This is a genomic window from Paracidovorax avenae ATCC 19860 (assembly GCF_000176855.2).
Classification (GTDB): domain Bacteria; phylum Pseudomonadota; class Gammaproteobacteria; order Burkholderiales; family Burkholderiaceae_C; genus Paracidovorax; species Paracidovorax avenae.
Genome location: NC_015138.1, coordinates 1461043 through 1517094, shown reverse-complemented (window position 1 = coordinate 1517094; position 56052 = coordinate 1461043). Strand labels below are relative to the sequence as shown.

Genomic DNA, 56052 nt, shown 5'->3' with positions numbered 1-56052 from the left:
ATCGGCAGTACGGCTCAGCATCTCACTTCCCTCCCATCGACTGCGACATGGCCATGGCGCCCGGGGCACCCAGGGTCTGGGTCATGGCGCCCATGGACTGCGACTGTCCCGTGGCGGGTGCGCCGTTGCCTTCGCCGTCGCCCAGCACCCAGGTGTCCTTGGTGCCGCCGCCCTGCGACGAATTGACGACCAGCGAGCCCTCCTTCAGCGCCACGCGCGTGAGGCCGCCAGCCACCATCTGCACCTTCTGGCCCGAGAGCACGAAGGGCCGCAGGTCGATGTGGCGCGGGGCGATGCCCGATTCCACGTAGGTGGGGCAACTGGAGAGCGACAGCGTGGGCTGGGCGATGTAGCCCGCCGGGTTGGCCAGCAGCGCGCCGCGGAACTCCTCGATCTCCGCCCTGGTCGCGGCGGGGCCGATCAGCATGCCGTAGCCGCCCGCACCGTGCACTTCCTTCACCACCAGCTCGTGCAGGTGGTCCAGCACGTACTGCAGGTCGTCCTGCTTGCGGCACATCCAGGTGGGCACGTTCGCCAGGATGGGCTCTTCGCCCAGGTAGAAGCGGATCATCTCCGGCACGTACGGATAGACGGACTTGTCGTCCGCGATGCCCGTGCCCACGGCGTTGCAGATCGCCACGTTGCCCGCGCGGTACGCGGCCATGAGGCCGGCGCAACCCAGGGTGGAGGTCGGCCGGAACACCTGTGGGTCGAGGAAGTCGTCGTCCACGCGGCGGTAGATCACATCCACGCGCTGCAGCCCGCGGGTGGTGCGCATGTAGACGAAGTTGTCCTTGACGACCAGGTCCTGCCCCTCCACCAGCTCCACGCCCATCTGCTGCGCGAGGAAGGCATGCTCGAAGTACGCACTGTTGTACATGCCCGGGGTGAGCACCACCACCGTGGGCTCGGCCGCGCCGGCCGGCGCGCTGGCGCGCAGCGTGTCGAGCAGCAGGTCGGGGTAGTGGGCCACGGGCGCCACGCGGTGGCTGCGGAACAGCTCGGGGAAGAGCCGCATCATCATCTTGCGGTTCTCCAGCATGTACGACACGCCCGAGGGCACGCGCAGGTTGTCCTCCAGCACGTAGTAGATGCCGTTGCCCTGACCGTCCGGCGCGCGCACTATGTCGATGCCGGCGATGTGGGCATACACGTCGCGCGGCACGTCCACGCCGACCATCTCGGGGCGGAACTGCGCATTGCCCACGATCAGGTCGGACGGCACGATGCCGGCGCGCAGGATGTCCTGCCCATGGTAGATGTCGTGGATGAAGCGGTTGAGCGCCGTCACCCGCTGCACGAGTCCCTGCTGCATGCGCGCCCACTCGTGGGCGGGAATGATGCGGGGGATCAGGTCGAAGGGGATGAGCCGCTCGGTGCCGGCCCCGTCCTCGTCCTTGGCGCCATAGACCGCGAAGGTGATGCCCACGCGGCGGAAGATCATCTCGGCCTCGGCGCGGCGCGCCTGCATCGCCTCGGCCGGCTGGCGCGACAGCCACTGGCCGTAGCGCTGGTAGTGGGGGCGCACATCGCTGCCATCGAAGGGCAGCATCTCGTACATCTCGTCGAACTTCTGCATCAGTGGTGCCTCCTGCAGCCAGCATAGCAAGTTGCAAGCCTGCTCGTCCGCTGGAGGCGCCCACAGGAGGCGGGGCGTGGCCGGATTCCGCGGTCAGAACGGATCCGCCGCCTCCGCGGCGGCTGCAGCCGAGGCCGCGGAAGCCGCGGAAGGCGGCGCATGGTGCCAGTAGCGCCGCGCGGCATCGCGTTCGCAGCGCCAGCGCAGCGGCCGCGCGGACTGCCAGGACCACGCGCCGCAGGCGGGCGAATCCACCAGTTGCGCCCCGCGCTCCGCGTAGCGCCCCAGCACATCCGGCGCCGGGTGTCCGTAGCGGTTGCCGTGGCCCGCCTGCACCACGGCGGTGCGCGGCCGCACGGCGTCCAGCAGCACCGGGCTGGAGGACGTGCGGCTGCCGTGGTGGGGCACCAGCAGCACGTCGGCCGGCAGCAGTGCGCCGCGCGCGGCCAGGGCAGCCTCTTGCGCACGGCCGATGTCGCCGGCCAGCAGGGCCGACGCGCCGGGCGCCGAAATGCGCAGCACGCAGCTCACCGCATTGGTCCGGTCCTCCCGGCCGGCCGAGGGGCCCGATACGGCCGTTCCCGCCCCGCCGCCTTCCAGTGCGCCCGGCGATGGATGGAGCACCTCGAAGCGCACCCCGTCCCAGGTCCACTGCCGGCCCGCCTCGCAGCGGGTGATGGCGCGCGCACCCTGCGCCTCCAGCGGATGGCCGGGTTCCAGCGATCCCCACAGGTCCGCGCCCGGGTGCGCGGCCAGCACCGCTGCGGCACCGCCCGTGTGGTCGGTATCGCGGTGGCTGAGCACCACCCGGTCCAGCCGCTCGCCGCCCGCGCGCAGCAGCGGCACCAGCACCCGGTCGCCGGCATCGCTCTGCGGGCCGTAGCGCGGCCCCGCGTCGTAGAGCAGCGCATGGCCGGCCGTGCGCACCAGCACTGCGCTGCCCTGGCCCACATCGGGAGCCAGCAGTTCGAACTGGCCCGCCGCGGGCCGCGCCGGGTGCCACCACAGCACGGGCAGCAACAGCGGCAGGCCCATCAGGCGCAGCGCCCAGGGCAGGCGCATCACCAGCAGCACGCCGCCCGCCATGCCGGCCACGCCTGCCCACAGCGGCGCCGCCGGCAGCGACAGCGTGGCCCAGGGCCAGGCCGCCAGCCACTGCAGCCCTTCCGCGAACGGCCGCAGGCAGGCCGCCGCCGCAGACCACAGCGGCGCCCACAGCACGCCCAGCAGCGCCAGCGGCGTGACGACCAGCGTCATCCACGGGATCGCCGCCAGGTTCGCCACGAAGCCCACCAGCGATATCTGCCCGAACAGCAGCACCGTGAGCGGCGTCAGCGCCAGCGTCACCACCCACTGCTCGCGCAGCAGCGCCAGCAAGCGTGCGCGCAGGCGACCGGCTGCGCGGGAGGCCGGCATCACCTCGGGCGGCGTGGCCGCGTCGGACGCGAACAGCACGCCCACCGCCACGAAGCTGAGCCAGAAGCCCGCCTGCAGCAGTGCCCACGGATCGGCGGCCACCACCGCTGCGCAGGCCAGCAGCCAGACCTGCGGCCAGGGCCAGCGCCGCCCCGAGAGCCGCAGCGCGCCCACCACCGCCAGCATGCACACCGTGCGCTGCGCCGGCACCGCCCAGCCGCTGAACAGCGCATACGCCGCCGCCAGCAGCACTCCGCCCACCAGCCCTGCCCAGGGCGCCGGCACGGCCAGGCACAGCAGCACCGAGCGCCGCCACAGCCGGCCCACCACCGCCGCGGCCACCCAGGCGAACAGGGTGATATGGAGCCCGGAAATGCTCACCAGGTGCGCCACGCCCGTCGCGCGGAACACATCCCAGTCGGCCCGGTCGATCGCACGCTGGTCGCCCGTCACCAGGGCCGCCACCACGCCCGCGGCACGCCGCCGGGCCAGGTCCTGCGGATCGGTGTCCGCTCCGCTCACCTGCGGCGGCGCCAGCCGGGCGAGGATGGCATCGCGCACCCGCTGACGCGCCTGCTCCACCGGGTGCCGCCACCAGGGCGCGGCCTCCAGCAAGACCGGCCGCTCGGCGCGGGCGCCCGCCTGCACGGAGCCCGTGGCCTGCACGCCCTGCTCCCACAGCCAAAGCTCGGCATCGAAGCCACCCGGATTGCGCAGGCCGTGCGGGGCGTTGAGGCGCACCGTCATCTCCCACCGCTCGCCCACGTGGACGGCGGGCACGGGCGCAGGGGCAGGTGCCGGAGAGGACGAAGGCGGGGCCGGTGCCGCGTCCGGCGTGCCCGCGGCCGCAGTTGCGGCCCGGGCCTTCGTCCGGGAGCCGTCCGCATGGCGCGCGAACCAGGGCGCCCCGGAAGGCCACGACACATCGACCAGCGGAGGCAGCCGCACGGGCCGGCCGGGCGCATGGCGTACGCCGGCACCGCCCTCCGCCTCCGCACGGTCCTTCCGTCCGCTGCGCTGCGGGCGAGGTCCCCCGGAGCGCGGCCGGCCGCCACCCTGCCCCGTGAACCAGGCCGACTCCACCTCCAGCCGCAGGCGCACGCCCGCGTCGGTGGGTTGCGGCATCGCCGCCACCACGGCGACGATGCGCAGGTCGCGCCCCTCCAGGGCCGGGTCCAGCGCATCCGACAGACAGGCTCCCGCACGCAGGCCGCAGACCGCGAACGCCGCCAGCGCCGTGGCACAGAAGGCCAGACATCGTGGAGCGGAAACCGGCAATGCGCGGGCCACCGGGCGCCGCCGCCGGCCCAGGCGCCGGGCCAGCACCCACGCGGCCACGCCCGCCAGCAGCAATGCCGCATACACGCGCACCGGCCAGAGCGCAGGCTGCATGAGCTGCAGCAACGCACCGGCAATGCTGCCCAGCAGCAGGGCAGGCCAGAGCCAGCCACCGGCCTCGATGATGGGAGGGCTGGATGGCGGGGCGGAAAGAGAGGGAGGGACGGGCGGCGTGGCGGAGGAAGCGGGCCGGCTCATGGGGCCCTGATGCTAGGGCTGGCGACAGGCCGCAGACCGCGAGAAAAAGGCATGCAAGGCATGCCGATCCGTGAAGCAAGGGTGCCGCGCTGCAGGATCCGCTATTGCTCTGCGATCAGCAGCCACCCCGGCCGCCACCACCGCGCCCTGCGCCGCGCAGGATACGGAGGTCCACGCCATCGCCTACGGGGCGTCCGGGCAACCTCGACGCTCCACGGGCGACCGTCATCGAAGAAGGTGAAACGCACCGTCCGGGGAGCCGCCAGCACCGCATGCTCTATCTCCCCATCGTTGATGACGCTGAGGATTTCATGAAGGAACGCTCTGCCTGGCAAGTTGACGACACCAACAGTTTCGCCGCACGCCACCGTTGTGTCTCAGGAAAACGCCCTCCACAGCCCGGTCCCCAGAAACCACGGGTTGAGCACGCTGGACTCCAGCCGGAGGGTGTCGAAGTCCGTCACCTCGGCGAGCAGCTTGTGCCTGGTGCCCGAGTTGTCGAAGATGTAGGCACGGTGCGCCACCTCGCAGGCCTCGGTCATCAGCGCGATGGACTTGTGGTAACGGTCGATCACCTTGTCGTCGGGCACCGGATGGCCGCCCTGCAGCACGCGCCGCCGCACCCGGTCGATGTTGATGGCGGGGTCATCGGTCGCCACGAAGTACAGATAGACCCGGTAGCCCCGCTCGCGGGTGTCCCGCATGAAGTCGATCTTCGAGCGGTGGGACATGACGGTCTCGAACGTGAAGGTGCGGCCTTCGTCCCGCAGCTCCCGGCGCACGGCTTCGGCCAGCGTGGCGGCCAGGTAGGAGTCCCAGGGCCCGGGCACCCGGAGGGTCAGTTCACTGTCCAGCGTGATGCCGGCCAGCAGGGCCGGCATGTCCAGGCGCCGTCCCAGGCCGAACGTCTGGAAGCTGCCGCGGATCCGCTCCAGCACCGCTGGGGCCTCACCCGTCACGCCGAGCTCCTGCAGCCCCAGGCAGCCGCCGGAAGAACGAAGCGTCTTCTCGATCTCGTCAGCGTTCACGAAGGCGCCGATCCACTGGGGCTTGAGTTCGGACTGCAGAGTGCTCTTGCCGGATCCGTTCGGCCCTGCGAGGACGCGCAGGCGCGGCTGTGCCAGGGCAGGCCTGGCCGGCAACCGGGCGTCAGCTGCCCCGTGAGACACGCTTCAGCACCGTGCCGGGCTTGACGCGCTTGCCTACCGGCAGGTCTTTGATGACGGTGACGCTGCCATCGCTCCGGCGCTCGACGACCTGGCCGGAAGCGGTCTTCACGGTGGCCGCTCCCGTCGCCCTGAGCGCGGCCCGGTAGGCCTCATGGCCCGCCTTGGAGGCCATCTCGGGAATGCGCCGCTCGGCGATCTGCATTCCTCGCTCGGTCGGAATGGTTCGCTGGGTAGGGGAGGACATGGGAGATGTGGAAAACGTGTCGCCGCCAGTCTATCAGGGCACCCCGGAAGCCGCTTTCCCACCCGGCGCAGAATGGCCCGTGGGGAGGCATCCCGCCTCCCGCCACCCCAGGAGAATCTCCGTGAAGATTGAAGGCCAATGCCACTGCGGCGCGGTGGCCTACGAAGCCGAGGTCCAGCCGGGCAGCATGACGGTCTGCCACTGCAACGACTGCCAGACCCACTCAGGCTCCGCGTTCCGCGCCAACATTCCCGCGCCGGCCTCCGGTTTCCGGCTGACGCGGGGCACGCCGCGCACCTACGTGAAGACCGCCGACAGCGGGGCCAGGCGCCTGCTCGCGTTCTGCGAACACTGCGGCACGCCGCTGTACGCCTGCGCGGAAGAAAACCCCACGGCCTATTCGCTGCGGATCGGCGCGATCCGCCAGCGGCACGCTCTGGGCGCCCCGAAAAGGCAGATCTGGACCCGGCGGCGCCTGGCCTGGGTGCCATCTCCCGACGGGGTGGAGAGCTTCGACGGGCAGCCCTGAAGGGAGCCGCCGGAGCGCTGTACCATTCCCTCCGCCGCAGGCCCTGGCTGCGCTCCACCGACCGGCCCGCGCACAGCCGGTGCCCCTTTTTCCTTCTCAACCCGCTTCCCCATCACCATGAGCATCTACGACAAACTCTCTGCCCTGAACATCACGCTCCCGCCCGTCGCCACGCCGGCCGCGGCCTATGTGCCCTACGTGCAGACGGGCAACCTCGTCTTCCTGAGCGGCCACATCGCGCGCAAGGACGGCAAGCCGTGGGTCGGCCAGCTCGGCCGCGATGTCTCGACGGAAGACGGCAAGGCCGCGGCGCGCGCCGTGGCGATCGACCTGCTGGGCACGCTGCATGCGGCCACGGGCGGCGACCTGAACCGCGTGCAGCGCATCGTGAAGGTGATGAGCCTGGTGAACTCCACCGGCGACTTCACCGAGCAGCACCTGGTGACCAACGGCGCCAGCGAACTGCTGGGCGAAGTGTTCGGCGACAAGGGCAAGCACGCGCGCAGTGCCTTCGGCGTGGCGCAGATCCCCATGGGCGCCTGCGTGGAAATCGAACTGATCGCCGAGCTGGCCTGAGCGCCGTGGATGCCGTGAGCGCCACCGCAGCCCCTTCCGCCGGCCCGCCGTCCGGGGAGCCTCCGCTGGTGCTCTCCATCCAGTCGCACGTCGCCTTCGGGCACGTGGGCAACGACGCGGCCATGCTGCCGCTGCAGCTGCTGGGCATCCAGCCGGTGGCTGTGCACACGGTGCAGTTCTCCAACCACACGGGCTACGGCGAGTTCAAGGGGCAGGTCTTCCCGCCCGCGCACATCGCCGACGTGCTCGACGGCCTGCGCGCGCGGGGCGTGCTGGCGCGCTGCACGGCGGTGCTCTCGGGCTACCTGGGCGATGCCGGCGTGGGCGAAGCCATCCTGGCCGCGGTGCAGGAGATCCGGGCCGTGCGCCCGGGCCTGCGCTACCTGTGCGACCCGGTGATGGGCGATGTGGGCCGGGGCGTGTTCGTGCGCCCGGGCATCCCGGAATTCCTGCGCCGCCGCGCGCTGGCGCAGGCCAGCATCATCACGCCCAACCAGTACGAGTTCGAACTGCTGCACGGCGCCCCGCTGGGCTCGGTGGACGAATCGGTGGCCGCCGCGCGTGCGCTGCTGGGCGATGCGGCCGGCACGGGCCCCTCGCTCATCGTGGTGACCAGCCTGCGCACGCCGGACCTGCCGGACGACCGGCTGGCCACGCTGGCCGTGACGGCGGAGGCCGCCTGGCTGGTGCGTACGCCGTTCATCGACCTGCAGCCCCTGCCCAACGGCATGGGCGACGTGTTCTCGGCCGTGCTGCTGGGCCACCTGCTGCGCGGCGCGTCCACGCCGGACGCGGTATCGAGCGCGGTCAGCAGCCTGTACGCGCTGGTGTCGCGCACCGCGCCGGGCCAGCGCGACCTGCCCCTGGTGGCCTGCCGCGAGCAGATCGCGCAGCCGTCGCAGCGTTTCGCCGCCGAGGCGGTGGGCCCTCCGGCGCAGACCTGAGTCCTGATCCCGGTTCCCGCCCGGGATCAGGCCGCCAGCCTGCGCGCCCCACCCCGCACGGGCTGCGGCAGTGCCGCGCCGGCAGCGCCCGGCAGGGCGCGCAGCTTGAACACCGACACCGTGCGCGCCAGCTGCTCCGCCTGCTCGCGCAGGCTCTGGGCCGCGGCCGCGCTTTCTTCCACCAGCGCGGCGTTCTGCTGCGTCATCTGGTCCAGCCGCCCCACGGATTCGTTCACCTGCCCGATGCCGGCGCTCTGCTCGGAGGCCGCGGCGGTGATCTCTCCGATCATGTCGTTCACGAGCTGCACCGAGCGCACGATGTCCTGCATGGTGGCGCCGGCATCCTGCACCAGCCGGCTGCCGGCCTCCACCCGCTCCACCGAGGTACCGATCAACTGCCTGATCTCGCGCGCGGCGGTGGCGCTGCGCTGTGCCAGGCTGCGCACCTCGCCCGCGACCACGGCGAAGCCCCGGCCCTGCTCGCCCGCCCGAGCCGCCTCCACGGCAGCGTTCAGGGCCAGGATGTTGGTCTGGAAGGCGATGCCGTCGATCACGCCGATGATGTCCGCGATGCGGCGGCTGCTCTGGTGGATGTCATCCATCGTGGAAACCACCTGGGTGACCACGTCGCCACCGCGCTGCGCCACACTGCGGGCACTGGCCGCCAGCCCGCTGGCCTGCTGCGCGCTGCCCGCGCTCTGCTGCAGGGTGCTGGTGAACTGTTCCATGGCGGCTGCCGTTTCCTGCAGGCTGCTGGAGGCCTGCTCGGTGCGCACGGACAGGTCGTGGTTGCCCGTGGCGATCTCGGCGCTGGCGATGGCGATGCTGTCGGTGCTCTGGCGCACCTGCCGCACCACGCCCGACAGCGATTCGCCCATGGCGCCGAGCGATCGCAGCAGCTCGCCGAATTCGTCGCCGCGGCCCTGCGGCACGGGCGAGGCCAGGTCCCCCTCGGCAATGCGCGCCGCCACGGCATTGGCCTCAGCCAGCGGCTTCTGGATGCCGCGGATCAGCACCACGCTGCCCGCCACGATCCCCGCGAACAGCAGCGCCATCCCCGCGGCCGCGCCCAGCAGGATGCGCTGCAGCGATGCGGCCGTCCGGTCGCGCAGCGCATCGGCGGCATCGGCCTGCGACTGCGCGAAGTCCCGCAGGAGCTGCAGGTAGGCCGCCACGGCAGGCTGGTAGCGCTGCAGCACCAGCGCGCGGGCCTCGTCACGCTGGCCGGCGGCCGACAGCATGCCGGCCTCGCCACGCAGGTCCAGCGTGGCCTGGCGCGCCGCGGCGATCTTCGCCATCTGCGCCCTGTCCTGTGCGGAAAGGTCCATGCCGGCGAGCATCTTCTGGGTCTCCGAAATGCGTGCGGACGTGGCGGCGACCGGCTCCTTGAACTGCGCCTCCAGCAGGGAATCGGCGGTGAGCGCCACCGCCAGGGTGCGGGCCGCGTTGGTTTCCGTCAGCCCGGCCCAGCGCAGGGCCGCCTGGGTGCGCTGCTCCATCTCGTCGCGCGCGGCCTCGGCCAGGGCCTGCTCGCGCTGGTAGCGCGCACCGGCCACGCCGAGCACCGCGGACAGCATGGCCACCAGCAGGGCGACGGCGATCCAGAGCTTGTGGACGACCCGCAGTGATCGTTGCATGGCGGACTCCTTTGTCATGCCGGGCGGGCCGCGCCCACCCTCGTCGGCTGAAGCCATCGTGCATGAAGCGGCGTCCGGGGCGCTCGGTGTTTACACCAGAGCCGGGTGGAACCACCCGCCAGGCTTAGAGCAGCTAACACGACCCAGCGAAGCGGTTCTGGCCAGGCGCCGTATCGCAGGCAGTACGGGTAGTACGAAAAGATGCGGCAACGACGCCAGAAGGGTCGTGTTAGCCGCTCTTAGAAGGTTTCCCAGTCGTCGTCGCTCTGGCTGGCCTTGCGCGGCGGCGCAGGAGGCTGCGGCGCAGGAGGCTGCGGCGCGGGTGCCTGCGCCGCGGATGCCGCAGGTGCCGGGCGGCCACCGGACAGTGCGGGCGCCTTGCCGGCCGCCGGCCTGGCGACAGCCGGCGTGCGCGGCCGGGCAGGTGCCGCGACGGCAGGGCGCGGGGATGCCTGCGCTGCGGCCGGAGGGAAAACGGGCGCCGGCACCGCCCTGGCGGCAGGTGGCGGAACGGGCACGGAGGCGGAGGGAATCCCGGTCACGCTGCCGTCCCGCAGGCGGAATGCCGCCACCACCTCGGCCAGCATGGCCGCCTGCGTCTTGAGCGAGCCGGTGGCGGCCGCGGCCTCCTCGACCAGTGCGGCGTTCTGCTGCGTCACCTGGTCCATCTGCCCGATGGCCTGGCTCACCTGCTCGATACCCGTGCTCTGCTCCGCGCTCGCGGCGCTGATCTCGCCCATGATGTCGGCCACGCGCCGGATGCTGTCCACCACGGACTCCATGGTGCGTCCGGCCTGCGCGACCTGCTGGGAGCCCTCGTCCACCTTGGCCACGGAATCACCGATCAGCGCCTTGATGTCCTTGGCGGCTTCGGCGCTGCGCCCCGCGAGCGCGCGCACTTCGCCGGCCACGACCGCGAAACCGCGGCCCTGCTCGCCGGCCCGCGCGGCCTCCACGGCCGCATTCAGCGCGAGAATGTTCGTCTGGAAGGCAATGCCGTCGATCACGCCGATGATGTCGGCGATGCGGCGCGAGGAAGCATCGATGGCACCCATGGTCTGCACCACGCCGGCCACCACCTGCCCGCCCTCGCCCGCCACCTGCGAGGCATGGGCCGCGAGCTGGTTGGCCTGCCGGGCGCTGTCGGCGTTCTGCCGCACGGCGCTGGTGAGTTGTTCGATGGAGGCGGCCGTCTGCTGCAGGGCGCTCGCCTGCCGCTCGGTGCGCGCCGAAAGGTCCTGGTTGCCCGCATCGATTTCGCGCGCGGCAACGGCGATGCTGTCGGCCCCCTGGCGCACGCGGCCCGTGACCTGGGCGAGGTTGTCGTTCATCTGGCGCAGGGCATCCAGCATCTGCCCGGTCTCGTCGCGCCCGCCCGTGGTGATATGGCTGGTGAGGTCGTTGTCCGCCACGGCGCGCGCGACACGCACCGCCTCGCCGAGCGGGCGCGTGATGCCGCGCGTGATCCACCAGCCCAGGCCCGCGCCCAGGATCAGGGCCAGCACGGTGGCGATCGCCACGGCGATGCGGGTCTCCGCGTAGCCGGATTCCACCTTCCCCAGGGCCGCATCGATGTTCGCGCGCTGCAGGTCCAGGAGTTGCTGCACGCTCTTGAGGTACTGCACGGTCAGGGGCTGGAACTCCTGCGTGAACAGGCGCTGCGCCTCGTCCAGCCGCCCCTCGCGCTTGGCCTTGTAGAGGGCATCGCGGGACGCGAGATAGGCCACGCGCGTTTTCTGGATGTCGGCCATCAGAGCCTTTTCCTGGTCGGTCTGCGCCAGCGCATCGATGCGCTTGAGCATGTCACCCGACTGGCGCGAAGAGGCGGCCGCCTCTTCCGCGAACCTCTCGCTGAGTGCCGAATCCGCACTCAACGCCACGGCCTTGGTCCGCTGCACGCTCGTGTGGATGTTGCGTGCCCAGTCGCTGATCAGGCGCTCCTTGAAGAGGGCTTCCGATCCGACGCCCTTCACGGAGCGGACCATCTCCCCCATATTGGTCAGGCCCAGCATGTTCATGAGGAACATGACGAGCAGGATGAGCGCGAATCCCAGCGCGAGGCGGGTGGATATTTTCAGATCTTTCACGGTAAGGGTGCTCCTGGCGCGCATCAAGGCAACGCACGGCCCCGCAGCCGCCGCCTCCGGTGGCCGTGCGGGCAGATAGTGCATTGATACAAGCAGAAACACCACTCGCATTAACACCATATTCCTGCCGCGATGCGGCGGCGCAACAAAAAAGGGCCGCCATGCCCTGGCGGCCCTCCGGAAAAGCGGTGTTCGCGAGGCTTTACTCGACGCGCAGCACGGCGTTCGGCTTGAAGCCCAGGTCCGCCGCCTTGCCCTTGCGCCCGCGTGGGAAGCGCGCATTGTTCAGGCTGCGGATTTCCAGTGTCTCGTCGCGCTCCTTGCCGCCGCGGCCCACGCCCGCGATGCGCACGCTGCGCGTGTAGGCCGCCGCGCCTGCCAGCGTGTCCTTGGGCTCGAGGTCGATGAGCATCAGGCCGCGGCCGCCGTTGGCCATCTGCTTGAGCTCGGTGATCTCGAACGTCAGGATGCGCCCGCCCGCCGAGGCGCAGCACACATGGGTCGCGGGAACGAGCGCCTGGCTGCCGCTGGTGAACGCCGCGTGCGACGGCCGGCAGAGCTGCTCGCCCTCGCCCAGCGAGACGAAGGCCTTGCCGCCGCGGTTGCGCGCGGTCATGTGCTCCACGGCGGCGATGAAGCCGTAGCCGCCCGAACCCGCGAGCAGCAGCGCCGCGTTCGCGGGGCCCGCGAAATAGTGCACCGGCTGCGTGCCGGCCTCCAGCTCGATCAGCGTGGTGATGGGCTGGCCATCGCCGCGCGCGCCGGGCAATTGCGAGACGGCCACGGAATACACGCGGCCGTTGCTGCCGAAGGCGATGAGCGTATCGACGGTGCGGCACTCGAAGGTGCCATAGAGCGCGTCGCCGGACTTGAAGGCGAAGGTGCCGGCATCGTGGCCGTGGCCCTGGCGCGCACGCACCCAGCCCTTCTGCGAGACGACCACCGTCACGGGCTCGTCGACCACCTTCACCTCGGCCGTGGCGCGCTTGTCGGCCTGGATGAGCGTGCGGCGCGCGTCCGCGAACTGCTTCGCGTCCGCCTCGATTTCCTTGACCATCAGGCGGCGCAGCGATGCGGGGTTGGCGAGGATGTCCTCGAGCTTGCCCTGCTCTTCGCGCAGTTCCTTGAGTTCCTGCTCGATCTTGATCGCTTCCAGCCGCGCGAGCTGGCGCAGCCGGATTTCCAGGATGTCCTCGGCCTGCCGGTCCGACAGGCGGAAGCGCTCGATCAGCGCCGCCTTGGGCTCGTCGGCCGTGCGGATGATCGCGATCACCTCGTCGATGTTGAGCAGCACGGTCTGCCGCCCCTCGAGGATGTGGATGCGGTCCAGCACCTTGGCGAGGCGGTGCTGGCTGCGCCGGGTGATGGTCTGCTGGCGGAAGGCGATCCATTCCTCCAGCATGCGCCGCAGCGACTTCTGCACGGGCTTGCCGTCCAGGCCCACCATGGTCAGGTTGATGGGCGCGGAGGTTTCCAGGCTGGTGTGCGCCAGCAGCGTGGTGATCAGCTCCTGCTGCGGCACCTTGCCCGTCTTGGGCTCGAACACGATGCGTACGGGCGCGTCCTTGCTCGACTCGTCGCGTACCACGTCCAGCACGCCCAGCACCGTGGCCTTGAGCTGCGTCTGCTCCTGCGAAAGCGCCTTCTTGCCGGCCTTCACCTTGGGGTTGGTGAGTTCCTCGATTTCTTCCAGCACCTTCTGCGCGGACACGCCGGGCGGCAGCTCGGTCACCACCATCTGCCACTGGCCGCGCGCCAGGTCCTCGATCTTCCAGCGCGCGCGCACCTTGAGGCTGCCGCGCCCCGTGCGGTAGGCATCCTGGATGTCGCCGGGGCTGCTGATGATCTGGCCGCCGCCAGGATAGTCCGGGCCCGGCACCATCGCGGCGAGTTCCTCGTCGGCGAGCTTCGGGTTCTTCACCAGCGCCACGCAGGCGTCGGCGATCTCGCGCAGGTTGTGGCTCGGGATCTCGGTGGCCAGGCCCACGGCGATGCCGCTCGCGCCGTTGAGCAGCGCGAACGGCAGCCGCGCGGGCAGCTGGCGCGGCTCCTCGGTGGAGCCGTCGTAGTTGGGCACGAAACCCACCGTGCCCTGGTCGATCTCGTCGAGCAGCAGGCTGGCGATGCGCGTCAGCCGCGCCTCGGTGTAGCGCATGGCCGCGGCGCCGTCGCCATCGCGGCTGCCGAAGTTGCCCTGGCCGTCGATGAGCGGATAGCGCTGGCTGAAATCCTGCGCCAGCCGCACCAGCGCGTCGTAGGCCGACTGGTCGCCGTGCGGATGGAAGCGGCCCAGCACGTCGCCGACCACCCGGGCGCTCTTCACGGGCTTGGCCGGCACGTTGCGGGTGGGCCCGCCATAGGCCAGGCCCATGCGCTCCATCGCGAAGAGGATGCGGCGCTGCACCGGTTTCATGCCGTCGCACACGTCCGGCAGCGCGCGGCCCTTCACCACGGAGAGCGCGTACTCCAGGTAGGCTCGCTGCGCGTAGCTGGCCAGGCCCAGGTGATCGCCGGACTCGGGCTGGGAGAAGTCGAGGGTGGGTTGGTCGTTGTCGCTCATGCGTCGGGAAGGATGGAAAGAGGAACGCGGCAGGCGGTGCGCCGCGGTGTCGTTCGAAAGGTCAGGGCGCGTCCTGGGCCACGGGTGCTGCCAGTTCCATGCGCACCCGGCCTGCCGCGGCGCCGCGGCCGGTAGCCACGGGCACCGGGGCCGCCGCCGCGGGCTTGAGCAGGGCGTAGAGCCCCAGCACGCTCTTCACGTAGTTCTGTGTCTCGCGGTAGGCCGGAATGCGGCGGCCGGCGCGCTGCACGGCCCCCTCGCCCGCGTTGTAGGCTGCCAGGGCCAGGTCGAGCCGGCCCTCGAAAAGATCGATCAGGTGCCGCAGGTAGCGCGTGCCGGCCGCGATGTTCGTGCCCGGGTCGGTGAGCTTCTGTTCCACCGAACGCTTCGCCTCGCGCGCCACGCCGAAGCGTTCGGCCGTGGCCGGCATCACCTGCATGAGCCCCACCGCGCCGCGCGGCGACACCGCCTGCGGATCGAACCCCGATTCGGTCGCGATCACGGCCTGCAGCAGTTCGTAGTCCAGCCCGTGGCGGTTCGCCGAGGCGCGCAGGAAATGCTTCACGCGCTTGACCTCGGGCGCGATGTCGAAATAGGCCAGGCGCCGCGCACTCTCCGGCGTGGCCCCCGGCGCCACGCCGGGCGGGACGAGGCCCGTGCCCGTGGAGCGCCCGTCCTTCGTGGAATCGAACACGTCGCCGCGGAAGAACAGGCTGTAGCGCTCGTCGATGCGCTCGGCCGCGAAATGCGTCACGCCGCGCTCGTCCACGTAGGCCCAGAGGTCCGCATGGGCGGATTGCACCGGCAGCCAGAGCGCCAGGGCCAGCGCGGCCGCGCGCGCGCCGGCAGCCGCCTGCCGCCGCAGCCATGCCGCCACGGCATCACCACCGGAGCGTTGCGCCGCCATGGCTCAGATGTCCACTTCCACGGCGTCGCCGTGCAGTTCCATCAGCTCGCGCCGCGCGGCCGCCTCGCCCTTGCCCATGAGCTTGGTGATGAGGCCTTCGGTCTCGGCGAAGCCCAGGTCGCCCAGTTGCACGGGCAGCAGGCGGCGGGTGTCGGGGTTGAGCGTGGTCTCCCAGAGCTGCTCGGCGTTCATCTCGCCCAGCCCCTTGAAGCGGCTGATCTGGCACTTCTCGCGTGCCACGCCGTCCTTGGCGCACTTGTCGAGGATCGCCTCCAGCTCGCCGTCGTCCAGTGCATAGACCTTGGAGGCCGGCTTCTTGCCGCGCGCCGGCACGTCCACCCGGTAGAGCGGCGGGCGCGCCACGTAGATGTGGCCGGTCTCGATCAGCTTGGGGAAGTGGCGGAAGAACAGCGTGAGCAGCAGCACCTGGATGTGGGATCCATCGACATCGGCATCCGACAGGATGCAGACCTTGCCGTAGCGCAGGCCGGAGAGGTCCGGCGTGTCGTTCGGGCCGTGCGGATCCACCCCCAGCGCCACGGAGATGTCGTGGATCTCGGTGTTGGCGAACAGCCGGTCGCGGTCCACCTCCCAGGTGTTGAGCACCTTGCCGCGCAGCGGCAGCACGGCCTGGCACTCCTTGTCGCGGCCCATCTTGGCACTGCCGCCGGCGGAGTCTCCCTCCACCAGGAACACCTCGTTGTGCGACAGGTCGCGGCTCTCGCAGTCGGTGAGCTTGCCGGGCAGCACGGCCACGCCGGAGCCCTTCTTCTTCTCGACCTTCTGGCCGGCCTTCTGGCGCGTCTGCGCGGCCTTGATGGCCAGCTCGGCGAGCTTCTTGCCATAGTCCACGTGCTGGTGCAGCCACAGCTCGAGCGCGGGCCGCACGTAGCTCGACACCAGCCGGACGGCATCGCGCGAATTGAGTTTTTCCTTCACCTGGCCCTGGAACTGCGGATCCAGCACCTTGGCCGAGAGCACGTACGAGGCGCGCGCGAACACATCCTCGGGCAGCAGCTTCACGCCCTTGGGCAGCAGCGAGTGCAGCTCGATGAAGCTCTTCACCGCCTGGAACAGCCCGTCGCGCAGGCCCGCGTCGTGCGTGCCGCCCGCGCTGGTGGGAATCAGGTTGACGTAGCTCTCGCGCACGGGCGCGCCCTCGTCGGTGAAGCCCACGCACCATGCGGCGCCCTCACCTTCGGCGAAGCTCTCGTTGTGCCGGTCGGCATAGCCCTCGCCCTCGAAGAGCGGGATCACCGGGTCGGCCGACAGGCTCTGGCCCAGGTAGTCGCGCAGGCCGCCCTTGTATTGCCAGGTCTGCGTCTCCTTCGTCTTCTCGTTGACCAGCGACACGGTCACGCCCGGCATCAGCACGGCCTTGCTGCGCAGCAGGTGGACCAGCTCGTTCATCGGCAGCGCGGTCGATTCGAAATACTTGCCGTCCGGCCAGACGCGCACCGTCGTGCCCTGGCGGCGTTCGCCCGCGGCCAGGGGCCGTGCCGTCAGCGGCTCGGTGACGTCGCCGCCCTCGAACACGAGGCGTGCGATCTGCCCGTCGCGGTGCGTCGTGGCCTCCAGCCGCAGCGCCAGGGCATTGGTGACCGAGACGCCCACGCCGTGCAGGCCGCCCGAGAAGCTGTAGGCACCGCCCTTGCCCTTGTCGAACTTGCCGCCCGCATGCAGGCGCGTGAAGACCAGTTCGATCACCGGGGCCTTTTCCTCGGGGTGCAGGCCGAACGGGATGCCGCGCCCGTCGTCCTCGATGCCGACGGAGCCGTCGGCGAACAGGGTGACCTTGATGCGCTTGCCGTGCCCGGCCAGGGCCTCGTCGGCCGCGTTGTCGAGCACTTCCTGGATGATGTGCAGCGGGTTGTCCGTGCGCGTGTACATGCCCGGCCGCTGCTTCACGGGCTCCAGGCCCTTGAGCACGCGGATCGAACCTTCGGAATAGTCGCTGGGCGAAACGGAGGAGGGTTTGGCTGCCATGGGCGCGGATTGTAGTGCGGGCTGCCCGGCGGCACTGGATGGAAAGACAGCCACCCGCCTGCCGCACGGGTTAACCCGCATCCTTCGGCAAGCGCCGGCAGACGCTTTTGGCTACATTCGGGCGGATGTCCCCCGAAACCCCGAAGCTCTCCATGGTGCAGGTCCTGGCCTGCGGCGCGGCCGTCGTCACGCTCTCCATGGGCATCCGCCACGGCTTCGGCCTGTGGCTGCAGCCCATCACGCAGGACATGGGCTGGACCCGCCAGACATTCGCGCTCGCGCTCGCCGTGCAGAACCTCGCCTGGGGCCTGTTCGGCATCTTCGCGGGCATGGCGGCCGACCGCTTCGGGGCCTTCCGCGTGCTGATCGCGGGGGCGGTGCTCTACGCCCTCGGGCTGGCCGGCATGGCGCTGTCGCCCACGCCCCTGCTGTTCGCCCTCACGGCCGGCGTGCTGATCGGCGCGGCCCAGGCGGGCACCACCTACGCCGTGATCTACGGCGTGCTGGGCCGCCAGATCGCGCCCGAGAAGCGATCCTGGGCCATGGGCGTGGCCGCGGCCGCCGGCTCGTTCGGCCAGTTCCTGATGGTGCCCGTGGAGGGCCAGCTGATCGCCCGCCTGGGCTGGCAGGAATCGCTGCTCGCCCTCTCGGCCATGGTGCTGCTCATCGTGCCGCTGGCCTTCGGACTGCGCGAGCCGGGCTTCGGCCGCCGCGCCGCAGGCGCTCCCGCCGCGCCGCGCAGCCAGACCGTGGGCGAGGCCCTGTCCGAAGCGCTGCGCTACCCCAGCTTCCTGCTGCTCACGGCCGGGTACTTCGTCTGCGGCTTCCAGGTGGTGTTCATCGGCGTGCACATGCCCAGCTACCTCAAGGACCACGGCCTCTCACCCCAGGTGGCGAGCTACGCGCTGGCCCTGATCGGCCTCTTCAACGTCTTCGGCACCTACATCGCCGGCACCCTGGGCCAGCGCATGGCGCGCCGGCACATCCTGGCCTTCATCTATTTCGCCCGCGCGGTGGCGATCACCGTGTTCCTGCTCGCGCCGCTCACCCCCGTCTCGGTCTATATGTTCTCGGCGGTGATCGGGTTCCTGTGGCTGTCCACCGTGCCGCCCACCAACGCCACGGTGGCGCAGATCTTCGGCGTGCAGCACCTCTCGATGCTGGGAGGGTTCGTGTTCTTCAGCCACCAGATCGGCAGCTTCCTGGGTGTCTGGCTGGGGGGCTACCTCTACGACCGCACGGGCAGCTACGACGTGGTCTGGTACCTCGCCATCGCCTTGGGGCTAGCGGCGGGCCTCATCAACCTGCCGGTGCGCGAATCGCCGATCGCGCGCGCGCCGGCCCGGCCAGGCGCCACCGCCTGAGGCGCGGCATGCGCATGGCGTCCACCCCTTTGTCCACCCCCAACTCCCGGCGCCCCGGCTGGAAGCGGTGGCTGCCCTGGACCATCGCGGCCGCCGTGGCGCTGTCCGCCGCCTTCGCTCTCTATGCAGAGCCCGGTTTCGTGGTAATGATGGCGGACCAGGTCTGGTCCTGTTTCTGAACTCCTGCCGCGGCGCGTCCGCCCGCGGCCCCTCCCACGCCCCTCCCTCGCCACCCCCGCGATGCACAGACCAGGCCCGCCACCCCATGCCGCGCTGCACGGCCAGGACGCGCCGTCCGGGTGGATCACGCGCTGGGCCCACCTGGTGCCGCTGCACGGCCACGTGCTGGACGTGGCCTGCGGCAGCGGCCGGCACCTGCGCTGGTTCCATGCGCGCGGCCATGCCGTGACCGGCGTGGACCGGTCCGCCGAGGCGATCGCACCCCTGGCGCAGCTGGGAGAACTCGTCCATGCGGACATCGAACAGGGCCCCTGGCCCTTCACCGGGCGCCGCTTCGATGGCGTGGTGGTGACCCACTACCTCTGGCGCCCCCTGCTGCCCGCCCTCGCGGCCAGCGTCGCGCCCGGCGGCGTCCTGCTGTACGAAACCTTCGCGCGCGGCAACGGGACCGTGGGACGGCCGTCGCGCCCGGAATTTCTGCTCGAGCCCGGGGAACTGCTGGCGGCCTTCCCCGGTCTGAGGGTGATCGCCTACGAGGACGGCTTCCTGCCGTCTCCGGAGCGGTTCGTGCAGCGCCTCGCGGCCGTCCGGGAGGCACCCGGCGACGGACCACCCCGCCACCCCCTCGTGCCTCCCGCCTCCGGTTAACCCCCCGGCCGGGCCGGTTACACACTCGTTAGAATGCTCTTTTACCGTTTTCCTTCGTGGACATGACCTCTTCCAGCGCCACCCTCACCGGCAGCATCGTCGCCCTCGTCACCCCCATGCACGAGGACGGCAGCGTGGACTACCCCACCCTGCGCAAGCTGATCGACTGGCATGTCGCAGAAGGCACCGACTGCATCGGCGTGGTGGGCACCACCGGCGAATCGCCCACCGTGAATGTCGAGGAGCACTGCGAGATCATCCGCGTGGCCGTCGAACAGGCCGCAAAGCGCGTGCCCATCATGGCCGGCTGCGGCGCCAACTCCACGGCCGAGGCCATCGAGCTCGCCCGCTTCGCCAAGAAGGTGGGCGCCGACACGCAGCTGCAGGTCGTGCCCTACTACAACAAGCCCACGCAGGAAGGCCAGTACCTGCACTTCAAGGCGATCGCCGAGGCCGTGGGCGACCTGCCCACCATCCTCTACAACGTGCCCGGCCGCTCCGTCGCCGATATGCAGCACGACACGGTGCTGCGCCTGGCCCAGGTGCCTGGCATCATCGGCATCAAGGAAGCCACCGGCAACATCGAGCGCGCGCAGTGGCTCATCCGCGAGGTGCCCGAAGGCTTCGCCGTCTATTCGGGCGACGACCCCACCGCCGTGGCCCTCATGCTCTGCGGCGGCCAGGGCAACATCAGCGTCACCGCCAACGTGGCGCCCCGCCTGATGCACGAACTCTGCGTGGCCGCCCTGGCCGGCGACGTGCGCCGGGCCATGGAGATCCAGTTCCGGCTGCTGCCGGTCCACAAGCAGCTCTTCGTCGAGGCCAACCCCATCCCCGTGAAGTGGGCCATGCAGCGCATGGGCCTGTGCGGCGGCGCGATGCGCCTGCCCATGACACCCCTTTCCCAAGGCAGCGAATCCGTGGTGGAAGCCGCGCTGCGCTCCGCCGGCCTGCTCTGAGACTCCCCTCAAAGGATTTTTGCGTGAACGCTATCAACCGCCTGGGCCTCCTGGGCCTTGCCATGGCCTTGTCCGCCTGCTCCACGTCCATCCTGGACAACGACAAGATCGACTACAAGAGCGCCACCAAGGGCTCGACGCTCGAAGTGCCGCCCGACCTGACGCAGCTGTCGCGCGATTCGCGCTACACGGTGGCGGGCGGCGTGGTGTCGGCCGCGGCCTTCGAGGCCGGCCAGGCGCAGAGGCAGCCCGGCACGGTCAATGCCGCCGCCAAGTCGCTCGGCGACGTGCGCATCGAGCGCGACGGCAACCAGCGCTGGCTGGTGGTGAAGCGCCCCGCCGATGCACTCTGGGAGCCGGTGCGCGACTTCTGGAACGAAAACGGCTTCGTGCTCACGATCGACCAGCCCAACCTCGGCATCATGGAAACCGACTGGGCCGAGAACCGCGCCAAGCTGCCGCAGGACATCATCCGCTCCACCATCGGCAAGATCTTCGACTCCGTCTATTCCACCGGCGAGCGTGACAAGTTCCGCACCCGCCTGGAGCGCGGCGCCGACGGCTCCACCGAGATCTACATCAGCCACCGCGGCATGGTCGAGGTGTACACCACCTCCCAGAAGGACAGCACCATCTGGCAGCCCCGCCCGGTCGATCCGGAACTGGAAACCGAATTCCTGCGCCGCCTGATGGTCAAGCTCGGCGTGAGCCAGGAAGAGTCCCGCGCCGTGGCGGCCGCCCCGATCCAGCCGCCGCCGACCGCGCGCATCGGCCGCGTTGGCAACGCGCCCGTGGTGGAACTCGACGAGAGCTTCGACCGTGCATGGCGCCGCGTCGGGCTGGCGCTCGACCGCACGGGCTTCACCGTCGAGGAGCGCGACCGCGCCCAGGGCGTGTATTCCGTGCGCTACGTCGAGCCCACCGAGAAGAAGGACCCCGGCTTCTTCGCCAAGCTGCTGGGCCGCTCGGCCGATGCCGCGCCGCCCGTCAAGTACCGCATCCAGGTGCGCACCGAGGGCGGCAAGAGCACGGTCGCCGTGCTCAATGCCGCAGGCGCACCCGAGAGCTCGGCCAACGCGGACCGCATCGTCCGCGTGCTCGCCGACGACCTGAAGTGACCGGCGCTGCCGCCCGCTGAGGAGCCACGGACCGCGTGCTGCGCTTCAAGAACCTGGGCAGCGGCAGCTCGGGCAACGCCACCATCGTCGAAGGGCGCTGCGGCACGCAGGTGCGGCGCCTGCTCGTCGACTGCGGACTGGGCCCGCGCCAGCTGGCCGGCCGCCTCGGCGAGGCCGGCCTCGCGATCGACGACATCGACGCGATCTTCATCACCCACGAGCATTCCGACCACGTGGGCGGCCTGCAGAAGATCGCCCTGCGCCACCGCATCCCGGCCTGGATGAGCCATGGCACCCACGAGGCCATCGGCGCGCCGGACCTGGACGGACTGCTGCACCTCACGGCGGACGGCGAATCCATCGACCTGGGCGCCTTCGAGGCCCGCCCCTTCACCGTGCCGCACGACGCGCGCGAGCCGCTGCACCTGCGCTGCAGCGACGGAGCCACCCACATCGGGCTGCTCACGGACCTGGGACACGCCACCGAGCACGTGCTCGCCCACCTGCGCGGCTGCCATGCGCTGCTGCTGGAGAGCAACCACGACCGCGAGATGCTGTCCGTCTCCAGCTATCCCGCCTTCCTGAAGCGGCGCATCGGCGGCGCCTATGGGCACCTGGGCAACCACGTGGCGGCGGAGATCCTGCGCGCGGTGCGGCACGAGGGCCTGCGCAGCGTGGCCGCGGCCCACCTCAGCGCCCAGAACAACCGCCCGGACCTCGCCCGTGCCGCGCTCGCCGGGGCCATCGGCTGGGAGCCGGCCCAGATCGAGGTGGCGGACCAGCGCAGCGGCACCGGCTGGATCGGCGGCTGAACGCCACACCTCCCTGGACGGCTGCCGGCCCGGCCTGCCCCGCGCCATTCGATGGGCGAGGGCACGCGAAAAAGCCCCGACCTTGCGGTACGGGGCTTTCGTGCCAGGCCTTTCGCCGCAGGCTGGTGGCCCGGCGGCGGAAGGCGGTGCGGCAGCTTACTTGGCGGCGGAAGCGCCACCTGCAGCGGCTGCGGCAGCAGCGTCTGCAGCGGCTTTGGCGGCGTCGCTGGCGGGAGCGGAGGCTTCGGCAGCAGCGGCTGCGGCAGGAGCCGAAGCGTCGGAAGCCGGTGCTTCGGCCGGTGCGGGCACGGGAGCGGGAGCCGGGGCCGGAGCTTCGACGGGAGCCGGGGCCGGAGCCGGGGCTTCTTCCTTCTTGCCGCAGGCGGCGAGAGCGACGGACGCGACCAGGGCAGCCAGAACGAGAGAGTTCTTCATTTCGTTTTTCCTATGGGACAGACGGATCTTGGAATTTGCCGCCACGCCGCCCTCTTTCAGCGATGCGCTTTGGCCGGGCGCGATGCACCCCGTGGCGCTTGAAGTGCGCTATGCACTCCCAGACAGCAACCGCAAATTATAGGGAGATTGCGTCAATCCCTACCAACACCTAGAGCGCGGACTGAGCGATGTCACAGTCCGATCGTCGTGGCGGGAAAGGCAGGCGTGCTGCGCCGCAGCCATTCATCGAGCACCTGCCGTACCTGCACGCGACGCTCGGGCTCGCCGCCGGCCACGCCGGTGCAGCGCTCGGGGTCCAGCCGCTGCAGCACCCAGCGGCCGGACCACAGCACGCCGGGCAGTTCCTGGCGTTCCTTCACGGGCGCCTTGCGGCATTCCACGATGTGGTCCCAGGTGGCACGCCAGCGCACGAAGCGCGCATGGCGCCGGACCACCTCGTCGTAGTGGGCGGCCAGCAGCGTCATCCGGCGCCCCCGCGCCGCCCAGGCGTGCAGCGACGCCTCCACGTCGCGGTCCCCCAGCGGCCAGTCATGGAAGTCGAAATCGCACAGCACCAGTTCCTGCCAGCCCTCGCGGGCTGCGCACGCCAGGGCGGCGCGCACCCCGCCGCCGAAGTCGCTTCGCCCCTCGAAGCGGCCGGACGGCAGCGGTGCCTCGCCGCTCAGTGCCTGGGAGAAATCCATGGACGACCTCCTTGTTCGCAACGTGCGAGAGTCCGCGCGACGGGCGCCGCGGGCGGCGAGCCGCCTGCCCGGACTATCCCGCGCGCCTGGCGTGCACCCAGCCGGCATCGCACCACGATGCCAGCACTTCCAGCGCATCCTCGCTGGCCCGGGCCAGATCGCGTGCGGCGAGTTCGCGCTGGTCGGCCAGGCGCCGCATGAGCGTGGCGTCCCGGCCGCCGGCCAGATAGCTCTCGCCGTTGATGAAGACATGGCGCGCGTCGTACATCATGCGCGTGCGGCGGTCCAGGCGCACGCCCTGCGCCACGTCCGCCTCCGGATCCCCGGGCTCGAACCAGACATTGGGCTTCGGTTCGGTCAGGCTCTCGCCCAGCGCGCGCTCCACGGCCAGCGGCTCGGCCAGGGCCCGCGCCAGGGCATCGCGCGCGAAGTCCAGCAGCGCGGCGGGAATCTCCCCGGGGCGGTCCGCAGCGTCCTGTGCGGGATCGCGGTACAGGTGCGGGGGCAGGGCGCCCTCTTCGTCCGGGCCGTCCGACAGGCGGGTGAGCAGGTCCTGCGCCAGGCCCGTGCGCGACGGCGAACGGAAGCCGATGGAATAGGTCATGCACTCGCCCTCGGCGATGCCGTCGTGCGCCCACCGCGGCGGCAGGTAGAGCATGTCGCCGGGCTCGAGCACGAACTCCTGCTCGGGCTCGAAGTTCTCCAGGATCTTGAGCGGAATGCCGGCCTTGAGCGCCAGGTCCTTCTGCCGCCCGATGCGCCAGCGCCGCCGGCCATGGGCCTGCAGCAGGAACACGTCGTAGCTGTCGAAGTGCGGGCCCACGCCGCCGCCGTCCGTGGCGTAGCTGATCATCAGGTCGTCGAGCCGGGCCTGCGGCACGAAGCGGAACTGCTGCAACAGCGCATGCACGGCGTCGTCGTGCAGGTCCACGCCCTGCACCAGCAAGGTCCAGTCCGGCGTGGCCAGGGGCGGCAGCGCGCGGCGCGCGAAGGGGCCGTGGCGCAGGCTCCAGGCGCCCTTTTTCTGCTGCACGAGGCGCGATTCGACGGTCTCCTGCGCCGCCAGCGCGAACAATTCCTGGCGTCCCACGGGCGGCACGAACGAGGCGACGGCCTGGCGCACCAGCAGCGGCTTCTTCTGCCAATGGCGGCGCATGAATTGCGCGGGGGTGATTCCGCCCAGCAGGGCGAGGGGGGTATGGGTATCCATGGGGGAAAGCGAAAGGCGCACGCGCCGGTGGCGCGGCCGGTGGACGAACTGCGACAATTCTCCTATGGAAATCAACCAACAATGCGTGGTCGCCTTGACCTGGATCTTGAAAGACACATTGGGCGAGGAGCTGGACGTGCTCGACGACCCGGTGGAATTCCTCGTCGGCGGCGACGACCTGTTCGCCCGCATCGAAGAGGGGCTGCAGGGCCACACCGCGGGCGACACCGTCGCGCTGCACCTGGAGCCCGAGGAGGCCTTCGGCGACTACCAGGACAAGCTGCTGTTCCTCGAACCGCGCAGCCGCTTCCCGGCCGACATCGAGGAAGGCATGACCATCGAGGGCAGCGCCCTGCCCGAGGGCTCCAACCCGGACGCCCCGCGCGACGTGCTCTACACCGTGGCCCAGATCTACCCCGAACACGTGGTGCTGGACGGCAACCATCCGCTCGCCGGCATCGCGTTGCGCCTGCACCTCACCGTGCAGGGCGTCCGGGAAGCCACGGAGGAGGAAATCGGACGCGGCACCGCCGGCACCGGATTCTTCCGCATCCAGCCGCCCGACACGGGCGAGCATCCTCTGCTGCACTGAACCTGGGGCACGCGCCCATGAAAAAAAGGACCCGAGGGTCCTTTTTTGCATTGAAGCCGGTGCCGGCAGGTCACATGCGGGAGATCTGGCCGCCGTTCAGGCGCACGCGGTCGCCGGGGCGCAGGTCGCCGGGTGAGCCCACGTCATAGGCGCGCTGGCCGCCCTGGTCGAGCTGCACCGTGATGCGGTAGCCCTCGGCGCGCCCGTCGTTGTTGCCATTGCGGTTCTCGATCTGGTTGCCCACCACGCCGCCGCCGACGGCGCCCAGCACGGTGGCCGCCGCACGGCCGGTGCCCTTGCCCACCTGGTTGCCCAGCACGCCGCCGATCACTGCGCCGGCCACGGTACCGACACCCACGCCGCTGCTGCCGCTGCGGCCCTGCAGCATTTCGATGTTGGTCACCGTGCCGTACTCCATGCCGGCCGGCGCGGAAGACGGGTAGCTCGAATACGTGGGCTGGCCGGGATACTGCGAACCATAGCGCGGCTGCTCGGCGCAGGCGCCCAGTGCGCCGGCGAGGGCCACGGTGGCGATCGCAGCGGTGGTGCGGGAAAACTTCAGCATGTTCGACTCCTTCTTGCGGAAATGGACAAGGCCCTGGGCCCGCCGGTCAACCCATTGGAGCATGGGGCCGGCCGCGGCACGCGACGGGCGATGGCCGCGGCCGCCGTAGGCACCATCGCCCCGGACGGATAGGACGATACCTACACCTTGCCCGTGGAGCCGTAACCGTTCTCTCCACGCTCCGTGGGCGGAAATTCCTGCACGAGATTGAACTGCGCCTGCACCACCGGCACGATCACGAGCTGGGCCAGCCGCTCCATCGGCTGCAGGGTGAAGGCGGTGTCGCTGCGGTTCCAGGCGCTGACCATCAACTGTCCCTGGTAGTCGCTGTCGATGAGGCCGACCAGGTTGCCCAGGACGATGCCGTGCTTGTGGCCCAGCCCCGAGCGCGGCAGGATCAGCGCCGCGTAGCCCGGGTCCTTGAGGTAGATGGCGATGCCCGTGGGCACGAGCTGCCAGGCGTTGGGCTCCAGGGTCAGGGGCGCGTCCAGGCAGGCCCGCAGGTCGAGGCCGGCACTGCCGGGGGTGGCGTAGGCGGGCAACTGCTCCGCCATGCGCGCGTCGAGGATCTTGACGTCGATTTTCACAAATGCTTTCAATGAATGATGCGGGGGCACAACACTCCGCAGGCGCCTGACCCCGGCCTGTTCCGGGGATGGCCCTTCAGGCTGTGGCCAGCCGGCGGGCGATGTCCGCCACGAGCTGCTGCGCCAGTTCGCGCTTGGTGGCGCGAGGCAGCGTGCGGTGGCCTTCTGCATCCACCAGCAGCAGGGCATTGTCGTCCTGTCCGAAGGTCTCGGGGCCGATGTTGCCGACCAGCAGGGGCACGCCCTTGCGCGCGCGCTTGGCCGTGGCGTGCTCCAGCAGGTGGTCGCTTTCGGCCGCGAAGCCCACGCAGTAGAGCGCCCCTTCGCGCGCACGGCCGGAGGCCGCGATGGTCGCCAGAATGTCGGGGTTCTCCACGAAGGCGAGCGCCGGGACGGCTCCCGAGCCGTCCTTCTTGATCTTGCGCGTGGCGGCTTCCGCGGGGCGCCAGTCCGCGACGGCCGCCGTCGCCACGAAGATGGATGCCTGCGGGGCGAGCGCCGTGCAGGCCTGCAGCATGTCCCGCGCCGAGCGCACGTCCACGCGGCGCACGCCGCGCGGGGTGGGCAGATGCACGGGGCCGGCGACCAGGTCCACCTCGGCGCCCGCCTCGCGGGCCGCACGCGCAATGGCGAACCCCATCTTGCCGCTCGACAGGTTGGTGATGCCGCGCACCGGGTCGATCGCCTCGAAGGTCGGGCCGGCCGTGACCAGCACGCGGTGCCCCGCGAGCAGCCTGGGCGCGAAGAAGGCGGTCAGTTCCTCCAGCAGTTCCGCGGGCTCCAGCATGCGGCCGTCGCCCGTTTCGCCGCAGGCCTGGTCGCCCGTGCCCACGCCCAGCACCACGGCACCGTCGGCAGCCACCTGCGCCAGGTTGCGCTGCGTAGCGGGGTGCGCCCACATCTCGCGGTTCATCGCGGGCGCGAGCAGCAGCGGAACGCGCTGCGCGGGGCGGGCCAGGCACAGCAGGCTGAGCAGTTCGTCGGAGCGGCCCTGCGCCAGCCGGGCGACGAAATCGGCGCTGCAGGGGGCGACCAGGATCGCATCCGCCTCGCGGCCCAGGTTGATGTGCGGCATGTTGTTGGGCTCGCGCGCGTCCCACTGCGAGGTATAGACCGCGCGGCCCGTGAGCGCCTGCATGGTGACGGGCGTGATGAACCGCTCGGCCGCCTCGGTCATGACCACCTGCACGGTGGCGCCCGCCTTGGCGAGCAGGCGCGCCAGCTCGGCCGATTTGTAGCAGGCGACGCCGCCCGAAAGGCCCAGGAGAATGTGTTTGCCCGCCAGTTCGTTCATGGGCGCGCAATTTAGCAGACGCCCCGCCGCCGTGCAGGGGAACGCGCCGGAGCGGCCGGGCGCGGATGGGCCGGCCTCTATAATCCCGATTTCCCACCACCATAAAAAGACATGACCAAATTTGTCTTCGTCACCGGCGGTGTGGTGTCTTCCCTGGGCAAGGGAATCGCCTCAGCCTCCCTTGCTGCGATCCTCGAATCGCGCGGCCTCAAAGTCACCCTCATCAAGCTCGACCCGTACATCAACGTGGACCCGGGCACCATGTCCCCGTTCCAGCACGGCGAAGTGTTCGTCACCGACGACGGCGCCGAGACCGACCTCGACCTCGGCCACTATGAGCGTTTCATCGAAACGCGCATGAAGAAGACCAACAACTTCACCACGGGCCGCATCTACCAGTCCGTGCTGGAGAAGGAGCGCCGCGGCGACTACCTGGGCAAGACGGTGCAGGTGATCCCGCACGTCACCAACGAGATCCAGGAATACGTCAAGCGCGGCGCAGGCATCGGCACCGAGGACGCGGTGGACGTGGCCATCGTCGAGATCGGCGGCACGGTGGGCGACATCGAATCCCTGCCCTTCCTCGAGGCCGTGCGCCAGATGAGCCTGCGCATGGGACCGAACAACTCCGCCTTCGTCCACCTCACCTACCTGCCCTGGATCGCGGCGGCGGGCGAACTCAAGACCAAGCCCACCCAGCACACGGTGCAGAAGCTGCGCGAGATCGGCATCCAGCCCGACGCCCTGCTCTGCCGGGCCGACCGCCGCATCCCCGACGAGGAGCGCGGCAAGATCTCCCTGTTCACCAACGTGGCCGAATGGGGCGTGATCAGCATGTGGGACGTGGACACCATCTACAAGGTGCCCCGCATGCTGCACGAGCAGGGCCTGGACGGCCTGATCTGCGACAAGCTGCGCCTGAACACGCCGCCCACCAGCTTGAAGCGCTGGGACCAGCTCGTGTACGAGACCGAGCACCCGCAGGGCGAGGTCACCATCGCCATGGTGGGCAAGTACGTCGACCTGTCCGACAGCTACAAGTCGGTGAACGAGGCGCTGCGCCACGCGGGCATGAAGAACCACGTGCGAGTGAAGATCGAGCACGTCGATTCCGAGACCATCGCCCCGGGCGACGCGGCCGAGAAGCTCGCCAAGTACGATGCCATCCTCGTGCCCGGCGGCTTCGGCGCGCGGGGTGTGGAAGGCAAGATCTGCACGGCGCGCTACGCCCGCGAGCAGAAGGTGCCCTACCTGGGCATCTGCCTGGGCATGCAGGTGGCCACGATCGAATACGCGCGCCACGTGGCAGGCCTCGCGAACGCCAACAGCACCGAATTCGACGCCGCCACGCCGCATCCCGTGATCGCGCTGATCACCGAGTGGAAGGACGCCGACGGCACCATCCAGACGCGCAGCGAGACCTCCGACCTGGGCGGCACCATGCGCCTGGGCGCGCAGAGCTCGGACGTCGCATCCGGCACGCTGGCGCACGAAATCTACGGCAACATCGTCACCGAGCGCCACCGCCACCGCTACGAGGCGAACGTGAACTACCTCGACCAGCTCCGCCGCGCCGGCCTCGTGATCTCCGCGCTCACGCAGCGCGAACAGCTCACCGAGATCGTCGAACTGCCGCGCGAGGTGCACCCATGGTTCATCGGCGTGCAGTTCCACCCGGAGTTCAAATCCACCCCGTGGGACGGCCATCCGCTCTTCAACGCCTTCATCAAGGCGGCGATCGAACACCAGAAGAGCCGCCAGCCCGCACTGCCCGCCGCCGCGGTCTCCTGAGCCGCAGGCACCCTCCCACAAGGCCACTTCCATGAAACTCTGCGGCTTCGACGCCGGCCTCGACCGGCCCTTTTTCCTCATCGCAGGTCCCTGCGTCATCGAGTCCGAACAGCTGCAGATGGACGTGGCCGGCCGCCTGAAGGAAACCACGGCGGCACTGGGCATCCCGTTCATCTTCAAGAGCAGCTTCGACAAGGCCAACCGGTCCTCGGGCACGAGCTTCCGCGGCCCCGGCCGCGAGAAGGGCCTGGAGATCCTGGCCAAGATCCGCCGCGAACTGGACGTGCCCGTGCTGACCGACGTGCACACCGAGGACGACATCACCGAGGCCGCGAAGGTGGTGGACGTGCTGCAGACGCCTGCGTTCCTCTGCCGCCAGACCGACTTCATCCGCGCCGTGGCGCAGTCGGGCAAGCCCGTGAACATCAAGAAGGGACAGTTCCTCGCGCCCCATGACATGAAGAACGTCATCGACAAGGCCCGCGCCGCCGCGCGCGAGAAGGGCCTGCCGGAAGACAGCTTCATGGCCTGCGAGCGCGGCGCGAGCTTCGGCTACAACAACCTCGTCTCCGACATGCGCGGCCTGGCCATCATGCGCGAGACGGGCGCTCCCGTGGTGTTCGACGCCACGCACAGCGTACAGCTGCCCGGCGGCCAGGGCACCAGCAGCGGCGGCCAGCGCGAAATGGTGCCGGTGCTGGCACGCGCGGCCGTCGCCGTGGGCGTGGCCGGCCTCTTCATGGAAACGCACCCCGACCCCAGCAACGCCCTCTCGGACGGGCCCAACGCGGTGCCGCTCAGGCACATGAAGGCGCTGCTGGAAACCCTCGTCGCCCTGGATTCCGTCACCAAGCGGAACGGCTTTCTCGAAAACGACTTCGAAGCTTGAGACAACCCATGAGCAGCGCCTACATCATCGCGTCCGTCACCGTCACCAACCCCGAGCAGTACGACGAGTACCGCCGCCTGAGCACGCTGGCCATGCAGGCGCACGGCGCCGAGGTGTGCGTGCGCGGCGGCCGCGTGGAAGTCTTCGAGGGTGACTGGAACCCCGGCCGCGTCGTGGTCCTGAAGTTCCCCTCCATGGAAGCCGCGCGCGCCTTCAACGAATCCGCCGAATACCAGCTGGCGAGGTCCGCCCGCATCGGCGCGGCCGTCATGCGCATGGTGTGCGTCGAAGGAGTGTGAGGCCTTCCGGTCCCGCACCCGTCCCCCGGCCGACCCCGGAGATTCCCAGATGTTGCAGCCGCCTGCGCGGCGCGCCGGCGTCCGGCGCCCTGCTTCGCGGCTGCCCCACCCGTCATCAAACTCCTCAAAGGAAACCCATGAGTGCCATCGTTGATATCGTCGGCCGCGAAGTGCTGGACAGCCGCGGCAACCCCACCGTCGAGTGCGACGTGCTGCTGGAGTCGGGCGTGATGGGCCGCGCGGCCGTGCCTTCCGGCGCCTCGACCGGCAGCCGTGAAGCCATCGAACTGCGCGACGGTGACAAGAGCCGCTACCTGGGCAAGGGCGTGCTCAAGGCCGTCGAGCACATCAACACCGAGATCTCCGAGGCCGTGCTGGGCCTGGACGCCTCCGAGCAGGCCTTCCTGGACAAGACGCTGATCGACCTGGACGGCACCGACAACAAGAGCCGCCTGGGCGCCAACGCCATGCTGGCCGTCTCCATGGCCGTGGCCCGCGCCGCTGCCGAGGAGTCTGGCCTGCCGCTGTACCGCTACCTGGGCGGCATGGGCGGCATGCAGCTGCCCGTGCCGATGATGAACGTGATCAACGGCGGCGCGCATGCCAACAACAGCCTGGACCTGCAGGAATTCATGATCATCCCCGTGGGCGCCCCAAGCTTCCGCGAGGCCGTGCGCTGGGGCGCCGAGGTGTTCCACGCCCTGAAGAAGATCATCAACGACAAGGGCATGAGCACCGCCGTGGGCGACGAGGGCGGCTTCGCCCCCAGCGTCGAGAACCACGAGGCCGCCATCCAGCTGATCCTGCAGGCCATCGACGCCGCCGGCTACACCGCGGGCGAGCAGATCGCCCTGGGCCTGGACTGTGCCGCCAGCGAGTTCTACAAGGACGGCCACTACGTGCTGGAAGGCGAAGGCGGCATCCGCCTGACGGCTCAGCAATGGACCGACATGCTGGCCACCTGGGTGGACAAGTACCCCATCATCTCCATCGAGGACGGCATGGCCGAAGGCGACTGGGACGGCTGGAAGCACCTCACCGAGCGCCTGGGCAAGAACGTTCAGCTGGTGGGCGACGACCTGTTCGTCACCAACACCAAGATCCTGAAGGAAGGCATCGACAAGGGCATCGGCAACTCGATCCTCATCAAGATCAACCAGATCGGCACCCTGACCGAGACCTTCGCCGCCATCGAGATGGCCAAGCGCGCCGGCTACACGGCCGTGATCTCGCACCGCTCGGGCGAGACGGAAGACTCCACCATCGCCGACATCTCCGTGGGCACCAACGCCGGCCAGATCAAGACCGGTTCGCTGAGCCGTTCCGACCGCATCGCCAAGTACAACCAGCTGCTGCGCATCGAGGAAGACCTGGGCGACATCGCCCACTACCCCGGCCGCGCTGCGTTCTACAACCTGCGCTGACCCGGGCTGAACCCGGTTCCGTACCGGCCCCGTTCCCTTCCGATCCACGTTCCCGCAGCGCCGGCGCACCATGAATCCCCGTATCGTTCCCCTGGTGCTGCTGCTCCTGCTCGTGGCCGTCCAGACGCAGCTCTGGACGGGCCGGGGCAGCATCGGTCACGTGCAGGAGATGAAGGAACGGATCGCGGCGCAGAAGCAGGCCAACGACCGGGCCCGCCAGGAGAACGAGCGGCTGGCGTCGGAAGTGAGCGACCTGCGCGATGGCCTCGACATGGTCGAGGAGAAGGCGCGCAGCGAGCTGGGCATGGTCAAGCCCAACGAGGTGTATGTGCACGTGGCGCCCCGCTGAGCGCCACCCGCCACCGACATGCCAGCCCCCATCCCCATGCCTGTCACGCACATTGCCGTGCTGGGCGCGCCGGGCACGGGCGCCGCGGCGCTGGTGGCCGCGGTGCGTGAGCATGCGGCCTGGCCAGCCGCGCGCATGCGCCTCGTGCTGGTGGAGCCGGATCCCGGCGACGCCCCCGCAGCCTTGCAGATGCTGCGCGGAAGCGGCTGCACGCAGGCCTGGCTGATGGGGCTGGATGTGCTTCCTGCCGCCGAAGCCCGTCGCCAGGAAGCCCATGACGCTGCCCTGCGGGGCCTGCTCCAGGCCCTGGGCTGGGGCCACCAGGTGTTCTACGGGAATGCCGACGCGCGGCTGCGGCACGCGCTGCTGCTGGGAGGTGCCGCCACGCTGGAACGCTTCCGGAATCCGGACTCCGCACGGCCCGCCCTCGCCTGGTCGTGCGAGAAATGCAGCGACCCGGAATGCGAGCACCGGCTGTTCCAGCGCCTGCTCACCCCGGCGGCTGCGGGCTGAGCGGCCACCGCTCCCGCCCTACTGAACCGCCTTCGTTCCCGGGGCCAATTCCGCGGCGCTGGTGAAGATCTGCGCGGCATCCACCGCGTCGAACCGGTATTGCTGGCCGCAGTACTCGCAGGCCACCTCGATCTCCCCGCGTTCGGCGAGGATGCTCTCGGCCTCTTCCGGGCCCAGGCTGCGCAGCATGGAACTGACGCGGTCCCGGCTGCAGGTGCAGGCGAAGCGCGGGCCTTCCATCCCCTCCTTCGGCACGAAGCGCAGCAGCTTTTCCTCCCAGAAGAGGCGGCGCAGCACGGTGTCCACGTCCAGCGACAGCAGTTCCTCGCGCGTGAGGCTCGCGGCCAGCGTGGCGATGCGGTTGTAGTCCTCGTTGCGTCCGATCTGGTCCTCGTTTTCGCTATGGCTGAGTTCGGTGCCGGCAAGGTTGCCTTCGCCCTTGATGGGCATGCGCTGGATCAGCAGGCCCGCCGCCACCTTGTCGTCCGCGGCGAGCACCAGCGTGGTGTCGAGCTGCTCGGACTGCAGCATGTAGTGCTGCAGCACGTCGCTGAGCTTTTCCAGCTTCTCGTGCCGGTCGCCATGCAGGGGCACCACGCCCTGGTAGGGCTGCTGGCCCGGCAGCCGGTCCTTCGGGTCGAGAGTGATCGCGCAGCGCCCGCCGCCGCCGGCATTCACCATGTCGGACAGCCGAGCCCCCACGGGCACCTCGCCCTGGATGGACGCGGTGGCGCGCAGCCCGAGGTCGGACTGCACCTCGGCCACGGCCAGCTTGACCGGGCCGTCGCCGAAGACCTGCAGGACCAGCGCACCGTTGAACTTGATGTTGGACTGCATGAGCACGCCGGCCGCCGCCATCTCGCCCAGCAGCTCGCGCACCTCGGGCGGGTAGGCGCCAGTGGCGCTATTGCCGGAACGGCGGGCGAGGATCTCGGTCCAGGCATCCGTGAGCCGGACGATCATGCCGCGCACCGGCAGGCCATCGAAGAGGAACTTGTGGAGTTCTGACACCCTGGAGTCTTTCTGCATCTGCTGTCAAATGGGCTGCGGACGCCGGGGTTCAACCCGTGCGGTGCAGCCCCGCCCGGAAACGCCGGGCATTGGCGATATAGACCTGCGCGCTCCTGCGCAGGCCTTCGATCTGTTCCGGCGTGAGCTGCCTCACGGCCTTGGCCGGACTGCCCAGTATCATCGAGCCGTCCGGGAACTCCTTGCCTTCCGTGACCAGCGCACCCGCGCCGACGAGGCAGTTGCGGCCGATCTTCGCACCATTGAGCACCACGGCGCCGATGCCGATGAGCGACTCGTCGCCCACGGTGCAACCGTGCAGCACGACCTTGTGGCCCACCGTCACGCGCTCGCCCAGCGTCAGCGGCTGGCCCGGGTCGGAGTGCAGCACGCTGCCGTCCTGCACGTTGCTGCCCGCGCCGATGGCGAGGGTCTCGTTGTCGCCGCGCAGCACGGCGCCGAACCAGATGCTGGCGTCCTCGCCGAGCACCACGTTGCCCATCACCTCCGCGCTGCCCGCGACCCAGGCCGATTCGGCCACGCGGGGGGTCATGCCGTCGAGTTCATAAAGCGCCATCGTCCTGTCTCCTGTGCTTCGTTCTACCCGCCCAGGTCTTCCACATGGGGGCGGAAACCTAGAATTGTAGGTATGGAGCTTCGACAACGTGCCCTGCAGGTCCTGTGCCTGACCGATCCCGAGGACAAGGCGGCCCGGGCGCTGGAGCTGCACGCCTCGGCCGCGCACCTCTCGCTGGACCCTCTCGCCCCCGCGCCACCGGCACCGGAGGGGCTGCCCGGCCGCCCCGCCCGCCCTGAACTGCGGCACCACACGGAAGTCGCCCGGCGCTCGCCCGCCACGCCGCTCGGCCGGGCCGTGCTGCTGCATGCCATCGCCCACATCGAATTCAACGCGATCAACCTGGCGCTCGATGCCGTCTGGCGCTTTTCCAGCATGCCGCCGGACTACTACCGGGACTGGCTGCGCGTGGCCGCGGAGGAAGCCTCCCACTTCCGGATGCTGCGCGGCCACCTGCGGGACATGGGCCACGACTATGGCGACTTTCCGGCCCACCAGGGGCTGTGGACCATGTGCGAGAAGACCGCGCACGACATCGTGGCGCGGATGGCGCTGGTCCCCCGCACGCTGGAAGCCCGGGGGCTGGATGCCACGCCACTGATCCAGCGCAAGCTCACGCAGGTGGGCACGCCCGACGCACTGGCGGCCGTCGCCATCCTCGACGTCATCCTGCGGGAAGAAGTCGGCCACGTGGCCATCGGCAACCACTGGTACCGATGGCTGTGCGCGCGCGACGGACTCGACCCGGAAAGCCACTACGGCGAACTCGTGCGGCGCTACGAAGCACCGCGCCTGAAGCCTCCGTTCAACGAGGCGGCGCGCCGCCAGGCGGGCTTCAGCGAAGCGGAATTGATCTGGCTGCAGTCCGAATGACGGGGAACCACCGGGGACACGGGGAATTTTCTACAATGATCCAGCCCGCACCGCATGCCGCGGGGCGGCTTTCGTCCACGCATCCGGCATGCATCCCAACCCACCCACCATGACCCTCCAGGGACCGGCCGGCACCGCGCCGGGCGCCATGATCGCCCGGCAGGCGATCGTCAACGGCCAGCACTCCGTGATCGGCTACGAGCTGTTCAACCGCTCTCGGGCGGGCGTGGCGCACACCGCGGCCACCGACGTCTTCCTCGTCTTCACGGCCCTGTCGCACGCAGGCACCGAAGAGCTGGTGGGCAAGAAACTCATCTTCGTCAACTGCACGCACGAAAGCCTGGCGGGCGGCCACCTCGAACTGGTGGACCCCGACAAGGTGGTGCTGGAGATCCCGCCGCTCGGCCATGCGGCCGCCACCGAGGTCGGAACCCGCCTGCCGATCCTGCAGGCGCTGCGCGAGCGCGGCTTCCACCTGGCCTTCAACCACACAGTGCTGGAATCCGCCTATGCCCCCTGGCTGCCGCTGGCCGACTACATCAAGCTCGACCTCTCGCTGCTGGCGCCCGACCAGCTGGCCGTGCTCGTCAAGTACGCGGGGCGCCATTCGCGCGCCGAGCTCATCGCCGAGAAGGTGGAGACCGCCCAGCAGTACGACATGGCCTCCAGCATGGGCGTGCAGCTCTTCCAGGGCTTCTGGTTCTCGCGCCCCTCGGTGGTCGAGGCCAAGCTCCTGACGCCGTCGCAGACCAACATCCTCCACCTCATCAACCTCGTGCGGCAGCAGGCCAGCACCGACGAGATCGAGGAAGTCCTCAAGAAGGATGCAGGCCTCGCCTTCAACCTGATGCGGCTCATCAACTCGTCCGGCTTCGGCCTGGCCCGCGAAATCACCTCGTTCCGCCAGGCGGTCATGCTGATGGGCCTCAAGAAGCTCTTCCGCTGGGCCGCGCTGCTGCTGACCGCATCGCGGATCGGCGGCATTCCCGCGGCCGTGGGCCACACCGCCGTGGTCCGCGGACGGCTGATGGAACTGGTCGCCCAGGAAACGCTGTCCCAGGAAGAGGCCGACCAGGCCTTCGTGGTGGGCATCTTCTCGATGCTGGACGTGATGCTCAGCATGCCCATGGAGTCCGCGGTCGGGCTGCTGCACGTACCCGATTCCGTGGCAGCCGCCCTGCTGCGCCGCGAAGGCGTGCTCGGGGAACTGCTGCGCCTTGCCGAAGCCTGCGAGTCGAGCGACGACGCCCTCTTCGACCAGGCCGCCACGACGCTGCACCTCACCAGCCAGCAGATCAACTGGGCCCACCTGCAGGCCCTGGCCTGGGCCGACCAGATGACGGACTGAACCGATGCCCCTGCCAGCCGCCGTGCCGTTCCGCTCATGCTCCGGCGCACGCCGACCGGCGGTGCGCAGGCTTGCAGGCGCCTTCCTTGGTGGTAAGGTGGCAGCCTGCCAAGGGCCCACCCGCCCGGCCATACCTTCTCCTCAAGCCCATGTCGAGCAATAACGAAAACGCCCCCGCTTTCGAACCCACCCAGCCCCAGGAAGGCGCGCCGACGGACGATGGCAACCTGGCCATCATCGCGCGCCAGGCCATCGTGGACGAGCACCGCGCCGTCTTCGGCTACGAGCTCTTCGACCGCTCCACCGCCTCCGACGCGCACACTGCCGCCAGCGACGCGGCCCTGCTCTTCAATGCGCTCTCCTACGCGGGCACCGAGGCCCTGGTGGGCAAGAAGACGGTCTTCATCAATTGCACGCACGAGAGCCTCGCGGGCGGCCACCTGGAGCTCATCCACCCCGAGAAGGTGGTGCTGGAAGTTCCCACCCTGGCGGACACGGCCAGCGTGGAGGAGATCGAGGGCCGCCTTTCCACCCTCGAAGGCCTGCGGACGCGGGGTTTCCGCCTCGCCTTCAGCCAGAACGTGCTGCGTCGCAACTACGGCAGCTGGCTGCGGATGGCAGCCTTCGTGAAGCTCGACATGCAGGCCTTCCGGCCCGAGCTGGCCGAGCCGCTCGTGAAATTCGCCCGCGCCAACAGCCAGGCCACGCTGGTGGCCGAGAAGGTGGAGACCGCCGAGCAGCACGAACGCATGGCGGCGCTCGGCGTGAAGCTGTTCCAGGGTTTCTGGTTCGCCAAGCCCGCACTCGTGAAGGCCCAGACCATCCGTCCCTCGCAGGCGACGATCATCCAGCTCATCAACCTGGTGCGCAAGCAGGCCAGCACTGCGGAGATCGAAGACCTGCTCAAGAAGGATCCCACGCTGTCCTTCAACCTGCTGCGCTTCATCAACTCCTCGGGCTTCGGGCTGTCCTGCGAGATCACCTCGTTCCGGCACGCGGTCATGATCCTCGGCCTCAAAAAGCTCTTCCGCTGGGCGGCACTGCTGATGACCACCTCGCGCGCCGGTGGATCCCCGCCGGCCGTGGGCCAGACGGCCGTCGTGCGAGGCCGCCTGATGGAACTGCTCGCCGCCGAACTGCTGCCGCCCGAGGAGTGCGACAACGCCTTCGTGGTGGGCGTGTTCTCCCTGCTGGACGCCATGCTCGGGGTGCCGCTGGACAAGGCCCTCGAATCGGTGGCCCTGCCGCAGCCGGTGATCGATGCGCTGCTGCACAACACCGGCGTGTTCGCGCCGTTCCTCGAACTCACCAAGGCCTGCGAAAGCGGTGACGAGGTGGCCTTCGCCCAGGCCGCCGAGGCGCTGCACCTCTCGAACCGCCAGGTCAACTGGGCCCACCTGCAGGCCCTGACCTGGGCCGAAAGCCTGGGAGAAGGCTGACCCGCCTCGGGCTCAATCCAGCTGGATGCGGGCCGCGCGGATGATCGCGGCATTGCCCTGGGACTCGCGGGCGATTTCCCGCGCGAAGTCCGCGGACGCACCACCCAGGGGCACATTGCCCGTCGCCACCAGCTTGGCGCGCAGTTCTGGCCATGCCAGGGCCTTGTTGATCTCGGCATTGAGCCGATCCAGGATCGCGGACGGCGTCCTGCCCGGCGCGAAGATGCCGAACTGCGAACTCAGGTTGGCCGCCGGCATCCCCAGCTCGGCCAGGGTGGGCGTGCCAGGCAGGCCATCCACCCGCTGCGGCGCCCCCACGGCGAGGGCGCGCAGCTTGCCGCCCTGGATGTGCTGGGCGACCGCCGGCCCTGCGTTGGTGGAAAGGATCTCGAACTGTCCGCTCAGCGCATCGTTGAGTTGCTGGCCGCCGCCCTTGTAGGGCACATGCGTGATCTTCGCCCCCGACGCCTGCATGATCTGCTCGAGCATGATGTGCCCGAGGGAGGCCTGCCCCGAGGTCGCCCATCGCACCTCGCCGGGCCGCGCCCTGGCCTGGGCGACCAGTGCGGGGAAATCCCGGGCGGTGCAGGCAGGCGTGGCCAGCAGGAGCACCGGCGACACCATCACGCTGGCCACGGGGGCGATATCGCGCACGGGATCGAACGGCAACCGGCCCAGGTGCGGACTCAGCACCAGCGGGCTGATCGACGAAAAGCCCAGCGTATGGCCGTCCGCCGGGGCCTTGGCCACGGCATCCATGGCGATCGCGCCACCCGCCCCCGCCTTGTTGTCCACGATGACGGGCGTGCCCAGCTGCGCCGAGAGACGGTCTCCGAGCGCCCGCGCCATGACGTCGCTCACCCCGCCGGCCGGATAGGCCACGATGATGCGGATGGGCCGGGAGCCCGGCCAATCGGCCGCGGAGCCCTGCGCCAGCACATGGGACGGAGCCATGGCTGCCGCGGCCAGCGGGGCCGAGGCACACAAAAGGAGCGCGCGCCTGCGCGACAACGAATCGATCATCGGAACCACCGTTTCAGGAAACACGAAAAAGACGGAAAAGGGATGCGGAACACAGCGGCGATTGTGCGCGCCGCCAGGCACAGGGCGGCCCTCAGCCCCTGGGATGGTGCTGGGCATGCAGCGCCTTGAGCCGCTCCCGCGCCACGTGGGTGTAGATCGTGGTGGTGGAAATGTCCGCATGCCCCAGCAGCAGTTGGACCACCCGCAGGTCCGCGCCGTGGTTGAGCAGGTGCGTGGCGAAAGCATGGCGCAGCGTGTGCGGCGACAGCGGCACGGTGATTCCGGCCGCCTGGGCATGTTTCTTCACGACCACCCAGAACATGGCGCGCGTCATGCCGGCACCGCGCCGGGTCACGAACAGGTCGTCGGTCTGTTGCCCTGCCAGGATGTCGGCGCGGGCCTCGTTCAGGTACCGCTGCATCCATTGCGCTGCGACCTCCCCGAAGGGCACGAGGCGCTCCTTGCTGCCCTTGCCCATCACCCGCAGCACGCCCTCGGACAGGCTGGCGTGGTAGGTCTTCAAGGTGACCAGTTCGGTCACGCGCAGGCCGCTGGCATACATGAGTTCCAGCATCGCGCGGTCGCGCAGGCCCAGCGGCGTGGACGTATCGGGGGCCTGCAGAAGGGCCTCGACCTGCGCGGCCGACAGGGTCTTGGGCACCCGCAGCGGTTGCCGCGCCGCCTGCAGGCGCACGGTGGGATCGGCGCCGATGCGGCGCTCGCGCAGCGCCCACTGGAAATACCGCCGCAGCACCGTCAGCCGGCGGTTGGCCGATGTGGCGCGCGTTTCCGCGTGGCGCGCCGAAAAATACGCCTTCAGGTGGTGCTCCGCCGTGGCGTCCAGCGCGCCCGCGGTATCAGGAGCGTGCTGCCCGAGCCACTGCGCATACAGCGCGAGGTCGCGGCGGTAGGCCGCCAGCGTATTGCGCGAGAGGCCGTCTTCGAGCCAGAGGGCGTCGATGAATGCGTCGATGGCAGTCTGGCTGGCGGGCGAAAGGGTCATGGGGCGCGAAGTTAACACGCCCCCCGGGGCCGTACCGCCCGTCCGGGCGGCCGGCCTGCGGGTCACTCGAGCGAGAGCTTCTGCTTCTGCACCACCGTCTTGTACACATCGAACTCCGCCTTGATCTGCTCGGCGAACTGCTCGGGCGTGTTGCCCACGATCAGCGAACCCGTGTCCTCGATGCGCTTGCGCACGGCCGGGTCCTCCAGTGCCTTGCGCACACCCGCGTTGACCTTGTCCACCACATCGCGCGGCAGGCCCTTCGGGCCGAGGATGCCGTAGTAGGCCATCCGGTTCACCGGCTCCAGGCCGATTTCCTTGAAGGTCGGGACATTGGGCAGCGCGGCCACGCGCTGCGGCGCGGCCACGACGATGGGCACCAGACGGTTCTCCTTGATGAAGGGCAGCGTGGACGGCAGGTTGTCGAAGATGATCGGCACCTGTCCGGCCACGGTATCGTTGAGCGCCGGCCCGGCGCCGCGGTAGGGAATGTGCGTGACGAAGACCTGCGTCAGGCTCTTGTAGAGCTCCATCTGCAGGTGGCCGATGCCGCCGGTGCCGGAGGAGGAGTACGAATACTTGCCCGGCACCTTCCTGACTTCCGCGAGGAAGCCCTGGTAGTCCTTGGCAGGAAAATTGGGGTTCACCGCGATGATGTTGGGCGTGGCGGCGATGTTGATGATCGGCGTGAAATCCGTCAGCGGGTTGTACGGCGTGCGCGGGTTGATCGCGGGGTTGGCGGCCGTGGTGGACACGGTGGCGATGCCCAGCGAATAGCCGTCCGGCGTCGCCTTGGCCGTGTCGGACGCGCCGACGATGCCGCCGCCGCCGGCCTTGTTTTCCACCACCACCGGCTGCCCCAGCGCGCGTGCCAGGGGGTCGGCGATCACGCGCGCGATGATGTCGGTGGTGCCTCCCGGCGCGAAGGGCACGACCAGGCGGATGGGCTTGGAGGGATAGGCCTGGGCCCAGGCCCCGCCCGCGGCAGCAAGAAGCACGAATCCGAACCAGTTTCGACGATGCATGGCAATCCCTTTTGTAACTGCGTGAAAACGATGTACATCCCCGCGCGGGGAAGGCAAGAGCATCGTTGCACGCAGCGTCACCCCTGGTGAGGAATTACCCTCACCATCGTGATCTTTGCCGCATCGGTGGTGGATGACGCACTCCCCCTCGGGGAGCGGAGCGCGACAGTCTCGGGCGTTGCCCGGTTTCAGGCAGGAACCATGGCGTCCCAGAGAAGCTTGGAGCCCAGCAGCATGGAGAAGACCAGGAACATCGCCTTCATGCGATGCGGCGACAGGGTCTTGGCGGTCCAGGCGCCCATCATTCCGCCCACTGCGCATCCCAGCAGCAGCGGAATGCCCAGCTGGAAGTCGATCACGCCCTTGCTGGCGAAGGTACTCACCGAGGCGCCCACGACCAGCAGGTTGATGCGCGTCATGACCGAAGCGCTCTGCGCGAAGCTGAGCCCGAAGAAATGCATGAGCGCGAAGATGAGGAAAGTGCCGAAGCCCGCGCCGAAGAACCCGGAATACACGCACAGCGCGAACACGGTGGCCACGCCACCGGCCGACATGCGCGCTCCACCCGACCCCGGCGCGACGCCCTTGGCCGACAGGTCGGTGCGGTAGGTGATCCAGAGGACGCCCGCCATGAGCACGACGACGAGGAACTTGAGCAGGCGCTCGTCCATGCCGGTGGCGAGCAGGGAACCGGTCACGGAGCCTGCCACGCACAGTGGCCAGAGCAGCCAGGGCACGGCCACTTCGGAGCGCTGGTCCTGGCGGTGCACCAGCGCGCCCGTGGCGAAGGAGCCGATCAGCGCGAACTTGACGGTGGCGATCGCGGTGGCCGCCGGGTGGCCCAGCAGCAGCAGCAGGGGCACGCCGAGCGTGACGCCCCCGCCCACCGTGACGGCGACGATGCCGACAATGCCCCCCACGCCCGCGAGGGCGGCGCTCCAGAGCATCACCATGCGACGGACCTGTTGGCGGAAGACGGGGGAGCGATGTCCAGGTGCAGCCGGTCGCCCATCAGGGCTGCCGTCGTCAGGCGGAACCGGCCCAGGTAGCGCTGGAGTACCGCCATGCGCACGGCCACGCCGTTGGCCGCCTGCCGGAAGTAGTGGTTGAAGGGCGTGTCGTCCACGTCCTCGGGGAGTTCTCCGCCGCGGGGCAAGCAGTGCATCACCACCAGGTCGCCCCGCAGGCCCTGCAGCAGGCGGCGATCGACGCGGCAGCGCTCCAGCTGCATCGCGTGGGAGGCCTCGTCGCGGTACTGCTCGCGCTGCACGCGCACGACATAGAGCACATCCACCTGGCCCAGCATGTCGGCCACGCAGGCGTGCTCCTGGGCACCCGCCCCGGCGACCTGCGCCAGCGGTGCGCGCTGCGCCTGCGCCGCCTCGGTATCGCCTACCGCATCCACCACATGCACCCGCACGTCGCGGAAGGCCCGCAGCCCGGCCAACAGCGACTTGGCCGCCCGGGAGTACCGCAGCCCTCCGCAGATGCCCACGCGCAGGCCGTCCAGCGTGCCAAAGTGCTTGCGCATGGTGAAGAGGTCGATCAGGGTCTGCGTCGGATGGCGATGCAGGCCTTCGCCCGCGTTCACCACGGGCACCTCGAGCGCCTGCGCCATGCGCTCCACCATGCCGTCCTGCGCATGCCGCGCCACGACCAGGTCCGCGTAGTAGCCTGCCATGCGCAGGGTGTCGGAAGCACTCTCGCCCAGGCCCATGCGGGTGGTCTGCATGTCGCCCATGCTCAGCACCTTCGCGCCCAGCCGGTGGGCGGCCGCCTCGAAGCTCAGGCGCGTGCGGGTGCTGGGCTCGAAGAACGCGGTGCAGACGAGCGAGCCTGCGAGGCTGTAGGCGAATTCGCCCGGATGGCGGCGGATGTCTTCCGTCACGTCCAGCAGGTTCTCGATATCCCCGCGCGACCAGTCGTCGATCGACACGAGATGCTGGCGCGCAGCCCTGTGGGAAAGGGTGCGTGGATGCCCATCGGGCAGGGAGCGGTGGCACTGCGACACTGGAAACAATCTTGTTGTGCGGATGGGCTGACTTTCTGCTTCAATCTTCTTTCCGAGGCTTCCATAAGAGAAGTTTTTCTTTCTTATACGAAACATAAAAATCATTTTGGAAACAACCATCGATCTAGAGCAGCTCCGCACCTTCGCACTGGTGCTCGAGCTGGGGAGTTTTTCTGCGGCGGCCGAACGCCTGGGTCTCACCCAGCCCGCCGTCAGCGTGCAGGTCAAGAAGCTGGAGCGAGCACTGTCCGTGCGGCTCGTGGAACGCGTGGGAAGGCGCGTGAGTGCCACGCCCGCCGGCAGCGACCTGCTCGCCCAGGTACCGCATGTCGCGACCGCGGTCGCCAACGCGGTAAGCGCGGCAACCTTCCATGCCGCCGGGGTGTCGGGCACGGTGCGCCTGGGCACGGGCCTCACGCCCTGCCTCTACTTCCTTCCCGCGGTGCTGCGTGACCTGCGCAAGCGCTACCCGTCGCTGCAGATCGTCGTGAGCACCGGCAATACGGAGGACTACGTGCGCCAGATCGAAGGCAACATCATCGATGTCGCCCTCGTCACCCTGCCCGTCAACTCCCGCGCGATCGCCGCGACGCCGGTGCTGGAGGACGATTTCGTGGCCATCTGCCGCCGCGGCACCTGCCAGTGGCCGGACGCCGTGACCGCGGAGATGCTCGGCGAGCAGCCGATGGTGAAGCTCGGCACCGGAACCACGACGCGCACGCTCGTGGACGAATGGCTGCGCCAGGGCACCGGGCCGCTGCGCCCGCCGGCGATGGAGTTCGACAGCGTCGAGGCCATCAAGGCCATGGTCGCGGCGGGCCTGGGCTGCGCCGTGCTGCCCCGCATGGCGGTGACCGGCCCGGGCCGGCACAAGGACCTGGAGATGCGCCCGCTCGAACCGAAGCTGCGGCGCACGCTGGCCTTCATCCTCCGACAGGACAAGCCGGTGAACCGGGGTCTGAAGAAGGTGCTGGAAGCCATCGCGGACGGCGCCCGCGTGTTCAAGTCCAAGGACTGACGCTTCGTTGCAGGCGGGGCCGCGCCCCGGGCGTGCCGGCATTTCCATGCCACGGCACCCGCCGGCGCGGGCGCCGGGTATCCTGCGGGCGGTGAACTACGCGCAGCTTCTCTTCCCGGATTTTTCCCTCATCCTCTTCGGATACCTGATCTGCCGTTACACGGCCCTCAACCGGTCCGTCTGGCAGCCCGTCGAGAGCCTGGTGTACTACCTGCTCTTTCCGGTGCTGCTTTTCCAGTCGATCGTGAAGAACCCGATCCATGTGATCGAAACCTCGGGCCTGATCGGCGCGGGCGTGCTCACGGGGCTGTGCGGCATCGGCCTGGCCTACGCGCTGCCGAAGCTTCCGGGCCTGTCGGGCCGCATCGATGCGCGCGACCATGCCGCCAGCGCGCAGGTGGCGTTCCGCTTCAATTCGTTCATCGGGCTGGCGCTGGCCGAGCGGCTGGCGGGCGCGCAGGGCCTGCAGCTCATCGCCGTGCTGATCGGGGTCTGCGTGCCGATCTTCAACGTGGCCGCCGTGTGGCCCATGGCGCGCGCGGGCAGCCAGGGCTTCCTGAAGGAGCTGGCGCGCAATCCGCTGATCCTGGCGACGGCTTCCGGTCTGGCCGCGAACCTGCTCGGCCTGCGCATTCCCGGATGGATGGAGCCCTCGGTGAACCGCGTCGGCGCCGCGTCGATCGCCCTGGGGCTGATGTCGGCGGGCGCAGGCATGCAGCTCGGCCTGCTCACGCGCAGCACGCTGCTCTCGGCCTCGGTGCTTTCCATACGGCACCTCGTGCAGCCGGTGGCGGCCTGCCTGCTGGCACGCTGGTTCAGGCTCGACGCCGTGCAGACGACGGTGCTGATGGCCTTCTCGGCCCTGCCCACCGCGTCCACCTGCTACGTGCTGGCCGCGCGCATGGGCTACAACGGGCCCTATGTGGCGGGCCTGGTGACGCTGTCCACCGTGCTGGGCGTGTTCAGCCTGCCGCTGGCGCTGGGCTGGCTCGCTCCCTGAGCGCTGCGCGCGGTCCGCTCATGCGGGCGGCGGCTCCGGCGTTCCCGCGGCGGCCTGCGCCAGGGCCCACGCCACGTGCTCGCGCACCAGGGGGCTCGGGTCATCCACGCGCGATGCCAGGGCAGCCCGCAGGGCCGGATCGCCGGTGGCACGCAACGCATTGCCCAGCGCCACGGCCACGTTGCGCAGCCAGCGCTCATGCCCGATGCGGCGGATCGGCCCGCCTTCGGTCATGCGCAGGAAAGTGCCTTCGTCCCAGGCGAACCACTCGGCCAGCGGGCGCCCCGAGAGCCCGGGGCGTTCGTCGAAATCGGGCACCTGCGCGGGCTGGGCGAACTTGTTCCACGGGCAGGCGAGCTGGCAATCGTCGCAGCCATAGACGCGGTTGCCCATGAGGGGCCGCAGCGCTTCCGGAATGGGCCCGGAATGCTCGATGGTGAGATAGGAAATGCAGCGCCGCGCATCCACGCGTTGCGGCGCGACGATGGCGTGCGTGGGGCAGACATCGATGCAGGCCTGGCAGGAACCGCAATGCGCGCTCACGGGCTCGCTGGGTGCCAGGGGCAGGTCGACGTAGATCTCGCCCAGGAAGAACATGGAGCCGGCTTCGCGGTGCAGCACCAGCGTGTGCTTGCCGCGCCAGCCCTGCCCGCTGCGGCGGGCGAGCTCGGCCTCCAGCACCGGCGCGGAGTCGGTGAACACGCGGTGCCCGAAGGGCCCCACCACGCCGGCGACGCGGTCCGCGAGCTTCTGCAGCCGGGCGCGCAGCACCTTGTGGTAGTCCCGCCCCCGCGCATAGACCGACACGATGCCTTCGCGGGGCCTGTCCAGCCGCGCCAGTTCGGCCGCCTGCCACCCCGCTGGCGCACCCTCGCGCTCCGCGGTGCGCTCCAGGGTCTGCCTCGGCAGGTAGTCCATGCGCACGGTGATCACGCTCACGGTGCCGGGCACCAGTTCCGCCGGCCGGGCGCGCTTGAGCCCGTGGGATTGCATGTAGTGCATGTCTCCATGGAACCCTTGGGCCAGCCATTGCATCAACCCCGGCTCCGCCGACGACAAATCCACGCCGGCGACGCCAATTTGGGAAAATCCCAGTTCGCGGGCCCAGCCTTGCATTTGAGGAACGAGTTGACTGCTGCACGACATCACCCGGGGATTGTAGAAAGCCCCTCCGGAACCGACACCCTGCAAAGGGTCTGGCGGAGCGAGGACGACACCGCGGCATTCGCGCGCGCACTCGCCGCGCAGCCCGCGCTGGCGAACGCCTTCGTCACCCTGGACGGCGACCTGGGCGCGGGCAAGACCACTTTCGTGCGGCACCTGCTGCGCGCCCTGGGCGTGCAGGGCCGGATCAAGAGCCCGACCTACGCCGTGGTGGAGCCGCATGACACCGCCACCGGGCCGGCGTGGCATTTCGACTTCTACCGCTTCGGCGATCCCCGCGAATGGGAGGACGCAGGCTTTCGCGACATCTTCGCGGGGCCCGGCCTGAAGCTCGCCGAGTGGCCCGAGAAAGCCGCGGGCTTGCTGCCCGCCGCCGACCTCGTCCTACAGATCGAAGCATCCCCTCCCGCCAATGGCGCGTACGATGGCGACGGCCTGGCCCGGCTGGTCCTGTTGCGCGCCGGCACTCCCCTCGGCCGTACCCTGGTGCAAGCACTTCCCGCAGAATGAGCGAAGACGCCCTCCCCTCCTCCCTCCCGCCCGCCGCCCCATCGCCGCTGGCGCATGGCCCGTCGCGGCGCAGGCTGCTGCGCGCCGGATCCCTCGTGCTCCTGCTCGGGGCCACGCAGATCGCCCGCGGCGCGGGCATCGTCGCGGTGCGCGTATGGCCGGCGCAGGACTATTCCCGCGTGACCATCGAATCGGACCAGCAGCTCACCGCCAAGCAGTTCTTCGTGGCCACGCCGCCGCGGCTGGCAGTGGACATCGAAGGCATCGACCTGAACCCCGAACTGCGCGAACTGGTCGCGAAGGTGAAGCCGGACGACCCCAACATCGCCGGCATCCGTGTCGGCCAGAACGCCCCGGGCGTCGTGCGGCTGGTGGTGGACCTCAAGCGCGCCGCGCTGCCCCAGGTCTTCACCCTGCCGCCGATCGCCGCCTACCGGCACCGGCTGGTCTTCGACCTCTACCCCGCCGAACCCGAGGATCCGCTGGAGACCCTGATCGCCGAGCGCCTGCGGGATGCAGCACCGGGCACCGCCTCCGCGGGGACTTCCGCCGCCCCCGCCCCGCTGCCCAACATCGCCGCGGCGCGTCCGGGCACGGCCGGCGACCCGATCGGCGACCTGATCGCGCAGCACAACACGCCGCCGGGCAAAGCCGCTCCTGCGGCGCCGGGCGGCCTGCCCGCGGCATCGCCCGGCCCCACGGCGCCGGTGGCCACGCCGTCTGGTGCACCGGCGGCCACGCCTCCGGCAGTGGCCGCCGCGCCCGCGCCGCCGCATGCGGGCAGCGGAGCGGCGCCCGCCGCCCCGGCCATTGCCCGGGCCACCGACCGGCTCATCATCATCGCCCTCGATCCGGGCCATGGCGGAGAAGACCCCGGCGCCACCGGTCCGGGCGGAACACGCGAGAAGGACGTGGTCCTGAAGGTCGCGTTCCTGTTGCGCGACCGGATCAATGCCACCACCGTCGGGGGCAACCCGATGCGCGCCTTCATGACCCGCGACGCGGATTTCTTCGTGCCGCTGGGCGTGCGGGTGGAAAAGGCGCGGCGCGTGCAGGCGGACCTGTTCGTCAGCATCCATGCCGACGCCTTCACCACGCCGGCCGCCCGCGGCGCGAGCGTCTTCGCGCTCAGCCAGAGCGGTGCGTCCAGCACGGCCGCGCGGTGGCTGGCCAACAAGGAAAACCAGTCCGACCTCGTCGGAGGGCTGAACGTGCGCAGCCAGGACAGGCATGTGCAGAGCGCCCTGCTCGACATGAGCACCACGGCGCAGATCAACGACAGCCTCAAGCTCGGCAGCGTGCTGCTGGGCGAGATCGGGAACATGGCCAGACTCCACAAGCCACGGGTGGAGCAGGCCGGTTTCGCCGTGCTGAAGGCGCCGGACATTCCCAGCGTGCTGGTGGAGACCGCCTTCATCAGCAACCCCGAAGAAGAAGCCAAGCTCCGCACGGCCGCCTACCAGCAGCAACTGGCGGATGCGCTGATGCGCGGCATCACGCGCTATTTCGCGAAGAATCCGCCGCTCGCGCGCAGCCGGTCCGTCTGAATCCCCGGCCCCGGACCGGCCGGCACTCCGCAGGCTGCCCGGGGGCATGCAGGCATTGCCTTGCGGCGCCGGCTGGGCCACAGTTCCATCCACCCCACGACGAAACGCCCCGCACCGGGGCCAGAGGAGTTTTCCATGGCTTTGCAGCATGCACGTTCCGCCGAAGTCGTCAGCGTCCGCCCGCTCGGTGCCGCGCTGGCGGGAACCGCCACCTCGGCCATCATCAAGGCGGCGCAGCTCGAAGTGATACGGGCTGTTCTGCCCGCGGGCAAGGAGCTTCGCCAGCACGAGGTGCCCGGGGAGTTCACGATCCAGTGCATCGAGGGAGAAGTGGAACTGCACACCGCTTCGGGTGCCAGCCTGCTGCGCGCGGGCGACCTCGTCCATCTGCAGGCCCGTGCGGTCCATTCGCTGCGCGGACTGACCGATGCGTCGCTGCTGCTGACGCTGTGCCTGGTTCCCGAGTGAGAAAGCGGGCCGGACAGTAACGTCCTACAACCGGCGGTTGGAGCTGCTTACACACGCCTGCAGCGAGCGGAGCGATAGTGCGCACATGGGTAGAAGGACATTCCCTGAGCCTGCAATTCCACACAAGGAGCACACCATGAACTACCGCCATCTCCTCTCCGCCGCCGCCTGCGTCGCCGCACTGGGCCTGGCAGGATGCTCTTCCAATCCGTCCAACGCACAGATCGGCACCGGCGTGGGCGCCGTGGCTGGCGGCGTGCTGGGCAGCGCGGTTGGCGGCACCGCAGCCACCGTGGGTGGTGCAGCAGCGGGTGCGCTCATCGGCCACGAACTGGGCGAAGACCGCGACCAGCGCCGCCGCTGAACGCAGGCACCTCGCTCAGAACCTTTTGCGGAAGCAGCCCGCGCTGCTCCGCCCCACAAGCCGCTCGCATGGCAGTCGCCGCGCGAGCGGCTTTATTCATGGGCAGTGCCGGCCGCCTGCCCGTCTTGATTAATAAAAGATATTTATGGTTATTCACAAATACTCTAATAAACAATAAAGCTAGCAGCGGCTAGCATTCAGCGGTCCCTTTTTTTGCAGAGGAAGGTCGCTGTCCATGGCCCGATTTCCCCACCCGCCGCGCACCGGAATGCCTCCCTGCGCCGAGGGTGGGCAACCGCGGCGGCCGGCGCTGCGGTTCCGCGTGACGGGCCCGGAGACGGCGGCCTTTCCGACCGGTGACGACTTCAGCGCGTTCGCCGAGGAACAGGTCCTGCGGCTGCCCACGGCGGAAGGGGGCCATCTTCGCTACCAGGACCGCGGCAGGGGGCCCACCGTCCTGCTGGGCCACAGCTATCTGTGGAACTCCACGATGTGGGAGCCCCAGATCCGGGCCCTGTCGCGCTGCTACCGCGTGATCGCGCCCGATCTCTGGGGCCACGGAGCATCCGGCCCGCTGCCGGGCGGCACGCACGACCTGCAGGCCCTGGCCGGTCACATGCTGTCCATGCTCGATGCCTTGCAGATCGACGAGTTCGCCGTGGTCGGCCTGTCGGCCGGCGGCCTGTGGGGCGCGGAACTGGCACTGCTGGCGCCCGGGCGGGTGCGCAGCCTGGTGCTGATGGGCTCCCGTCTCGGCGCGGAGCCCGAAGCGACGCACCGCCACTACGCGGGCCTGCTCGACGCCATCGAGGCCGCAGGGCGTGTCACCCCGCCACTGGCGCGGGCCATCGTTCCGCTTTTCTTCCGCGCCGGCACGGACATGGATGCTGCGCATCCGGCGGCGTTCGCCCGCTGCCTGGCGTCGATGCCCACCGACCGGCTGCGTGATTCGATCGTCCCCCTGGGCCGGCTCCTGCTGGCGCGCCGCGATGCACCGGACCGGCTGGCGGCGCTGGACCCGGCCACCACGCTGATGATGTGCGGCGACGGCGATACCGCCTGCCCGCCCCGCGGGATGCAGGACCTGGCGCACTCGCTGGGCTGCGATGCCGTGCTGGTGCCGGCCGCGGGCCATCTCTCCAACCTGGACAACCCCGAGGCTGTCAACCACCACCTGCTGCGGTGGCTGGAGCGCACGCTGCGCTAGACGCCGGGGCGCGGCCGCGCTGCCGGTATCAGGCGGCCTGCCGGCGGCCCGCACGCCAGGCGCCGAAGATGGCGATCAGGCCCGGCACCAGGATCAGCGCCCAGATGATCTTGTCGAGATGGGCCTGCACCCAGGGGAAGTTGCCGAAGAAGTAGCCTGCCGTGCAGATGCCCAGCACCCACAGCAGTGCGCCGCCCACGTTGTAGGCGGTGAACTTGCCGCGGTGCATTTCGGCCACGCCCGCCACGAACGGGGCGAAGGTGCGGATGAATGGCATGAAACGCGCGAGCACGATGGTGATGCCGCCATAGCGCTCATAGAACGCATGGGCCTGCTCGAAGGCCCGGCGGTTGAACCACCGCGAGTCCGGCCACTGGAACACCTTGGGCCCGAAATACCGTCCGATGGTGTAGTTGCACTGGTCTCCGAGCACGGCCGCCACCAGCAGCACGGCGCAGGCAATGGGAAAGCTCATCAGCCCGGCGCCGCACAGCGCGCCCACGATGAAGAGCAGGGAATCGCCGGGCAGGAAGGGCATGACGACGACGCCCGTTTCCACGAACACGATGGCGAAGAGCAGCGCATAGACCCAGGGGCCGTACGCGGCCACGAAGGCCGCGATGTGCTTGTCCACGTGCAGGATGAAATCGATGAGGAACTGGATGGCTTCCAAGGCGGGTCCTTCAGGAGCGGCAGAGCGGAAAAAGGGGTCGGTGCGCCCGGGCAGGTGCTTTCGCCCCGCGGAGGAAGCGGGCACCCGGCGGCGCGGCGCGTAACTCTAACCGCACTGCCTACAATGCCGCCCGATGACCCCAGAGCCAGCCCCCCCGCGCCGCCCGATCCGCGATCTTCCGGACGAACTGATCAGCCAGATCGCCGCGGGCGAGGTGGTGGAGCGGCCCGCGTCGGCCGTGCGCGAGCTCGTGGACAACGCGCTGGATGCCGGCGCCCGGCAGGTCACCGTGCGCCTGCTGGCGGGCGGCGTTCGCCTGATCGCGGTGGAGGACGATGGCTGCGGCATTCCGCCCGAGGAACTGCCGGTGGCACTGCGTCGACACGCCACCAGCAAGATCACCAACCTGCACGATCTGGAGTCGGTGGCGACCATGGGCTTTCGCGGCGAGGCGCTGGCCGCCATCGCTTCGGTCTCGGAGATGGCCCTGCTGTCGCGGACCGAGGAGCAGCCCACGGCCTTCCTGCTCGACGCACGCAGCGGCGAGCTGCGCCCGGCGGCGCGCAGCCGCGGCACCACCGTGGAAGTGAAGGAGCTGTTCTTTTCCACCCCCGCGCGGCGCAAGTTCCTCAAGACCGACGCGACGGAGCTGGCGCACTGCATCGAGGCGGTGCGCCGCCATGCGCTGGCCCGGCCGGATGTCGGGTTCGCGATCTGGCACGAAGGCAAGCTGGTCGAGCAATGGCGCGCGACGCTGGCCGCCCCTGCAGCCTCGGCGGATGGCGCCGTGGACGATGCGGCGCTGGAGGATGCGCTGGCGCGCCGGCTGTCCGACGTGCTGGGCGAGGACTTCCTGGCCGAGTCGATCGCCGTGCGGCACCGTTCCGGGCCGGTGACCGTCACCGGGAGGGCCGGGCTGCCGGACGCCGCGCGCTCGCGCGCCGACCAGCAGTTCTGCTACGTCAACGGCCGGTTCGTGCGCGACAAGGTGCTCACGCATGCGGCCCGCAGTGCCTACGAGGACGTGCTGCACGGGCAGAAGCAGCCGGTGTATGCGCTCTATGTGGCGATCGATCCGATGCGGGTGGATGTGAACGTGCATCCCACCAAGATCGAGGTGCGCTTCCGCGACAGCCGGGAAGTCCACCAGGCCGTGCGGCATGCGGTGGAAAACGCCCTGGCCGCCCCGCGCGCGCAGGCGCTGGCAGCGGCCGCGCAAGGCTCGGCCGAAGCAGATGCGCCCGCCGCGGATTCGCCCGCGGCCCACGCTGCCCGCATGCCGCCGTCCGCCCTGCCGCGGCAGGCCGCGATGCATTTCGATGCCCGCCCCGGGCACCGGGTCACCGACCTGGAAGCGCTCTGGGGGCGCAAGGACATCACGCCTTCCGCACGGCCGGATGGCACCGCGGCGGCCTTCGCGCAGCCCTCCGGGCCGCATGCGCCGTTGCCGTTCGCACCGGTGACAGGGGCGACTGCCACCGTGCAGGAGGCTCCCGCCGCCTATGCCATGGCCACCGGTGGCCTCCCGGCCACGGGCATGCCCGCAGTCCCGCAGGAAGGCGCACCGGACGGCGCAGGCACCTTCGCGGCAGAGTCCGGCGCTTCTGCGCAGGCCGAGGCCCCCGCTGGCGACGAGCCGGAAGTCTGGCCGCTGGGGCGTGCGGTGGCCCAGATCCATGGCGTGTACGTCCTGGCCGAGAATGCCCAGGGCATGGTGATCGTGGACATGCACGCGGCGCACGAACGCATCGTGTACGAGCGCCTGAAGTCCCAGGTGGATGCCAGCGAGCGCATCGCGAGCCAGCCATTGCTGATTCCCGCGACGTTCGCCGCCACGCCCGAGGAAGTGGCCACGGCGGAAGCCCATGCCGGCACGCTCGACATGCTCGGCCTCGAAGTCTCGCCGTTCTCGCCCCGCACGCTCGCGGTGCGCGCCGTGCCCACATCGCTCGCCCAGGGCGATGCAGTGGAATTGGCGCGCAGCGTGCTCGCGGAGCTGGCGGCGCACGATGCCACCACCGTGGTGCAGCGGGCCCGCAACGAGATCCTGGGCACCATGGCATGCCATGGCGCGGTGCGCGCGCACCGGCGGCTCACGCTCGACGAAATGAATGCGCTGCTGCGGCAGATGGAAGTGACGGAACGCTCCGACCAGTGCAACCATGGCCGGCCCACATGGCGCCAGCTGTCGATGCGCGAGCTGGACGCGCTGTTCCTGAGAGGGCGCTGACCCACGGAAAAAGGACCTCCCCATGCCACCCCACCGCGCTCCGTTCCGCCACCGTTTCTACCGGAGATCCACGGCGCGCGGCCTCGTGGCCCTGGCCGCCTTTGCGGCAGGCTCCCCGGACGTGCATGCGGGCCGCCCGCTCACGGTGGACGACGCGGGTGTGAATGCCCCCGGCGAGGGCCACGTCGAAGTCTGGTGGGAAGGCGTGCACCAGGAGCGCGGCGCCGTCTTCGCGGCGCCGGCGTACGCGCCCCGCGCGCTCCCGGGGCTGGAGGTGGGCGCCCTGCTGGCCCGCGACCTGCATGGCCGCACCACGCTGAGCGGCCTGCAGGCGAAGTGGCAATGGACGCCTCCGCGCGAGGGCGGCTGCCACGTGGCCAGCAGCGCCGGCCTGGTCCATGCCTACGGAGAGAACGGCAGCACGCTGGCGCTGACGGCGATCGGCACCTGCGCCACCCGCTGGGGCGCGGTGCATGCGAATCTCGGCGCCCTGCGGACGCCCGAGAAGTGGCGGCCCGCGTGGGGCATCGCGGTGGAATCGACCTGGGGCGCCGTCACGGCGCACGTCGAGGCATTCGGCGAGCGCAACGGTCCGCCCACCTACCAGACCGGCGCCCTGTGGGAATGGACGCCGGGCTGGCAGCTCGACGGTCTCGTGGGGCGCCGCCAGGGACGGACCCTGATCAGCCTGGGCATCAAGCACAGCTTCTGAATGCCGCCCGTCCGGCCGGGTCAGTTGTCGCGGGCGGCCCTGGCCTGGTCGGGGAAGTCCGAGAACACGCCATCCACGCCGAGGCGGAAGAACTGTCGGTATTCGGCCGCAGGATCGCCCTTGTAATCGGAGGCGAGTCGCTTGGCCTCGCTGCGGAACGTGTAGGGATGCACGAACAGGCCGGCCGCATGGGCGTCGGCCACCACGCGGGTGGGCGACATCACGATGCGGTCGCGCTCGTCGATGACGCCGTCGCCGTTGAGGTCGTCCGGCTTGCCGTCGTTGTTGGCGTCCTGCAGCCGCGTCGGGATCAGGTAGGGCTTCCAGGGGCCGATGCCGTCCGCATAGGTCTTCACCTCGCGCAGTCCCTCGGGCGTGAGCAGGCTCGCGAAGGTGCGGCGGTCGCCGGCCACCGCGAAATCGTAGGGCTTGTCATAGGGCGCCGTGAGGTCGATGCTGCCGTCGGGCTTGACGTCGTTGCCGTCCACGAGCTGCACGAGGCGCACCTGGGTCTTCGTGCGCAGGTACTTGAGGTTGGACACCTCGAAGGACTGCACCATGACCGGCGAGGCGGCCTTGGTGTAGCCGTATTGTGCGAGCGTGTCGAGCAGCCGGTCTTCGAGCTTCAGGTTCAGGTTGGCGTGGTAGGTGGGGTGCTTGGTCTCGATATAGACGCCCACGGTGCGGCCCACCTTCGCTCCTTCGGTGCGGGCGAGGTCCAGTACCTCCGTGAGCGTGGGGATCTGGAAGCGGCCGTTGAAGGACTGGTCGCGATCGGCGAGCGGCTGGATGGCGCGCAGGGTCTTGATCTCGGCCAGCGTGAAATCGGAGGCGAACCAGCCCTCCTCCTGCACGCCGTCCACCATCCTGCGGGTCTTGCGGCTGGCGAACTCGGGGCGCTGCGACACGTCGGTCGTGCCGGTGATGTTGGGCTCGTGGCGGGCGATGAGCACGCCGTCCTTCGTCGCCACGAGGTCCGGCTCGATGAAGTCGGCACCCAGCTCGATGCCGCGGCGATAGCCTTCGAGCGTATGGTCGGGCAGGTAGCCGGCGGCGCCGCGGTGGCCGATCACCAGGGCCTTGGAGCCGTCGAGGGTGGAATGGATGCTGCCGCCATTGCCTCCGCAGGCGGACAGGGCCGCGCATGCGGCGGCAGCCAGGGCCCACCGGCTGGTGAACACCAGGGCGGCGGCCGGGCCGCGCGCGATTCGTTGCGTCGTCATTGGTCTCTTCTCCCTTGTGAATGGACGGTATGCGCCCGCGCGCACTCTGTCGGTGCCGCATGACAGCCCGGTGACACCGCCGCGCCGCCCGCCGGACGCGCGCAAAACCCGGATCAGCGGCACCCGCACAGGGTAATTCCAGGGTTCGGTCCGTCAACCCGGGGAAGCATGGTGCGTTTCTTGCAGCATGCCCTTCGGCCCCCACGGGCCCGACGAACTTTCCCTCCCGACCGGACTCTGTTCCTTTCGATGAAACGCTGGCCCCTCTTCTCCTCCATCGCGCTCGCCCTCGCAGTGACGGCGGGCTGTGCCACCCTCGACGCAAAACAGCGTGAATGGATCTTCCAGCCCAGCGACCGGGCCTGGGGCGGCGCGCAATCCACGGACGACATGCAGGACGTGTGGATCGCGTTCGATTCGCGCGCCACGGGCAAGGCGGAGAAGCTGCACGGGCTCTGGATGCCCTCGGGCCGGGCCGACGCTCCCGTTCTGCTGTACCTGCACGGCGCGCGCTGGAACGTCTCCGGCTCCGCCGGCCGCATCCGGCGCATGAACGACATGGGCTTCTCGGTGCTGGCAGTGGACTACCGCGGGTTCGGGCGCAGCAGCCCTGCCCTGCCCTCCGAGGCCACGGCCCTGGAAGATGCCCGGGCAGCCTGGGACTGGCTCGCAGCGCGGGAGCCCCGGGCGCCGCGCTACATCTTCGGCCATTCGCTGGGCGGGGCG

The 56052-nt window shown here is 69.9% G+C and carries 55 protein-coding genes (2 of these 55 cut by a window edge); 29 read left to right on the top strand and 26 right to left on the bottom strand.

Annotated features, from left to right (window positions below):
- The 5 genes from ACAV_RS06705 to ACAV_RS06685 all read right to left on the bottom strand — a co-directional run.
- On the bottom strand, positions 1-21 hold the 5' end (the start) of the coding sequence (locus tag ACAV_RS06705; protein WP_013593818.1) for an alpha-E domain-containing protein. The gene continues 954 nt to the left of window position 1, outside the view; only the first 21 of its 975 coding nucleotides appear in the window; the start codon lies at positions 19-21; the stop codon falls past the left edge of the window.
- Position 22: 1 nt separating this feature from the next.
- Positions 23-1579 (bottom strand): circularly permuted type 2 ATP-grasp protein, encoded by a 1557-nt coding sequence (locus tag ACAV_RS06700; RefSeq protein WP_013593817.1) that lies wholly within the window; start codon positions 1577-1579, stop codon positions 23-25.
- A gap of 93 nt (positions 1580-1672) precedes the next feature.
- Positions 1673-4531: a DNA internalization-related competence protein ComEC/Rec2 gene (locus tag ACAV_RS06695; RefSeq protein ID WP_013593816.1), complete on the bottom strand. Its 2859-nt coding sequence runs from the start codon at positions 4529-4531 to the stop codon at positions 1673-1675.
- A gap of 377 nt (positions 4532-4908) precedes the next feature.
- On the bottom strand, positions 4909-5700 hold the full coding sequence (locus ACAV_RS06690; protein ID WP_049791056.1) for an ATPase: 792 nt from the start codon (positions 5698-5700) through the stop codon (positions 4909-4911).
- Entirely contained in the window at positions 5681-5944 is a 264-nt protein-coding gene (locus ACAV_RS06685) for a hypothetical protein (protein WP_225976077.1), read from the bottom strand. Before ACAV_RS06685 ends, ACAV_RS06690 begins: the two co-directional genes overlap by 20 nt.
- A gap of 121 nt (positions 5945-6065) precedes the next feature.
- On the opposite strand from ACAV_RS06685, the gene ACAV_RS06680 reads away from it, so the two are divergent.
- From ACAV_RS06680 to pdxY, 3 genes are all read left to right on the top strand, one after another.
- Positions 6066-6473, top strand: coding sequence for a GFA family protein (locus ACAV_RS06680; RefSeq protein WP_013593813.1), 408 nt, complete (start codon positions 6066-6068; stop codon positions 6471-6473).
- Positions 6474-6590: 117 nt separating this feature from the next.
- The gene (locus ACAV_RS06675; RefSeq protein WP_013593812.1) at positions 6591-7049 is read left to right on the top strand and encodes a RidA family protein; all 459 of its coding nucleotides are present in this window, start codon (positions 6591-6593) and stop codon (positions 7047-7049) included.
- 5 nt (positions 7050-7054) lie between these two features.
- Entirely contained in the window at positions 7055-7993 is a 939-nt protein-coding gene (gene pdxY / locus ACAV_RS06670) for a pyridoxal kinase PdxY (RefSeq protein WP_013593811.1), read from the top strand.
- 26 nt (positions 7994-8019) lie between these two features.
- On the opposite strand, the gene ACAV_RS06665 is transcribed toward pdxY, so the two are convergent.
- From ACAV_RS06665 to ACAV_RS06645, 5 genes are all read right to left on the bottom strand, one after another.
- Positions 8020-9630, bottom strand: coding sequence for a methyl-accepting chemotaxis protein (locus ACAV_RS06665; protein ID WP_013593810.1), 1611 nt, complete (start codon positions 9628-9630; stop codon positions 8020-8022).
- A gap of 239 nt (positions 9631-9869) precedes the next feature.
- Positions 9870-11717: a methyl-accepting chemotaxis protein gene (locus tag ACAV_RS06660; RefSeq protein ID WP_013593809.1), complete on the bottom strand. Its 1848-nt coding sequence runs from the start codon at positions 11715-11717 to the stop codon at positions 9870-9872.
- Between the two features lie 202 nt (positions 11718-11919).
- Positions 11920-14277, bottom strand: coding sequence for a DNA topoisomerase IV subunit A (gene parC, locus ACAV_RS06655; protein WP_013593808.1), 2358 nt, complete (start codon positions 14275-14277; stop codon positions 11920-11922).
- Between the two features lie 61 nt (positions 14278-14338).
- Positions 14339-15184: a lytic transglycosylase domain-containing protein gene (locus ACAV_RS06650; protein WP_013593807.1), complete on the bottom strand. Its 846-nt coding sequence runs from the start codon at positions 15182-15184 to the stop codon at positions 14339-14341.
- Positions 15185-15187: 3 nt separating this feature from the next.
- On the bottom strand, positions 15188-17170 hold the full coding sequence (locus ACAV_RS06645) for a DNA topoisomerase IV subunit B (protein WP_013593806.1): 1983 nt from the start codon (positions 17168-17170) through the stop codon (positions 15188-15190).
- Between the two features lie 125 nt (positions 17171-17295).
- Here ACAV_RS06645 and ACAV_RS06640 point away from each other — a divergent pair, with 125 nt between their 5' ends.
- The 6 genes from ACAV_RS06640 (at position 17296) to ACAV_RS06620 (ending at position 22251) form a co-directional block, all read left to right on the top strand.
- A complete protein-coding gene (locus ACAV_RS06640; RefSeq protein WP_013593805.1) occupies positions 17296-18534 on the top strand; it encodes an MFS transporter in 1239 nt (412 codons plus the stop codon).
- Positions 18535-18548: 14 nt separating this feature from the next.
- Positions 18549-18713, top strand: coding sequence for a hypothetical protein (locus ACAV_RS24895; protein WP_167539385.1), 165 nt, complete (start codon positions 18549-18551; stop codon positions 18711-18713).
- Between the two features lie 61 nt (positions 18714-18774).
- Positions 18775-19362: a class I SAM-dependent methyltransferase gene (locus ACAV_RS06635; RefSeq protein WP_013593803.1), complete on the top strand. Its 588-nt coding sequence runs from the start codon at positions 18775-18777 to the stop codon at positions 19360-19362.
- Positions 19363-19424: 62 nt separating this feature from the next.
- On the top strand, positions 19425-20321 hold the full coding sequence (gene dapA / locus ACAV_RS06630; RefSeq protein ID WP_013593802.1) for a 4-hydroxy-tetrahydrodipicolinate synthase: 897 nt from the start codon (positions 19425-19427) through the stop codon (positions 20319-20321).
- Between the two features lie 23 nt (positions 20322-20344).
- The gene (gene bamC, locus ACAV_RS06625) at positions 20345-21439 is read left to right on the top strand and encodes an NlpB/DapX family lipoprotein (protein WP_013593801.1); all 1095 of its coding nucleotides are present in this window, start codon (positions 20345-20347) and stop codon (positions 21437-21439) included.
- Between the two features lie 35 nt (positions 21440-21474).
- Positions 21475-22251 carry an MBL fold metallo-hydrolase gene (locus tag ACAV_RS06620; protein ID WP_013593800.1) on the top strand — a complete coding sequence of 259 codons (777 nt, stop codon included), beginning with the start codon at positions 21475-21477 and terminating at the stop codon, positions 22249-22251.
- A gap of 156 nt (positions 22252-22407) precedes the next feature.
- On the opposite strand, the gene ACAV_RS24020 is transcribed toward ACAV_RS06620, so the two are convergent.
- The 3 genes from ACAV_RS24020 to ACAV_RS06610 all read right to left on the bottom strand — a co-directional run bounded on the left by ACAV_RS24020 (position 22408) and on the right by ACAV_RS06610 (position 24600).
- Complete coding sequence (locus ACAV_RS24020) at positions 22408-22686, bottom strand: hypothetical protein (RefSeq protein WP_041827273.1); 279 nt, start codon at positions 22684-22686, stop codon at positions 22408-22410.
- A gap of 191 nt (positions 22687-22877) precedes the next feature.
- Positions 22878-23390: a hypothetical protein gene (locus ACAV_RS06615; protein ID WP_013593799.1), complete on the bottom strand. Its 513-nt coding sequence runs from the start codon at positions 23388-23390 to the stop codon at positions 22878-22880.
- Positions 23391-23463: 73 nt separating this feature from the next.
- Positions 23464-24600, bottom strand: a complete 1137-nt coding sequence (locus tag ACAV_RS06610) for a cupin domain-containing protein (RefSeq protein ID WP_013593798.1) — start codon at positions 24598-24600, stop codon at positions 23464-23466.
- Between the two features lie 64 nt (positions 24601-24664).
- On the opposite strand from ACAV_RS06610, the gene ACAV_RS06605 reads away from it, so the two are divergent.
- On the top strand, positions 24665-25192 hold the full coding sequence (locus ACAV_RS06605; RefSeq protein ID WP_013593797.1) for an FKBP-type peptidyl-prolyl cis-trans isomerase: 528 nt from the start codon (positions 24665-24667) through the stop codon (positions 25190-25192).
- Positions 25193-25262: 70 nt separating this feature from the next.
- On the opposite strand, the gene ACAV_RS06600 is transcribed toward ACAV_RS06605, so the two are convergent.
- From ACAV_RS06600 to coaBC, 3 genes are all read right to left on the bottom strand, one after another.
- A complete protein-coding gene (locus ACAV_RS06600) occupies positions 25263-25757 on the bottom strand; it encodes an outer membrane lipoprotein (RefSeq protein ID WP_013593796.1) in 495 nt (164 codons plus the stop codon).
- Between the two features lie 140 nt (positions 25758-25897).
- Positions 25898-26344, bottom strand: a complete 447-nt coding sequence (gene dut, locus ACAV_RS06595; RefSeq protein WP_013593795.1) for a dUTP diphosphatase — start codon at positions 26342-26344, stop codon at positions 25898-25900.
- Positions 26345-26420: 76 nt separating this feature from the next.
- Complete coding sequence (gene coaBC, locus ACAV_RS06590) at positions 26421-27638, bottom strand: bifunctional phosphopantothenoylcysteine decarboxylase/phosphopantothenate--cysteine ligase CoaBC (protein WP_013593794.1); 1218 nt, start codon at positions 27636-27638, stop codon at positions 26421-26423.
- Between the two features lie 111 nt (positions 27639-27749).
- Between coaBC and pyrG the strand changes: the two genes are divergently transcribed.
- The 6 genes from pyrG to ACAV_RS06560 all read left to right on the top strand — a co-directional run bounded on the left by pyrG (position 27750) and on the right by ACAV_RS06560 (position 32903).
- Positions 27750-29429 (top strand): CTP synthase, encoded by a 1680-nt coding sequence (pyrG, locus tag ACAV_RS06585; RefSeq protein WP_013593793.1) that lies wholly within the window; start codon positions 27750-27752, stop codon positions 29427-29429.
- 31 nt (positions 29430-29460) lie between these two features.
- On the top strand, positions 29461-30318 hold the full coding sequence (gene kdsA / locus ACAV_RS06580; RefSeq protein ID WP_013593792.1) for a 3-deoxy-8-phosphooctulonate synthase: 858 nt from the start codon (positions 29461-29463) through the stop codon (positions 30316-30318).
- Between the two features lie 8 nt (positions 30319-30326).
- A complete protein-coding gene (locus ACAV_RS06575) occupies positions 30327-30617 on the top strand; it encodes a DUF1330 domain-containing protein (protein WP_013593791.1) in 291 nt (96 codons plus the stop codon).
- A 137-nt stretch (positions 30618-30754) separates the two neighbouring features.
- On the top strand, positions 30755-32041 hold the full coding sequence (gene eno, locus ACAV_RS06570; protein WP_013593790.1) for a phosphopyruvate hydratase: 1287 nt from the start codon (positions 30755-30757) through the stop codon (positions 32039-32041).
- A gap of 70 nt (positions 32042-32111) precedes the next feature.
- Entirely contained in the window at positions 32112-32390 is a 279-nt protein-coding gene (locus ACAV_RS06565; RefSeq protein ID WP_013593789.1) for a septum formation initiator family protein, read from the top strand.
- 18 nt (positions 32391-32408) lie between these two features.
- On the top strand, positions 32409-32903 hold the full coding sequence (locus ACAV_RS06560) for a hypothetical protein (RefSeq protein WP_244875525.1): 495 nt from the start codon (positions 32409-32411) through the stop codon (positions 32901-32903).
- A gap of 18 nt (positions 32904-32921) precedes the next feature.
- Here the strand turns inward: ACAV_RS06560 and hslO are convergent, their stop codons facing one another.
- The gene (gene hslO / locus ACAV_RS06555) at positions 32922-33932 is read right to left on the bottom strand and encodes an Hsp33 family molecular chaperone HslO (protein ID WP_013593787.1); all 1011 of its coding nucleotides are present in this window, start codon (positions 33930-33932) and stop codon (positions 32922-32924) included.
- Between the two features lie 31 nt (positions 33933-33963).
- Positions 33964-34488 carry a gamma carbonic anhydrase family protein gene (locus tag ACAV_RS06550; protein ID WP_013593786.1) on the bottom strand — a complete coding sequence of 175 codons (525 nt, stop codon included), beginning with the start codon at positions 34486-34488 and terminating at the stop codon, positions 33964-33966.
- A 72-nt stretch (positions 34489-34560) separates the two neighbouring features.
- Between ACAV_RS06550 and ACAV_RS06545 the strand changes: the two genes are divergently transcribed.
- From ACAV_RS06545 to ACAV_RS06535, 3 genes are all read left to right on the top strand, one after another.
- Positions 34561-35361: a ferritin-like domain-containing protein gene (locus ACAV_RS06545; protein WP_013593785.1), complete on the top strand. Its 801-nt coding sequence runs from the start codon at positions 34561-34563 to the stop codon at positions 35359-35361.
- A 109-nt stretch (positions 35362-35470) separates the two neighbouring features.
- Entirely contained in the window at positions 35471-36709 is a 1239-nt protein-coding gene (locus ACAV_RS06540; protein ID WP_013593784.1) for an EAL and HDOD domain-containing protein, read from the top strand.
- A 149-nt stretch (positions 36710-36858) separates the two neighbouring features.
- Positions 36859-38148, top strand: a complete 1290-nt coding sequence (locus ACAV_RS06535) for an EAL and HDOD domain-containing protein (protein WP_013593783.1) — start codon at positions 36859-36861, stop codon at positions 38146-38148.
- Positions 38149-38160: 12 nt separating this feature from the next.
- Here the strand turns inward: ACAV_RS06535 and ACAV_RS06530 are convergent, their stop codons facing one another.
- From ACAV_RS06530 to pyrB, 5 genes are all read right to left on the bottom strand, one after another.
- A complete protein-coding gene (locus tag ACAV_RS06530) occupies positions 38161-39171 on the bottom strand; it encodes a Bug family tripartite tricarboxylate transporter substrate binding protein (protein ID WP_013593782.1) in 1011 nt (336 codons plus the stop codon).
- Positions 39172-39262: 91 nt separating this feature from the next.
- Complete coding sequence (gene xerD / locus ACAV_RS06525; protein ID WP_013593781.1) at positions 39263-40174, bottom strand: site-specific tyrosine recombinase XerD; 912 nt, start codon at positions 40172-40174, stop codon at positions 39263-39265.
- Between the two features lie 62 nt (positions 40175-40236).
- Entirely contained in the window at positions 40237-41199 is a 963-nt protein-coding gene (locus tag ACAV_RS06520) for a tripartite tricarboxylate transporter substrate binding protein BugE (RefSeq protein WP_013593780.1), read from the bottom strand.
- Positions 41200-41387: 188 nt separating this feature from the next.
- Positions 41388-42152, bottom strand: a complete 765-nt coding sequence (locus ACAV_RS06515; protein ID WP_013593779.1) for a sulfite exporter TauE/SafE family protein — start codon at positions 42150-42152, stop codon at positions 41388-41390.
- Positions 42146-43135, bottom strand: coding sequence for an aspartate carbamoyltransferase (gene pyrB, locus ACAV_RS06510; RefSeq protein WP_225981045.1), 990 nt, complete (start codon positions 43133-43135; stop codon positions 42146-42148). The genes ACAV_RS06515 and pyrB overlap by 7 nt, the downstream gene beginning before the upstream one ends.
- 181 nt (positions 43136-43316) lie before the next feature.
- Between pyrB and ACAV_RS06505 the strand changes: the two genes are divergently transcribed.
- Positions 43317-44228 carry a LysR family transcriptional regulator gene (locus ACAV_RS06505; protein ID WP_013593777.1) on the top strand — a complete coding sequence of 304 codons (912 nt, stop codon included), beginning with the start codon at positions 43317-43319 and terminating at the stop codon, positions 44226-44228.
- Positions 44229-44274: 46 nt separating this feature from the next.
- Positions 44275-45228: an AEC family transporter gene (locus ACAV_RS06500; RefSeq protein WP_013593776.1), complete on the top strand. Its 954-nt coding sequence runs from the start codon at positions 44275-44277 to the stop codon at positions 45226-45228.
- 18 nt (positions 45229-45246) lie between these two features.
- On the opposite strand, the gene queG is transcribed toward ACAV_RS06500, so the two are convergent.
- Positions 45247-46344 (bottom strand): tRNA epoxyqueuosine(34) reductase QueG, encoded by a 1098-nt coding sequence (gene queG, locus ACAV_RS06495; RefSeq protein WP_013593775.1) that lies wholly within the window; start codon positions 46342-46344, stop codon positions 45247-45249.
- A gap of 12 nt (positions 46345-46356) precedes the next feature.
- Here queG and tsaE point away from each other — a divergent pair, with 12 nt between their 5' ends.
- The 5 genes from tsaE to ACAV_RS06470 all read left to right on the top strand — a co-directional run bounded on the left by tsaE (position 46357) and on the right by ACAV_RS06470 (position 50488).
- On the top strand, positions 46357-46902 hold the full coding sequence (tsaE, locus tag ACAV_RS06490; RefSeq protein ID WP_013593774.1) for a tRNA (adenosine(37)-N6)-threonylcarbamoyltransferase complex ATPase subunit type 1 TsaE: 546 nt from the start codon (positions 46357-46359) through the stop codon (positions 46900-46902).
- Positions 46899-48449: an N-acetylmuramoyl-L-alanine amidase gene (locus tag ACAV_RS06485; RefSeq protein WP_013593773.1), complete on the top strand. Its 1551-nt coding sequence runs from the start codon at positions 46899-46901 to the stop codon at positions 48447-48449. Before tsaE ends, ACAV_RS06485 begins: the two co-directional genes overlap by 4 nt.
- Positions 48450-48584: 135 nt before the next feature.
- Positions 48585-48917 (top strand): cupin domain-containing protein, encoded by a 333-nt coding sequence (locus tag ACAV_RS06480; protein WP_013593772.1) that lies wholly within the window; start codon positions 48585-48587, stop codon positions 48915-48917.
- A 136-nt stretch (positions 48918-49053) separates the two neighbouring features.
- Positions 49054-49281: a YMGG-like glycine zipper-containing protein gene (locus tag ACAV_RS06475; RefSeq protein WP_013593771.1), complete on the top strand. Its 228-nt coding sequence runs from the start codon at positions 49054-49056 to the stop codon at positions 49279-49281.
- 235 nt (positions 49282-49516) lie between these two features.
- Entirely contained in the window at positions 49517-50488 is a 972-nt protein-coding gene (locus ACAV_RS06470) for an alpha/beta fold hydrolase (RefSeq protein WP_013593770.1), read from the top strand.
- A 28-nt stretch (positions 50489-50516) separates the two neighbouring features.
- Here ACAV_RS06470 and ACAV_RS06465 read toward each other — a convergent pair whose 3' ends face one another.
- Positions 50517-51161, bottom strand: coding sequence for a DedA family protein (locus ACAV_RS06465; RefSeq protein WP_013593769.1), 645 nt, complete (start codon positions 51159-51161; stop codon positions 50517-50519).
- A 133-nt stretch (positions 51162-51294) separates the two neighbouring features.
- Here ACAV_RS06465 and mutL point away from each other — a divergent pair, with 133 nt between their 5' ends.
- Together mutL and ACAV_RS06455 are read left to right on the top strand one after the other, a co-directional pair.
- Entirely contained in the window at positions 51295-53391 is a 2097-nt protein-coding gene (gene mutL / locus ACAV_RS06460; protein ID WP_013593768.1) for a DNA mismatch repair endonuclease MutL, read from the top strand.
- A 22-nt stretch (positions 53392-53413) separates the two neighbouring features.
- Positions 53414-54103: a PA4824 family protein gene (locus tag ACAV_RS06455; protein ID WP_013593767.1), complete on the top strand. Its 690-nt coding sequence runs from the start codon at positions 53414-53416 to the stop codon at positions 54101-54103.
- A 20-nt stretch (positions 54104-54123) separates the two neighbouring features.
- Here the strand turns inward: ACAV_RS06455 and ACAV_RS06450 are convergent, their stop codons facing one another.
- Positions 54124-55326, bottom strand: coding sequence for a glycerophosphodiester phosphodiesterase (locus ACAV_RS06450; RefSeq protein ID WP_013593766.1), 1203 nt, complete (start codon positions 55324-55326; stop codon positions 54124-54126).
- 249 nt (positions 55327-55575) lie between these two features.
- Here ACAV_RS06450 and ACAV_RS06445 point away from each other — a divergent pair, with 249 nt between their 5' ends.
- On the top strand, positions 55576-56052 hold the 5' portion of the coding sequence (locus ACAV_RS06445) for an alpha/beta hydrolase (RefSeq protein ID WP_013593765.1). It continues 417 nt past the right edge of the window; 477 of the gene's 894 nt are visible here — the first part of the coding sequence; it begins with the start codon at positions 55576-55578; its stop codon lies off the right edge, out of view.

Bases quoted from the DNA above. Each gene is read 5' to 3' on its own strand.
- ACAV_RS06675 (WP_013593812.1), top strand. From the start codon at position 6,591: ATGAGCATCTACGACAAACTCTCTGCCCTGAACATCACGCTCCCGCCC.
- ACAV_RS06455 (WP_013593767.1), top strand. From the start codon at position 53,414: ATGCCACCCCACCGCGCTCCGTTCCGCCACCGTTTCTACCGGAGATCC.
- ACAV_RS06550 (WP_013593786.1), bottom strand. From the start codon at position 34,488: ATGGCGCTTTATGAACTCGACGGCATGACCCCCCGCGTGGCCGAATCG.
- ACAV_RS06535 (WP_013593783.1), top strand. From the start codon at position 36,859: ATGTCGAGCAATAACGAAAACGCCCCCGCTTTCGAACCCACCCAGCCC.
- ACAV_RS06575 (WP_013593791.1), top strand. From the start codon at position 30,327: ATGAGCAGCGCCTACATCATCGCGTCCGTCACCGTCACCAACCCCGAG.
- ACAV_RS06470 (WP_013593770.1), top strand. From the start codon at position 49,517: ATGGCCCGATTTCCCCACCCGCCGCGCACCGGAATGCCTCCCTGCGCC.
- ACAV_RS06475 (WP_013593771.1), top strand. From the start codon at position 49,054: ATGAACTACCGCCATCTCCTCTCCGCCGCCGCCTGCGTCGCCGCACTG.
- ACAV_RS06685 (WP_225976077.1), bottom strand. From the start codon at position 5,944: ATGTCCTCCCCTACCCAGCGAACCATTCCGACCGAGCGAGGAATGCAG.
- ACAV_RS06565 (WP_013593789.1), top strand. From the start codon at position 32,112: ATGAATCCCCGTATCGTTCCCCTGGTGCTGCTGCTCCTGCTCGTGGCC.
- xerD (WP_013593781.1), bottom strand. From the start codon at position 40,174: ATGACCCTTTCGCCCGCCAGCCAGACTGCCATCGACGCATTCATCGAC.
- ACAV_RS06615 (WP_013593799.1), bottom strand. From the start codon at position 23,390: ATGGATTTCTCCCAGGCACTGAGCGGCGAGGCACCGCTGCCGTCCGGC.
- hslO (WP_013593787.1), bottom strand. From the start codon at position 33,932: ATGCAGAAAGACTCCAGGGTGTCAGAACTCCACAAGTTCCTCTTCGAT.
- ACAV_RS06640 (WP_013593805.1), top strand. From the start codon at position 17,296: ATGTCCCCCGAAACCCCGAAGCTCTCCATGGTGCAGGTCCTGGCCTGC.
- ACAV_RS06545 (WP_013593785.1), top strand. From the start codon at position 34,561: ATGGAGCTTCGACAACGTGCCCTGCAGGTCCTGTGCCTGACCGATCCC.
- mutL (WP_013593768.1), top strand. From the start codon at position 51,295: ATGACCCCAGAGCCAGCCCCCCCGCGCCGCCCGATCCGCGATCTTCCG.
- ACAV_RS06450 (WP_013593766.1), bottom strand. From the start codon at position 55,326: ATGACGACGCAACGAATCGCGCGCGGCCCGGCCGCCGCCCTGGTGTTC.
- dapA (WP_013593802.1), top strand. From the start codon at position 19,425: ATGACCTCTTCCAGCGCCACCCTCACCGGCAGCATCGTCGCCCTCGTC.
- pyrG (WP_013593793.1), top strand. From the start codon at position 27,750: ATGACCAAATTTGTCTTCGTCACCGGCGGTGTGGTGTCTTCCCTGGGC.
- ACAV_RS06515 (WP_013593779.1), bottom strand. From the start codon at position 42,152: ATGGTGATGCTCTGGAGCGCCGCCCTCGCGGGCGTGGGGGGCATTGTC.
- ACAV_RS24895 (WP_167539385.1), top strand. From the start codon at position 18,549: ATGGCGTCCACCCCTTTGTCCACCCCCAACTCCCGGCGCCCCGGCTGG.
- ACAV_RS06480 (WP_013593772.1), top strand. From the start codon at position 48,585: ATGGCTTTGCAGCATGCACGTTCCGCCGAAGTCGTCAGCGTCCGCCCG.
- eno (WP_013593790.1), top strand. From the start codon at position 30,755: ATGAGTGCCATCGTTGATATCGTCGGCCGCGAAGTGCTGGACAGCCGC.
- parC (WP_013593808.1), bottom strand. From the start codon at position 14,277: ATGAGCGACAACGACCAACCCACCCTCGACTTCTCCCAGCCCGAGTCC.
- coaBC (WP_013593794.1), bottom strand. From the start codon at position 27,638: ATGAACGAACTGGCGGGCAAACACATTCTCCTGGGCCTTTCGGGCGGC.
- queG (WP_013593775.1), bottom strand. From the start codon at position 46,344: ATGCAAGGCTGGGCCCGCGAACTGGGATTTTCCCAAATTGGCGTCGCC.
- ACAV_RS06695 (WP_013593816.1), bottom strand. From the start codon at position 4,531: ATGAGCCGGCCCGCTTCCTCCGCCACGCCGCCCGTCCCTCCCTCTCTT.
- ACAV_RS06500 (WP_013593776.1), top strand. From the start codon at position 44,275: ATGCCACGGCACCCGCCGGCGCGGGCGCCGGGTATCCTGCGGGCGGTG.
- ACAV_RS06645 (WP_013593806.1), bottom strand. From the start codon at position 17,170: ATGGCAGCCAAACCCTCCTCCGTTTCGCCCAGCGACTATTCCGAAGGT.
- ACAV_RS06560 (WP_244875525.1), top strand. From the start codon at position 32,409: ATGCCAGCCCCCATCCCCATGCCTGTCACGCACATTGCCGTGCTGGGC.
- ACAV_RS06700 (WP_013593817.1), bottom strand. From the start codon at position 1,579: ATGCAGAAGTTCGACGAGATGTACGAGATGCTGCCCTTCGATGGCAGC.
- ACAV_RS24020 (WP_041827273.1), bottom strand. From the start codon at position 22,686: ATGAAGAACTCTCTCGTTCTGGCTGCCCTGGTCGCGTCCGTCGCTCTC.
- ACAV_RS06605 (WP_013593797.1), top strand. From the start codon at position 24,665: ATGGAAATCAACCAACAATGCGTGGTCGCCTTGACCTGGATCTTGAAA.
- ACAV_RS06665 (WP_013593810.1), bottom strand. From the start codon at position 9,630: ATGCAACGATCACTGCGGGTCGTCCACAAGCTCTGGATCGCCGTCGCC.
- ACAV_RS06610 (WP_013593798.1), bottom strand. From the start codon at position 24,600: ATGGATACCCATACCCCCCTCGCCCTGCTGGGCGGAATCACCCCCGCG.
- kdsA (WP_013593792.1), top strand. From the start codon at position 29,461: ATGAAACTCTGCGGCTTCGACGCCGGCCTCGACCGGCCCTTTTTCCTC.
- ACAV_RS06635 (WP_013593803.1), top strand. From the start codon at position 18,775: ATGCACAGACCAGGCCCGCCACCCCATGCCGCGCTGCACGGCCAGGAC.
- ACAV_RS06485 (WP_013593773.1), top strand. From the start codon at position 46,899: ATGAGCGAAGACGCCCTCCCCTCCTCCCTCCCGCCCGCCGCCCCATCG.
- ACAV_RS06520 (WP_013593780.1), bottom strand. From the start codon at position 41,199: ATGCATCGTCGAAACTGGTTCGGATTCGTGCTTCTTGCTGCCGCGGGC.
- ACAV_RS06600 (WP_013593796.1), bottom strand. From the start codon at position 25,757: ATGCTGAAGTTTTCCCGCACCACCGCTGCGATCGCCACCGTGGCCCTC.
- ACAV_RS06530 (WP_013593782.1), bottom strand. From the start codon at position 39,171: ATGATCGATTCGTTGTCGCGCAGGCGCGCGCTCCTTTTGTGTGCCTCG.
- ACAV_RS06540 (WP_013593784.1), top strand. From the start codon at position 35,471: ATGACCCTCCAGGGACCGGCCGGCACCGCGCCGGGCGCCATGATCGCC.
- ACAV_RS06650 (WP_013593807.1), bottom strand. From the start codon at position 15,184: ATGGCGGCGCAACGCTCCGGTGGTGATGCCGTGGCGGCATGGCTGCGG.